General features: G+C 71.7%; 48 protein-coding genes and 2 pseudogenes (1 of these 50 only partly in view). 20 read left to right on the plus strand and 30 right to left on the minus strand.

The features are described from left to right. Positions 1-96: 96 nt before the first annotated feature. Positions 97-1,026 carry an SCO1860 family LAETG-anchored protein gene (locus ACFV6X_RS27590; RefSeq protein ID WP_385387733.1) on the minus strand — a complete coding sequence of 310 codons (930 nt, stop codon included), beginning with the start codon at positions 1,024-1,026 and terminating at the stop codon, positions 97-99. A 284-nt stretch (positions 1,027-1,310) separates the two neighbouring features. On the opposite strand from ACFV6X_RS27590, the gene ACFV6X_RS27595 reads away from it, so the two are divergent. Continuing rightward, a complete protein-coding gene (locus ACFV6X_RS27595; RefSeq protein ID WP_385387735.1) occupies positions 1,311-2,564 on the plus strand; it encodes a serine hydrolase domain-containing protein in 1,254 nt (417 codons plus the stop codon). 39 nt (positions 2,565-2,603) lie between these two features. Here the strand turns inward: ACFV6X_RS27595 and ACFV6X_RS27600 are convergent, their stop codons facing one another. The 4 genes from ACFV6X_RS27600 to ACFV6X_RS27615 all read right to left on the minus strand — a co-directional run bounded on the left by ACFV6X_RS27600 (position 2,604) and on the right by ACFV6X_RS27615 (position 6,236). Further along, positions 2,604-3,689: an amidohydrolase family protein gene (locus tag ACFV6X_RS27600; protein WP_385387737.1), complete on the minus strand. Its 1,086-nt coding sequence runs from the start codon at positions 3,687-3,689 to the stop codon at positions 2,604-2,606. Between the two features lie 80 nt (positions 3,690-3,769). Continuing rightward, entirely contained in the window at positions 3,770-4,561 is a 792-nt protein-coding gene (locus tag ACFV6X_RS27605; RefSeq protein WP_385387739.1) for an amino acid ABC transporter ATP-binding protein, read from the minus strand. After that, positions 4,558-5,394 carry an amino acid ABC transporter permease gene (locus ACFV6X_RS27610; protein WP_385387741.1) on the minus strand — a complete coding sequence of 279 codons (837 nt, stop codon included), beginning with the start codon at positions 5,392-5,394 and terminating at the stop codon, positions 4,558-4,560. The genes ACFV6X_RS27605 and ACFV6X_RS27610 overlap by 4 nt, the downstream gene beginning before the upstream one ends. Further along, entirely contained in the window at positions 5,391-6,236 is an 846-nt protein-coding gene (locus tag ACFV6X_RS27615) for a transporter substrate-binding domain-containing protein (protein ID WP_385387743.1), read from the minus strand. Before ACFV6X_RS27615 ends, ACFV6X_RS27610 begins: the two co-directional genes overlap by 4 nt. 176 nt (positions 6,237-6,412) lie before the next feature. Here ACFV6X_RS27615 and ACFV6X_RS27620 point away from each other — a divergent pair, with 176 nt between their 5' ends. From ACFV6X_RS27620 to thpD, 6 genes are all read left to right on the plus strand, one after another. Beyond that, complete coding sequence (locus ACFV6X_RS27620) at positions 6,413-7,513, plus strand: pyridoxal-phosphate-dependent aminotransferase family protein (protein ID WP_385387862.1); 1,101 nt, start codon at positions 6,413-6,415, stop codon at positions 7,511-7,513. Positions 7,514-7,675: 162 nt separating this feature from the next. Next, positions 7,676-8,212, plus strand: a complete 537-nt coding sequence (locus tag ACFV6X_RS27625) for a DinB family protein (RefSeq protein ID WP_385387745.1) — start codon at positions 7,676-7,678, stop codon at positions 8,210-8,212. Positions 8,213-8,540: 328 nt separating this feature from the next. Next, positions 8,541-9,065 (plus strand): diaminobutyrate acetyltransferase, encoded by a 525-nt coding sequence (gene ectA / locus ACFV6X_RS27630; protein ID WP_385387747.1) that lies wholly within the window; start codon positions 8,541-8,543, stop codon positions 9,063-9,065. A gap of 175 nt (positions 9,066-9,240) precedes the next feature. Next, complete coding sequence (gene ectB, locus ACFV6X_RS27635; RefSeq protein ID WP_385387749.1) at positions 9,241-10,524, plus strand: diaminobutyrate--2-oxoglutarate transaminase; 1,284 nt, start codon at positions 9,241-9,243, stop codon at positions 10,522-10,524. 45 nt (positions 10,525-10,569) lie between these two features. After that, the gene (locus tag ACFV6X_RS27640) at positions 10,570-10,974 is read left to right on the plus strand and encodes an ectoine synthase (RefSeq protein ID WP_385387751.1); all 405 of its coding nucleotides are present in this window, start codon (positions 10,570-10,572) and stop codon (positions 10,972-10,974) included. Positions 10,975-10,980: 6 nt separating this feature from the next. Next, positions 10,981-11,874, plus strand: a complete 894-nt coding sequence (gene thpD, locus ACFV6X_RS27645; protein WP_385387753.1) for an ectoine hydroxylase — start codon at positions 10,981-10,983, stop codon at positions 11,872-11,874. Between the two features lie 75 nt (positions 11,875-11,949). Here the strand turns inward: thpD and ACFV6X_RS27650 are convergent, their stop codons facing one another. The 7 genes from ACFV6X_RS27650 to ACFV6X_RS27680 form a co-directional block, all read right to left on the minus strand. Further along, positions 11,950-13,002, minus strand: a complete 1,053-nt coding sequence (locus tag ACFV6X_RS27650) for an aminotransferase class V-fold PLP-dependent enzyme (RefSeq protein WP_385387754.1) — start codon at positions 13,000-13,002, stop codon at positions 11,950-11,952. 95 nt (positions 13,003-13,097) lie between these two features. Then, the gene (locus ACFV6X_RS27655; RefSeq protein WP_385387863.1) at positions 13,098-13,814 is read right to left on the minus strand and encodes a DsbA family oxidoreductase; all 717 of its coding nucleotides are present in this window, start codon (positions 13,812-13,814) and stop codon (positions 13,098-13,100) included. A 108-nt stretch (positions 13,815-13,922) separates the two neighbouring features. Continuing rightward, a complete protein-coding gene (locus tag ACFV6X_RS27660; RefSeq protein ID WP_385387756.1) occupies positions 13,923-14,531 on the minus strand; it encodes a DUF1349 domain-containing protein in 609 nt (202 codons plus the stop codon). A gap of 30 nt (positions 14,532-14,561) precedes the next feature. Then, the gene (locus tag ACFV6X_RS27665) at positions 14,562-15,230 is read right to left on the minus strand and encodes a non-ribosomal peptide synthetase (RefSeq protein ID WP_385387758.1); all 669 of its coding nucleotides are present in this window, start codon (positions 15,228-15,230) and stop codon (positions 14,562-14,564) included. Between the two features lie 414 nt (positions 15,231-15,644). Next, entirely contained in the window at positions 15,645-17,279 is a 1,635-nt protein-coding gene (locus ACFV6X_RS27670; protein WP_385387760.1) for a DNA/RNA non-specific endonuclease, read from the minus strand. 444 nt (positions 17,280-17,723) lie between these two features. Then, on the minus strand, positions 17,724-19,937 hold the full coding sequence (locus ACFV6X_RS27675) for a trypsin-like serine protease (protein WP_385387762.1): 2,214 nt from the start codon (positions 19,935-19,937) through the stop codon (positions 17,724-17,726). A 55-nt stretch (positions 19,938-19,992) separates the two neighbouring features. Then, entirely contained in the window at positions 19,993-20,484 is a 492-nt protein-coding gene (locus tag ACFV6X_RS27680; RefSeq protein WP_385387865.1) for a hypothetical protein, read from the minus strand. A gap of 536 nt (positions 20,485-21,020) precedes the next feature. Here ACFV6X_RS27680 and ACFV6X_RS27685 point away from each other — a divergent pair. Beyond that, complete coding sequence (locus ACFV6X_RS27685; RefSeq protein WP_385387764.1) at positions 21,021-24,392, plus strand: ALF repeat-containing protein; 3,372 nt, start codon at positions 21,021-21,023, stop codon at positions 24,390-24,392. 345 nt (positions 24,393-24,737) lie between these two features. Here ACFV6X_RS27685 and ACFV6X_RS27690 read toward each other — a convergent pair whose 3' ends face one another. Beyond that, positions 24,738-26,267, minus strand: coding sequence for an aldehyde dehydrogenase (NADP(+)) (locus ACFV6X_RS27690; protein ID WP_385387766.1), 1,530 nt, complete (start codon positions 26,265-26,267; stop codon positions 24,738-24,740). 150 nt (positions 26,268-26,417) lie between these two features. On the opposite strand from ACFV6X_RS27690, the gene ACFV6X_RS27695 reads away from it, so the two are divergent. Both ACFV6X_RS27695 and ACFV6X_RS27700 read left to right on the plus strand, forming a co-directional pair. Continuing rightward, a complete protein-coding gene (locus ACFV6X_RS27695; protein WP_365451597.1) occupies positions 26,418-27,191 on the plus strand; it encodes an IclR family transcriptional regulator in 774 nt (257 codons plus the stop codon). A gap of 150 nt (positions 27,192-27,341) precedes the next feature. Next, positions 27,342-28,793, plus strand: coding sequence for a penicillin-binding transpeptidase domain-containing protein (locus ACFV6X_RS27700; protein ID WP_385387768.1), 1,452 nt, complete (start codon positions 27,342-27,344; stop codon positions 28,791-28,793). A gap of 43 nt (positions 28,794-28,836) precedes the next feature. On the opposite strand, the gene ACFV6X_RS27705 is transcribed toward ACFV6X_RS27700, so the two are convergent. The 7 genes and pseudogenes from ACFV6X_RS27705 to ACFV6X_RS27735 all read right to left on the minus strand — a co-directional run bounded on the left by ACFV6X_RS27705 (position 28,837) and on the right by ACFV6X_RS27735 (position 36,123). Continuing rightward, the gene (locus ACFV6X_RS27705; protein WP_385387770.1) at positions 28,837-30,294 is read right to left on the minus strand and encodes an NCS2 family permease; all 1,458 of its coding nucleotides are present in this window, start codon (positions 30,292-30,294) and stop codon (positions 28,837-28,839) included. A gap of 198 nt (positions 30,295-30,492) precedes the next feature. Beyond that, a pseudogene (locus ACFV6X_RS27710) lies at positions 30,493-31,238 on the minus strand (extracellular solute-binding protein); the annotation flags it as partial. Then, a pseudogene (locus tag ACFV6X_RS27715) lies at positions 31,212-31,964 on the minus strand (carbohydrate ABC transporter permease); the annotation flags it as partial. The pseudogenes ACFV6X_RS27715 and ACFV6X_RS27710, both read right to left, overlap by 27 nt. Positions 31,965-32,057: 93 nt before the next feature. After that, positions 32,058-33,788: an L-arabinonate dehydratase gene (gene araD / locus ACFV6X_RS27720; RefSeq protein ID WP_385387772.1), complete on the minus strand. Its 1,731-nt coding sequence runs from the start codon at positions 33,786-33,788 to the stop codon at positions 32,058-32,060. Continuing rightward, a complete protein-coding gene (locus ACFV6X_RS27725; protein ID WP_385387774.1) occupies positions 33,785-34,693 on the minus strand; it encodes a dihydrodipicolinate synthase family protein in 909 nt (302 codons plus the stop codon). The genes araD and ACFV6X_RS27725 overlap by 4 nt, the downstream gene beginning before the upstream one ends. Continuing rightward, positions 34,690-35,358, minus strand: a complete 669-nt coding sequence (locus tag ACFV6X_RS27730) for a GntR family transcriptional regulator (protein WP_385387776.1) — start codon at positions 35,356-35,358, stop codon at positions 34,690-34,692. The genes ACFV6X_RS27725 and ACFV6X_RS27730 overlap by 4 nt, the downstream gene beginning before the upstream one ends. 168 nt (positions 35,359-35,526) lie before the next feature. Next, positions 35,527-36,123, minus strand: coding sequence for a TIGR03086 family metal-binding protein (locus ACFV6X_RS27735; protein WP_385387778.1), 597 nt, complete (start codon positions 36,121-36,123; stop codon positions 35,527-35,529). 131 nt (positions 36,124-36,254) lie between these two features. Here ACFV6X_RS27735 and ACFV6X_RS27740 point away from each other — a divergent pair, with 131 nt between their 5' ends. Continuing rightward, the gene (locus tag ACFV6X_RS27740) at positions 36,255-37,490 is read left to right on the plus strand and encodes an MFS transporter (RefSeq protein WP_385387780.1); all 1,236 of its coding nucleotides are present in this window, start codon (positions 36,255-36,257) and stop codon (positions 37,488-37,490) included. Here the strand turns inward: ACFV6X_RS27740 and ACFV6X_RS27745 are convergent. After that, positions 37,427-38,590: a hypothetical protein gene (locus ACFV6X_RS27745; protein ID WP_385387782.1), complete on the minus strand. Its 1,164-nt coding sequence runs from the start codon at positions 38,588-38,590 to the stop codon at positions 37,427-37,429. The two genes, ACFV6X_RS27740 and ACFV6X_RS27745, sit on opposite strands and share 64 nt — an antisense overlap. Continuing rightward, entirely contained in the window at positions 38,587-39,528 is a 942-nt protein-coding gene (locus tag ACFV6X_RS27750) for a 5-dehydro-4-deoxyglucarate dehydratase (RefSeq protein ID WP_385387784.1), read from the minus strand. Before ACFV6X_RS27750 ends, ACFV6X_RS27745 begins: the two co-directional genes overlap by 4 nt. A 244-nt stretch (positions 39,529-39,772) precedes the next feature. Between ACFV6X_RS27750 and ACFV6X_RS27755 the strand changes: the two genes are divergently transcribed. From ACFV6X_RS27755 to ACFV6X_RS27790, 8 genes are all read left to right on the plus strand, one after another. Then, a complete protein-coding gene (locus tag ACFV6X_RS27755) occupies positions 39,773-40,582 on the plus strand; it encodes an NAD-dependent epimerase/dehydratase family protein (RefSeq protein WP_385387785.1) in 810 nt (269 codons plus the stop codon). Positions 40,583-40,883: 301 nt separating this feature from the next. Further along, positions 40,884-41,651, plus strand: a complete 768-nt coding sequence (locus tag ACFV6X_RS27760) for a DeoR/GlpR family DNA-binding transcription regulator (protein ID WP_385387787.1) — start codon at positions 40,884-40,886, stop codon at positions 41,649-41,651. 77 nt (positions 41,652-41,728) lie between these two features. After that, positions 41,729-43,099: an ABC transporter substrate-binding protein gene (locus tag ACFV6X_RS27765; protein WP_385387789.1), complete on the plus strand. Its 1,371-nt coding sequence runs from the start codon at positions 41,729-41,731 to the stop codon at positions 43,097-43,099. After that, positions 43,096-44,037, plus strand: coding sequence for a carbohydrate ABC transporter permease (locus tag ACFV6X_RS27770; protein ID WP_385387791.1), 942 nt, complete (start codon positions 43,096-43,098; stop codon positions 44,035-44,037). The genes ACFV6X_RS27765 and ACFV6X_RS27770 overlap by 4 nt, the downstream gene beginning before the upstream one ends. Continuing rightward, a complete protein-coding gene (locus tag ACFV6X_RS27775) occupies positions 44,034-44,885 on the plus strand; it encodes a carbohydrate ABC transporter permease (RefSeq protein ID WP_385387793.1) in 852 nt (283 codons plus the stop codon). Before ACFV6X_RS27770 ends, ACFV6X_RS27775 begins: the two co-directional genes overlap by 4 nt. Next, positions 44,882-45,871: a zinc-dependent alcohol dehydrogenase family protein gene (locus ACFV6X_RS27780; RefSeq protein WP_385387795.1), complete on the plus strand. Its 990-nt coding sequence runs from the start codon at positions 44,882-44,884 to the stop codon at positions 45,869-45,871. Before ACFV6X_RS27775 ends, ACFV6X_RS27780 begins: the two co-directional genes overlap by 4 nt. A gap of 67 nt (positions 45,872-45,938) precedes the next feature. After that, positions 45,939-46,160 carry a hypothetical protein gene (locus ACFV6X_RS27785; RefSeq protein ID WP_385387796.1) on the plus strand — a complete coding sequence of 74 codons (222 nt, stop codon included), beginning with the start codon at positions 45,939-45,941 and terminating at the stop codon, positions 46,158-46,160. A 64-nt stretch (positions 46,161-46,224) separates the two neighbouring features. Continuing rightward, the gene (locus ACFV6X_RS27790) at positions 46,225-47,445 is read left to right on the plus strand and encodes a TerD family protein (RefSeq protein ID WP_385387867.1); all 1,221 of its coding nucleotides are present in this window, start codon (positions 46,225-46,227) and stop codon (positions 47,443-47,445) included. Positions 47,446-47,569: 124 nt separating this feature from the next. Here the strand turns inward: ACFV6X_RS27790 and ACFV6X_RS27795 are convergent, their stop codons facing one another. From ACFV6X_RS27795 to ACFV6X_RS27805, 3 genes are all read right to left on the minus strand, one after another. Then, the gene (locus ACFV6X_RS27795) at positions 47,570-48,142 is read right to left on the minus strand and encodes a TetR/AcrR family transcriptional regulator (protein WP_385387798.1); all 573 of its coding nucleotides are present in this window, start codon (positions 48,140-48,142) and stop codon (positions 47,570-47,572) included. 172 nt (positions 48,143-48,314) lie between these two features. Beyond that, positions 48,315-49,760 carry an alkaline phosphatase PhoX gene (locus tag ACFV6X_RS27800; RefSeq protein WP_385387800.1) on the minus strand — a complete coding sequence of 482 codons (1,446 nt, stop codon included), beginning with the start codon at positions 49,758-49,760 and terminating at the stop codon, positions 48,315-48,317. A 203-nt stretch (positions 49,761-49,963) separates the two neighbouring features. Then, entirely contained in the window at positions 49,964-51,394 is a 1,431-nt protein-coding gene (locus ACFV6X_RS27805; protein ID WP_385387802.1) for a hypothetical protein, read from the minus strand. 306 nt (positions 51,395-51,700) lie between these two features. Here ACFV6X_RS27805 and ACFV6X_RS27810 point away from each other — a divergent pair, with 306 nt between their 5' ends. Then, a complete protein-coding gene (locus ACFV6X_RS27810) occupies positions 51,701-53,527 on the plus strand; it encodes an endonuclease/exonuclease/phosphatase family protein (RefSeq protein ID WP_385387804.1) in 1,827 nt (608 codons plus the stop codon). 16 nt (positions 53,528-53,543) lie between these two features. On the opposite strand, the gene ACFV6X_RS27815 is transcribed toward ACFV6X_RS27810, so the two are convergent. From ACFV6X_RS27815 to ACFV6X_RS27835, 5 genes are all read right to left on the minus strand, one after another. Further along, positions 53,544-54,287 (minus strand): SRPBCC domain-containing protein, encoded by a 744-nt coding sequence (locus tag ACFV6X_RS27815; protein WP_385387806.1) that lies wholly within the window; start codon positions 54,285-54,287, stop codon positions 53,544-53,546. Positions 54,288-54,320: 33 nt separating this feature from the next. Continuing rightward, positions 54,321-54,932: an ArsR/SmtB family transcription factor gene (locus ACFV6X_RS27820; protein ID WP_385387808.1), complete on the minus strand. Its 612-nt coding sequence runs from the start codon at positions 54,930-54,932 to the stop codon at positions 54,321-54,323. 226 nt (positions 54,933-55,158) lie between these two features. After that, the gene (locus tag ACFV6X_RS27825; RefSeq protein WP_385387810.1) at positions 55,159-55,722 is read right to left on the minus strand and encodes a DUF3618 domain-containing protein; all 564 of its coding nucleotides are present in this window, start codon (positions 55,720-55,722) and stop codon (positions 55,159-55,161) included. Continuing rightward, positions 55,719-56,111, minus strand: coding sequence for a phage holin family protein (locus ACFV6X_RS27830; RefSeq protein WP_365457844.1), 393 nt, complete (start codon positions 56,109-56,111; stop codon positions 55,719-55,721). The genes ACFV6X_RS27825 and ACFV6X_RS27830 overlap by 4 nt, the downstream gene beginning before the upstream one ends. Positions 56,112-56,192: 81 nt before the next feature. Continuing rightward, a protein-coding gene (locus ACFV6X_RS27835; RefSeq protein ID WP_385387812.1) for a hypothetical protein crosses the window boundary here: on the minus strand, positions 56,193-56,649 show its 3' portion. 269 nt of this gene lie beyond the right edge of the window; 457 of the gene's 726 nt are visible here — the last part of the coding sequence; its start codon lies off the right edge, out of view — the gene reads right to left on this strand; it ends in the stop codon at positions 56,193-56,195.

Genomic DNA, 56,649 nt, shown 5'->3' on the forward strand with positions numbered 1-56,649 from the left:
CCCGTCGGCCGGCGGCCGCCGGCCGGCGGCCGGCGGCCGGCGGCAGGGGCCAGGTCGGCGCCCGGGCGTCGACATGGACCCCTGGTCGCGGACGTCTCAGCCGCGGTTGCGGCGGGCCAGGGCGACCGCTCCCCCGCCGGCCACGAGCAGCGCGAAGGCGCCACCCGCGATGTACGGGGTCATCGAGTCGCCGCCGGTCTCCGCGAGGCCGGCCTCCGCGGCGCCGCCCTGGGGCTCGACCTCGGTGACGGGGTCGGTGCCCGTCTCGGCGCTCGGCGCGGGGGCCTCCTCCTCCGGCTCGGCGGGCGCCGGGGGCGTCTCGCAGGTCGCCTTGGCCAGGGTCACGGTGCCCTGCACATCGGCCACGTTGAGCTTCAGCGGGTTGACGGACACGTTCAGTTCGAGAGCGGTGGCGGCCGCCGTACGGGAGGTCGTCTCGCGCCGGGACAGGTCCAGGCGCACCTCGCCCACGTCCGGCACCGTCACGTTCGTCGTCCCACCGGCGGTGAGCGTCACCTTCTTGCCCAGCACGGTCACGCCGGCCACGTCGGACTCGGCGACCGGCGCCTCCCCCGCGGCGCAGGTCGCGGTCGACGTGACGGTCTCGACCTCGATGACCGACAGCAGCGGCAGACCGGGCACGTTCAGCCGGGCGTTGGCCAGCCGGGTGCTGCCCTCCGCCTTCCCATCGGCCACGGTGGCCTCGGCCTGCGCGACGTCCGCGCGCAGCACACTGAACGGCTTTCCGCCGTCGACACCGTCCAACTGGGCGGTGAGCGCGGTCTTCTCGGCGCTCTGCGGGGCCTGCACTTCGTTGAGGGTGACCGCGAGCGGGACGTTGACGGTCTTGTTGAGCAGGGAGACATCCAGTCCGGTGCGCAGGACGAGCGCGCTCGCGCGACCCTCCTCCGGGGTCGCGTGCGCGGAGCCCGCGCCGACCAGGACCGCGGGACCGGCGGCGAGGACGGCGGCGGCCGCGAGCGCGACCGGACGGCGGGCGGGCATACGGAAGTTGTTGCTGTTCACGGTGGTGGAACCCCCCAGAAGAGTGACGCTTGGGACTCCGCAAGGATTACGCACCGAGAGTGAACGGGCGGCGATCCTGCGTCACTTCACTCCATCGTGGGGTTTCTGTGAACGAGTTCGATTTCTCGGCACGGGTGTTCCCCACCCACGACCCCTGTCACCCGCTCCACCGCCCCGGCCGACCGCACGCGCTCCGACGGGCGACGCGCCACACGCGCTCCTATGCTGAGGTGGAAGCGGCCCAGGTTGCGGGCCCTCTCCCTCGGGGACCTGGGAGTCAGCCCATGACGCGCGCGTGCGGACGACTGCGCAGGGGTGCCGTGATCGCCGTGGCGGTGGGGACACTCGTGGTTCCGGTCTGCGGTGGGGCCGCCTTCGGGGCGGGCGCACCTGGGGCCGCTCCGGCCGGCGCCCGGCAGCCCGCGCCGTCCCCGTCGCCCTCGGACGGCTTCCGCACGCTCACCCCCGAGGTGAAGCGGCAGGTCGACGAGGCGGTGGAGAAGGTCATGCGCGACGCGAACGTGCCCGGCGTGACCGTCGGCATGTGGACCCCCGGCAAGGGCAGTCACGTGCGGTCGTTCGGCATCGCCGACAAGGAGACCGGCCGGCCGATGACGCCGGACCTGTACACGCGGATCGGCAGCGAGACCAAGACGTTCACCGTGACGGCGCTGCTGAAGCTGGTCGACGAGGGCAGGATCGGCCTCGACGACACCATCGGCGAGTACGTCGACGGCGTGCCCAACGGGAACAGGATCACCCTGCGCGAGCTCGCCGGGATGCGCAGCGGGCTCTACAACTACACCGAGGATCCGGACTTCTTCGAAGCGCTGACGTCCGACCCGCAGCGGCCCTTCACCCCGCGGGAACTGCTCGACTACGCCTTCAGACATCCGGTGCTGTTCCAGCCGGGCGAGAAGTTCTTCTACTGCAACACCAACCTGATCCTGCTCGGCCTGGTCGTGGAACAGGTCGGCGGCCGGCCGCTCCAGGACTACATCCGGGAGAACGTCACGGAGCCGGCAGGCATGGACAGCACGCTGCTGGCGACGGACGCCGCGTTCCCCGAGCCGCACGCCCAGGGGTACACGAACCAGACCGCGGACGGGAAGGTCGCCGACAGCACCGACTGGAACCCCTCCTGGGGGTGGGCGGCCGGCGCGATGATCTCCACGCTGGAGGATCTGCGCGTCTGGGCGCCGACCGTCGCCACCGGGGTGCTGCCCGACGGGAAGACCCTGATCAGCCCCGCCACGCAGAAGCAGCGGCTCGACACGCCGCCCACCACCATCCCGGGCGCCGGGTACGGGCTCGGCATCTTCGACGTCCAGGGCTGGATCGGGCACAACGGCTCGCTGCCGGGTTACGAGTCCCTGACCATCTATCTGCCGTCGGCCCGGGCCACCCTCGTCGTGGTGCTGAACACGGACATCGGCCGGAACGACACGGAGCCCAGCACACTCCTCGGCGACGCGATCACGAAGATCGTCAGCCCGCAGCACGTCTTCGACCTGCCCGCGCAGCCCTCGGGCCGCTGACCGTTCGCGGGCTCGGGGTGCCAAGGACGCCGGCCCGTCCTAGCCGACGACCCGCCCGTCGAGCACCACCCGCCGCGGGGCCGCCAGCGCCCGTACGTCCTCCCGCGGGTCCGTCCCGTACACCACCAGGTCTGCCGGTGCCCCCTCGTCGAGACCGGGGCGGCCGAGCCACTCCCTGGCCGCCCATGTCGTCGCCGACAGGGCCCGGAGCGGCGGGATCCCGGCGGTAACCAGTTCCTCCACCTCGGCGGCCGCCAGACCGTGCGCCAGCGTGCCGCCCGCGTCCGTGCCGACGTAGACCGGGATGCCGGCGTCGTAGGCGTCGCGGACGGTGTCGTAGCGGCGTTCGTGCAGCCGGCGCATATGGGCCGACCAGGCCGGGAACCTGGACTCGCCGCCGTCGGCCAGCCGGGGGAAGGTGGCGATGTTGACGAGCGTCGGGACGATCGCGACGCGGCGCTCGGCGAACAGGGGGATCAGGTCGCCGGTGAGGCCGGTGGCGTGCTCGATGCAGTCGATGCCGGCCTCGACCAGATCCTGAAGGGAGTCCTCGGCGAAGCAGTGGGCGGTCACGCGGGCGCCCAGGCGGTGGGCCTCGGCGATGGCGGCCTCGACCGCGTCCCTGGGCCAGCAGGCCGACAGGTCGCCGAGGTCGCGGTCGATCCAGTCGCCGACCAGCTTGACCCAGCCGTCGCCCCGGCGGGCCTCCTGGGCGACGTAGGCGACCAGGTCGTCCGGCTCGATCTCGTGGGCGTAGTTGCGGATGTAGCGGCGGGTGCGGGCGATGTGGCGCCCGGCACGGATGATCTTCGGCAGGTCCTCGCGGTCGTCGATCCAGCGGGTGTCCGAGGGCGAGCCCGCGTCACGGACGAGGAGGGTACCGGCGTCGCGGTCGGTGAGCGCCTGCTTCTCGGCGACGTCCCGCGGCACGGCGCCGTGCGCGTCGAGGCCGACGTGGCAGTGGGCGTCGACCAGGCCGGGGAGCGTCCAGCCGTCGAGGGTGCGCACGTCGCGGACGCCGGCCGGGCGGTCGTACGAGATCCGCCCGTCGATCACCCACAACTCGTCGCGGACGTCCTCAGGACCGACGAGGATGCGGCCCCTCACGTGCAGCACTTCGCTCATGTACCGCACCCTAACGCCCGGCTGCATGCCGGTTTTCGGGCGCGGGTCGTTCGTGGTCGACCGCTCATCCCCGGCGCCCCTCAGGGGGCCTTGTTCTTCTCGTTCGCCTCGTTCTCCTCCACCTCCGCCATCGCCGGGTCGAGGAGCCGGGACAGGAAATGGCGGGTCCGTTCGTGCCGGGGCCGGGTGATGACCTGCTCGGGGCTGCCGTCCTCCACGACCACTCCCCCGTCCATGAAGATCACCCGGTCCGCCACCTCGCGGGCGAAGGTCATCTCGTGGGTGACCACCATCATCGTCATGCCCTCGTTCGCCAGCATGCGCATGACCGCCAGGACGTCGCCCACCAACTCCGGGTCCAGCGCCGACGTCGGCTCGTCGAAGAGCATCACCTCCGGGCCCATCGCCAAGGCCCGGGCGATCGCCACCCGCTGCTGCTGGCCGCCCGACAACGACGACGGGTACGCCGTCGCCTTCTCCGACAGGCCGACGCGCTCCAGGTTCTCCGCGGCCACCTTCACGGCCTGGGCCTTGTCCCGACGCAGCACCCGGCGCTGCGGCAGGGTGAGGTTCTCGGTGACCGTGAGGTGCGGGAAGAGGTTGAACTGCTGGAAGACCATGCCGATCCGGCGGCGTACGGCGTCGATGTCGACGTCCGGGTCGGTGAGCTCGGTGCCGCCCACGAAGACCTGGCCCTTGGACGGTTCCTCCAGCAGGTTCACGCAGCGCAGCAGCGTCGACTTGCCGGAGCCGGAGGGGCCGATGACACAGACGACCTCGCCCTGGCCGATCTCCAGGTCGATGCCGCGCAGGACGTGGTTGTCGCCGAAGGACTTGTGCAGGTCCCGGATCTCGATCTCGGGTCGGCTCATTTCACGGCCTCCTGGGCCTTCGACTCCATACGGCGTACGACGAAACCGAGCGGGATCGTGATCAGCAGGTAGCACAGGCCGGCGACCAGGATCGGCGTCGAGTTGGCGGTCTGGCTGGCCAGGTCGCGGCCGAACTTGGACAGCTCCCGCTCCTCCAGCGTGACACCGAGGAACAGCACCAGCGAGGAGTCCTTGAAGAGGAGCACCAGTTCGTTGGTGAGCGGCGGGAGGATGATCCGGAAGGCCTGCGGAAGGATGATCGAGACCATCGCGCGGGCCGGCGAGAAGCCCAGCGAACGGGCCGCTTCCATCTGCCCCTTGGGCACCGCCTGGATTCCCGCGCGGAACGTCTCGGCCATGTACGCCGCCGCCACCAGGCCGAGCGCGAGGGCGACCTTGCCGTAGGTGCCGCCGGGGATCTCGACGCCGGGGAAGGCGAGCGGGACGGCCACGCCGATGAAGATGAAGATCAGCAGGGCGGGCAGGCCGCGGAAGATCTCGATGTAGACGCCGGCGACCCAGCGGTAGGGGCCCACGGACGACAGCCGCATCAGCGCGAGGACCATGCCGAGCACCAGGCCGACGGCGAAGCCGGAGACGGTGTAGAGCACGGTGTTCTTCAGCGCCAGCGTGATGACGTCCGGGAACATCTGCCGGGCGATGTCGCCCTGCGCGAACTGGTTGGCCAGCCGTCCCCAGTCGGCGCCGACCGCCAGGGCGATCAGGGCGCCGACGAAGAGGACGTACTGCGCGCCCCGGGACAGCCCGCGCTTCTGGCGGCGTGAGAGCCCCTTCTTGCGGGGCTGGACCTCGGCCTTGGTGGCGTCGGTCATGAGGCGGTCGGCGACGGGGAGGCGGCGGACTCCTCGTACGGGCCGATCCACTGCTCGTACAGCTTCTTGTACGTGCCGTCGGCCTTGGCGTCGGCGAGCGCCTTGTCGATGGCGGCGAGCAGCTTGGTGTTGCCCTTCTTCACCGTGATGCCGTACTGCTCACCGGTGTTGACCTGCTCGGCGACCTGGAAGGCGGACGCGTTGGCCTTGTCCTTGAGCCAGCCCTGGACGACCGGGTAGTCGATGACGACGGCCTCGACCTGGCCGGTGCGCAGGCCGTTGATGACGGCGTCGGAGGACTCGAAGGAGACCGGGTCGAGGCCCTGGCTCTTGGCGTAGTCCTCGCCGGTGGTCTGCGCCTGGGCGCCGACCTTCTTGCCCTTGAGGCCGGCGAAGGACTTGATGCCGCTCTTCTTGTCGACCAGCACGGCCTGGGTGGCCTCGAAGTACGGGTCGGAGAAGTCGACGTTCTTCTTGCGCTCCTCGGTGATCGTCATGCCGGCGGCGGCCAGGTCGCACTCGCCGGAGTTGAGGAACGCGCCGGTCTTGAAGTTCTCGAACGGCGTGTCGAGGATCTGCTGCTGCACGCCGAGGTCCTTGGCGACCAGGTCGACGAGGGAGACGTCGAAGCCCTGCACCTTGCCGTCGATCTCCGACTGGAAGGGCGGGTACGGCAGGTGGGTGCAGGTCGTGAGCTGACCGGCCTTGACGAGTTCGACCCCGCCGGCGGTCTTCGTGCCGCCGCCGTCGCCGTCCGACGAGCAGCCGGCGACCAGCACCAGCCCGGCCGTCGCGGTGGTGGCGGCCAGAATGCGGGCCCGGCGCCCGAGGACCGTGTTCACGGGGAACCTCCTGTGAGGGAACTGAATGTTCTGATTATAAGGAGAGCTTTGGGGTGCTCAAAACAAACCGATGGTCACGCGGCGGTGCCACCTGAGAACTCACCGGTGATCAGGGGCCCGACGGCCGGGCGGTTAGGCTCGACCACGTTGATCCCGTGACCGAAGAGAGCACCGCCGTGACCCATCCCTTCCTGGACCTCGCCCCGCTGAGCGCCGCGCACTTCGCCTCCATCGAGGACCGGGTGGCCAGGCTGCTGGACACCCGGCAGGACGTCGTGATCATGCAGGGCGAGGCGCTGCTGCCGCTGGAGGGCGCGATCCGGGCGACCGCGGGGCCAGGGACGGTGGCGCTGAACGTGATCACCGGCCCGTACGGGCAGACCTTCGGCGACTGGCTGCGGGACTGCGGGGCGACGGTGCACGACCTCGCGGTGCCGTTCCACACGGCGGTCACGGCGCAGGCGATCGGGGAGGCCTTCGCCGAGCACCCGGAGATCGACTTCGTTTCGTTGGTGCACGCGGAGGCGGCGACCGGGAACACCAACCCGGTCGCGGAGATCGGTGCGGTGGTGCGCGAGCAGGGTGCCCTGTTCTACCTGGACGCCGTCGCCTCCGTGGGTGCCGAGCCGGTGCTGCCGGACGCGTGGGGTGTGGACCTGTGCGTGATCGGGGCGCAGAAGGCGATGGGCGGGCCCGCCGGGGTGTCGGCGGTGTCGGTGAGCGAGCGGGCGTGGGCCCGCATGGCGGCGAACCCGCGGGCGCCTCGGCGGTCCTACCTGTCGCTGCTGGACTGGAAGGAGCGCTGGGTCGACGCCGGCCGCAAGGCTCTGCTGCACGCGCCCGCACAGCTGGAGATGCTGGCGCTGGAGGCGTGTGTCGAGCGCATCGAGACGGAGGGGCTGGAGACGGTGATGGCCCGCCACGCCTCCGCCGCGGCGGCGACGCGGGCCGGGGCCTCGGCCCTGGGCGGCGGCCTTGAGCCGTACGTCCACAAGTCCTCGGAGGCTGCGCCGGTGGCGACGACCTTGCGCACCCCGCCAGGCGTCGTGGCCTCGGAACTGGTCGCCCGCGCCCTCGCCTCCGACCCGACCCTCCCGTTGGCGGCGGGCGGCGGCGCCCTGGCCAAGGAGATGATCCGCGTCAACCACTACGGCCCCGACGCGACCCCGCGCGCGGTCCAGGCAAGCCTGGCGGCCCTGGGCGCGGCCCTCACGGACGAGGGCCACCCCACTGACCTGGACTCCTGCCGCCGCGCGGCCCAGGAGGCCTGGCGGTAGGAAGATCCACGGCCGGGAGCCCGGCGCCAAGGCGCTTCGCCCTCGGCCACCCCAGGTCGTCCGCCGGTTCCCCTGGGCATGGCGGCGGTCGGCGGGCATGCCGTCACATGCGATGGCCGCCGGGGCCGCCCCGCTGTCGGTGCCCCCTGGCATGCTCGGCGCATGACTGCTGACACCCCCGCCACTCCCCTGACCCTTCCCGACGGTCGGCCCGTACCCGCCATGACCGGTGACGAGCGGGCCATGCTGGAGGGGTGGCTCGACTATCACCGGGCCACGCTGGAGCTGAAGTGCCGCGGGCTTGACGACGCCCAGCTGCGGCTCGCCGCGGCCCCGCCCTCCTCGCTCACCCTGCTCGGCCTCGTGCAGCACCTCGCCGAGGTCGAGCGGAACTGGTTCCAGCGGGTGCTCGCCGGTCTCGACGTGCCGCCGGTGCACGAGGACGAGACGGGGTACCCCCTGCGCCCGGAGCGCGGTCTCGACGAGGCGCTCACCGTCTGGCACCGGGAGATCGCGCGCGGCCGGGAGATCTCCGCCGGCCGGCCGCTGGACGACACCGGGCGGCTGGTGGACGGTCCGCTGGACGGCATGGACGTGTCCCTGCGCTGGGTGCTCATCCACCTCATAGAGGAGTACGCCCGGCACAACGGTCACGCCGACATCCTCCGCGAGCGTATCGACGGGGTGACCGGAACTTGAATTCACAGCAATATGCGCGCATTCTCCGGCCATCATTCCGTATTTCAATCCAGCGCAGCTTCCCGTATTCTTCTGCCCGCTTTCCTCGACCTTAAACGCAAAGATTTCGCGAACGCCAAGCGGTCCGATTCGGGCAGATCTCGTGAGGGTCACATGGTTGTGACGCGTTACACATCACGGCCGTTTCGTCCCGTATAACCCGCACAAACTCGGGCGTATCGCCGCCTCTCGCGTGAACACCCGCGCCCGCGCGATAACACAAGGCGCGGCCTTTCGTAACCCGCAGCGGCCATGCATTTTCAATTCGCGATGGGTAAATTGAATTCGCATGACTGCCGCACAAGCAGACCTGCACATAGACCGCCCGGCGGTGGCCGACGGCGCCGATTTCTGGCGGCTCGCCAAGGAATCCGGAACGCTCGACCTGAACTCCGCCTACAGCTATCTGCTGTGGTGCCGCGACTTCGCCGGCACCTCGGCCGTGGCGCGCACGGCCGACGGCGAGGCCGTCGGGTTCATCACCGGCTTCCTGCGGCCGGACCGCCCGGGCACCCTGCTCGTCTGGCAGGTGGCAGTCGACTCCGCACAACGCGGCCGCGGGCTCGCGGCACGCATGCTCGACGCACTGACCGCCCGCGTCGCCGCCGAACACGGACTGAACACCGTGGAGACCACGATCACGCCGGGCAACACCGCCTCCGAGCGGCTGTTCACCTCGTACGCCGCGCGCCACGACGCCCGCGTCGAGCGCGAGGTGCTCTTCGGCACGGACCAGTTCCCGGACGGCCCGCACGACCCCGAGGTCCTCTACCGCATCGGCCCGCTGACCCACCTGCCACGGGCATCGGACTGATCCGCACCCCCAGGCACCCGGGCAGGACCACAGGCCCCAGCTCGCACACAGGCCCCAACATCGCACTCGGGCCCCAACCCTCACGCGGGCCGCGCGTCCCCACGCCCACCGAGCTCCCCACCTTGCTCTCGCCACGACCCCCGCACTCACCTGTCGCACAGAGGAGCGAATTACCGTGACCATCACCCAGCCCGACCTCAGCGTCTTCGAAACCCTGGAGTCCGAGGTGCGCAGCTACTGCCGCGGCTGGCCCACCGTCTTCGACCGTGCGCGCGGCAGCCGGATGTACGACGAGGACGGCCACGAGTACCTCGACTTCTTCGCCGGCGCCGGCTCCCTCAACTACGGGCACAACAACCCCGTGCTGAAACGGGCCCTGCTCGACTACCTGGAGCGGGACGGCGTCACCCACGGTCTCGACATGTCGACCACCGCCAAGCGCGGCTTCCTCCAGACCTTCCAGGACCTGGTCCTGCGGCCCCGGGACCTGCCGTACAAGGTCATGTTCCCGGGCCCGACGGGCACCAACGCCGTGGAGTCCGCGCTGAAGCTGGCGCGGAAGGTGAAGGGACGCGAGGCGATCGTGTCGTTCACCAACGCCTTCCACGGCATGTCCCTCGGCTCCCTCGCCGTGACCGGCAACGCCTTCAAGCGGGCCGGTGCCGGCATCCCACTGGTGCACGGCACGCCGATGCCGTTCGACAACTACTTCGACGGCCAGGTCCCGGACTTCCTGTGGTTCGAGCGCCTGCTGGAGGACCAGGGTTCCGGGCTCAACAAGCCCGCCGCCGTGATCGTCGAGACGGTGCAGGGCGAGGGCGGCATCAACGTGGCCCGTCCCGAGTGGCTGCGCGCGCTCGCCGACCTGTGCGAGCGCCAGGACATGCTGCTGATCGTCGACGACATCCAGATGGGCTGCGGCCGTACCGGCGCCTTCTTCTCCTTCGAGGAGGCCGGGGTCGTCCCCGACATCGTGACGGTTTCGAAGTCCATCAGCGGGTACGGGCTCCCCATGTCGCTGTGCCTGTTCAAGCCCGAGCTGGACGTCTGGGAGCCGGGCGAGCACAACGGCACCTTCCGCGGCAACAACCCGGCGTTCGTCACCGCGACCGCCGCGCTGGAGACGTACTGGACCGACGGCTCGGCGATGGAGAAGCAGACCCGTGCGCGGGGCGAGCAGGTCGAACAGGCCATGATCGCCATCACCGAGGAGAACCTCGCCGACGTCAAGGAGTACAGGGGCCGCGGTCTGGTCTGGGGCATGGAGTTCCACGACAAGGAGCGGGCCGGGCGGATCGCCAAGCGCGCCTTCGAACTGGGGCTGCTCATCGAGACGTCCGGCCCCGAGAGCGAGGTCGTCAAGCTGCTGCCCGCGCTGACCATCACGCCCGAGGAGCTCGACGAGGGCCTGCGGGTCCTCGCCCGCGCGGTCCGGGAGACCTCCCCGGCCGCCGTCTGAGGCCCCTCACCACCATCCCGTTCAACTAGGAGGCATCGCACCACCGTGATCGTCCGTTCGTTCAAGGAACTCGAAGGCACCGACCGGCACGTGAAATCGGCGTCCGGCACCTGGGAGAGCAAGCGCATCGTCCTCGCCGAGGAGAAGGTCGGCTTCTCCCTGCACGAGACGGTCCTGTACGCCGGCACCGAGACGTCGATGTGGTACGCCAACCACGTCGAGGCCGTGGTGTGCGTCGCGGGCGAGGCCGAGCTGACCGACCACGAGACCTCCCGGACGTACACCATCACGCCCGGGACCATGTACCTCCTCGACGGGCACGAGCGGCACACGCTGCGCGTCAAGGAGGACTTCCGCTGCATCTGCGTGTTCAACCCGCCCGTGACCGGGCGGGAGGACCACGACGAGAACGGCGTCTACCCCCTGCTCACCGAACCCGAGGAGGTGTGACCGGACATGACCACCACCACCGTCACCGATCTCTATCCCAGCCGCGGCACCACCGAGGTGTCCACCCCCCGCAAGGACCCCGTCGTCTGGGGCACGCCCGGTACGCCCGGACCGATCGGCGTCCCCGATCTCCAGGCGTACGAGCGTGACGGCTTCCTCACCGTCGAGGAGATCATCACCGAGGACGAGGTCGCCGTCTACCGGCAGGAGCTGGACCGGCTGGTCAACGACCCGGCGATCCGCGCCGACGAGCGGTCGATCGTCGAGCCGCAGTCCAAGGAGATCCGGTCCGTCTTCGAAGTGCACCGGATCAGCGAGGTGTTCGCCGCCCTGGTGCGCGACGAGCGGGTCGTCGGACGGGCGCGGCAGATCCTCGGCTCGGACGTGTACGTCCACCAGTCGCGGATCAACGTCAAGCCCGGTTTCGGGGCGAGCGGCTTCTACTGGCACTCGGACTTCGAGACCTGGCACGCCGAGGACGGTCTGGCGAACATGCGCACGGTGTCGGTCTCGATCGCGCTGACCGAGAACTACGACACCAACGGCGGGCTCATGATCATGCCGGGGTCGCACAAGACGTTCCTCGGGTGCGCGGGGGCCACGCCGAAGGACAACTACAAGAAGTCGCTGCAGATGCAGGACGCGGGCACGCCCTCGGACGAGGCGCTGACCGCGATGGCCTCGGAGTACGGCATCAAGCTGTTCACCGGCAAGGCCGGTTCGGCGACCTGGTTCGACTGCAACTGCATGCACGGGTCGGGTGACAACATCACGCCGTTCCCGCGCAGCAACGTCTTCATCGTGTTCAACAGCATGGAGAACGCGGCCGTGGAGCCGTTCGCCGCGCCGGTGCGCCGCCCGTCGTTCATCGGGGCGACGGACTTCACCCCGGTGAAGTGAGCCACCGGACCTGAGCCGCACGACCGGAGCCCGGCCCCCTCGTGAAGGGGGTCCGGGCTCCGGTCGTGCGGTGGGTCAGCCGGCCAGCACGTCGAGGATCCGGTCCACGTCGGCGGCCGTGTTGTACAGGTGGAACGAGGCCCGCAGATTGCCCGCCCGGCCGGAGACCTGCACGTCCGCGCGCGCCAGTTCCTCCGCGCGGTGCGCGAGCCCCGGCACGGAGACGATCGCGGAGCCCGGCGCGGGGACGGCCTCGTGGCCGAGTGCGCCCAGTCCCGCGCGGAAGCGGTCGGCGAGGGCGAGGTCATGGGCGTGCACGGCGTCCACGCCGAGTTCCTCGATCAGTTCGAGGGAGCGGCGCAGTCCGGCGTAGGTGAACAGGGCCGGGGTGAGGTCGAAGCGCCGCGCGGAGTGGGCGAGTTCGGTGACCGGGCCGTAGCAGCTGTCCATCGGGACCTCCCCGGCGACCCAGCCCGCCAGCACCGGCGTCAGCCCGGCGAAGTCCTCCGGTACGACGAGGAAGGCCGCCCCGTGCGGGCCGAGCAGCCACTTGTAGCAGGTCACGCCGGTGAAGTCGTACGCGCTCGCGTCCATGGGCAGCCAGCCGGCGGCCTGGGAGAAGTCGATGTACGTCCGGGCCCCGTGCGCACGAGCCGCCTCACGCAGCGCGGGGAGGTCGGCGACGCGCCCGTCGGCGGACTGCGCGGCGCTGACGGCGACCAGCGCGGTACCCGGGCGGACGGACTCGGCGATCCGCTCCAGCGGCACGGCCCGCACCTTGAGGTCGCCGCGCACATGGAACGGGTTGAGGACGGAGGTGAAGTCGTCCTCGGCGGTGAGGACTTCGGCGCCCGCGGGCAGCGAGGCGGCGATCACGCCGGTGTGCGCCGCGACCGAGGCGCCGGCCGCCACCCGGCCGACCGGGACGCCGGCCAGCCGGGCGAAGGCGGCGCGGGCGGCTTCCACGTCGTCGAACAGCGGGTCCAGTGAACGGCCCTCGACCCGCAGCCGCACCGCCTCGTGCACGGCGGTCACGGTGCGGGCCGGCAGCAGCCCGTTGCTCGCGGTGTTGAGGTAGGTGTTCTGCGGGGCGAACTCGGCGCGGACCAGGCTCTCGAAGGTCTCCATGGATCCACTGTGCGGCCGGAGGAACTCCCCGTCCATCGCGTATTTCTACGGGGATTCCCTAAGGGGCTCTTATGGACCCGGTCTGACCTGGGCCTTCACTGGCGAGGCGGCACCGCGCACCCGTCGGGGCCGCACGCGTCCGCCGCGCCGTCCTCGATCAGCGTCAGCGGCGGCCGCTCGCCCCAGGCCTGGCTCAGCGCCCGCTCGAACACCTCGGTGGGCTGGGCGCCGGACACCCCGTACTTCCGGTCGAGCACGAAGAACGGCACCCCGTTGGCCCCGAGCCGGGCGGCCTCCCGCTCGTCGGCGCGCACCTCGTCGGCGTAGGCCTGCGGGTCGGAGAGCACCTTGCGCACCTCGGCCTCGTCGAGCCCGGCGCCGACGGCGATCTCGACGAGCCGCTCGTCGTCGTTGAAGACGGACCGCTCCTCGGCGAAGTTCGCCCGGTACAGCCGCTGGACCAGCTCGTCCTGGCGGCCGTGCTCCTTGGCGAGGTGGAGCAGCCGGTGCATGTCGAAGGTGTTGCCGTGGTCACGGTCGCGCGTCCGGTAGTCCAGCCCCTCGGCGGCGGCCTGAGCGCCCAGGTTGTCCTCACCGGCCTGCGCCTGCGCCGGGCTCATGCCGTACTTCTTCGCCAGCATCGTCAGCACGGGCTGCACGTCGTCCTTGGCCCGGCCGGGGTCCAGCTCGAAGGAACGGTGCACCACCTCGACCCCGTCGCGGTGCGGGAAGGCCGCGAGCGCCTTCTCGAAGCGGGCCTTGCCCACGTAGCACCAGGGGCAGGCGATGTCGCTCCAGATCTCGACACGCAGGGTCACGGCACTCTCCAGGTCGTACGGGCGGCGGAGGCCTTCTCCACCGAGTACGTGAACGTTCAAGAGTTTCCGTTCGTTCCCGGGCTCCGGGGCCGACCCTCGTACTCAGCTTCCGTCGCGCAGTTCCCGTGGCCAGACCGGCCGGAACTCGATGTGGTCGTACGTCACCACGCACCCCGCCCCCATCGGCGACTGGGTCATGAACCCGACCAGCGCGGCGCCCGTCTCCTTCTCCTCGCCCAGCGTGAACAGCCTCACGAAGGTCCAGCGCTCGCCGTCCCGGGAGGCGTGGAAGGCGAAGGCGCGGCCGGTGCGGCTGACTCGCAGCCAGACGGAACTCCCTTCCACGGTGAAGGAGTTGGCGTCGTCGGAGTGCCCGCGGGTGACCACCGTGCAGATGGTCGGCACGTCCGGGGAGTACTCCAGGCAGAGCTTGGCCCACGCCCGCTCGCCGACGTGCACGTAGAGCACCCCGGCGTCGAAGGCGGCGTTGAAACCGACCGTCACACGGGCGATCAGCTGGAAGTCGCCTTCGGGCGCCCCGAGCAGCCGGGGCGCGTCGGAGGCGGGCTCCAGCGCCTCCCCTGTGGGCGGCACGAACCGGTCCTGCCGCGCCCCGGCCCACCCGGTGAGCACGCCGTCCTCGTAGGCCCAGTTGCCGTCGGGCCCGTAGCTACGGAGGGAGAAGGGCACTTCGGGAAGCTCTATGTCCATGGCCAGATCTTCTCAGAGCACGGGGATCCCCTACTGGACCAGCGCGATGTGGGGGTGGGACGGGTCGGCCGGGCAGGCGTGGAGCTGGAGGTTGTTGCCGCCGGCGATGTCGATCAGGGTGAAGTTGCTGTCGTGCGCGCCCAGGCGACGCGGAGCCGGGCTCGTCCGTTCCTCCTCGGGGATCCAGGTCACACTGCCGGAGTCCCATTCCCAGGAGGCGATGGTGAGGAGCGGGACCTCTCCAGTGCCGCATTCGGGGCAGGGGCGGTCGACGGGGTCGGTGACCATCCAGTGGGTCCAGCCGCCGGTCTTCCAGCCGGGGGCGTGGCAGAGGTTGGTCAAGTAGAGCTCCTGCGGGTCGTCCGCGTACGAGCTGTACAGCGCGGGGTCGACCGTCTCCCAGCGGCTCACGTCCTCCAGCTGATCGCTCAGCTCCTCGTCCAGCTCCAAGGGGTCGGGGAATTCGGTGACCTGCTCCGGTGAGAGCAGGCACGGCTCCGGGAGGTAGTCGCCGAGCTGGATGATCGGCGGCTCGGGCGGAGCGCCGAGGATGTCGGTGACCGTGGCGGAGGAGCGCCAGAAGAGTGCCGTACGGGGGTGCGGGTGTTCCGCGTGGTCGAAGGGACACCACAGGACTTGGAGGAGGTCCGCGTCGGGAGGGCAGGGGAAGGGGACGTCGCGGGCGTACAGCTGGGCCACGGGCAGGAGGGGGATCGGGCCGTCGAACCACGGGCGGCCCGCCCTGATCCGCCTTTCGGTCTCCAGTTCCTCGGGGGTCCACTCGGGCGCCCGAGGGTCGCGGCGCAGCCGCTCGGTCGCCTCCGCGGGGTGGGGGGGGCGGAGCCGGTGGTGGTCGGGTGCGCCCCCCCCGGGCGCCGCGCGCGGGGGGTGGGGTCGTCCCCGGGGGGCCCCGGGCGCGGGGGGGGCCCCCCCCCGCGCCCCCCCCACGGAACTGTCGTGCGCGGTCGGCGACCCCGGCCGCGGGTGCAGCCGGGTCGCCGTGCGCGCCAGCGGGGCCAGTTGAGGGAAGAGCGCGGTCACGTCGACCGGTCGCGGCGGGGTGGTGAAACTCATTCGGGCTCCCGTTGGCGCGCACTGGTGGAGAACGGTCGATCAGTTGCCGAGGTTGAACTGCAGGGTGTTCGCCCTGGTGTTCGGGATGTAGACGTTGGGGAAGAGCTCCTCGGTGGTTCCGTTCACCCGTTCGATATTAGCGTTCATCGTGACGCCCACCGGGATGGTGCTGTTCGCGTCCTTGTAGACGGGTGTCACCTGGTAGAAGATCGCGTCGTTCGCTCCGAGACCGGACGTGGTGCCCTTGATCAGATTCTCCGCCATGCTCTCGTAGGTCCGCATGCTGGGCGTGCCCGTGTTCATCCCCACCTGCCAGCACGGGACGAGGTTGAACTTGGTGACCGCGGACGTCCCCTTTCCACCGAGGACCCTTGCGATGAGATGGCACCGGGCCAGCGAGTCGGTGAATCCGCTCGCCGTCTTGAACGCCTCCGCGTCCTTCCAGCCGGTGATGACCTTCTGAGTTCCGGTCCCCTCTTTGACCGACTTCCCGAGGCAGGCCTGCGCCTGGGTAGGCCGCAGTCCGGGGCCGTCCGCCGGGGCGGTCTGGTTGATGAGGGGAACCGGCTCGGTGGTGTTCTTGAACCAGCCGTCGCCGTTGGGAAGCGAGCCGGCCGGTGGGCGGTCGTTCAGGCAGCCGGCCTGCGGGCCGGTGTCCGGTGTCGAGATCGTCAGCTCGAACTGGTCGGCGTCGATCACCCGCTGGTCCTTGAAGCCGTCGGCGAGCTGCGCGTCGGCGAACTGCTTCTCGGCAGGCGTGACATGGGACCGCACGCAGGGAGCGGCGGGATCCAGGTCACGGCTGTCGTTGAAGATGTACGTGTCCCATTCGCCGTTGCCGAGGTTGGGGATCACCTCGACGCACCGGTCGCCGGCGGCACCGCCCTCCTTCGCCTCCCCGAAGGGGAAGTCGGCGCAGGTGTCGGTGTCGACGAGCTCCGTCTGGGCCGTGAAGCCCCCGCAGGTGGCGGCGGTGCGGTCGGCCACGCCGCTCGTCGACCGGGTCAGCGGGCTGCCCTTCTTCCCCCAGGCGCCGTTGAGGTTCTTCTGGGCCCAGCCGTAGGCGGCCACGGCGCCGCCCGCGTCCGCGCCTGTGGCCTTCATCGGCACGACGGCCATGACGGAGGGGACGGCACAGCCCGCCACCGAAGTGCCGCCGACCGCGTCGTCGCATCTGATCTGACGCGCGTTCTTCCACGACGCGTTCGGGTCGGTCGCCGTCGCGCCCGGGGACGTCACGTACATCGCGTAGGACGTGAAGAAGGAGGCGGAGGAGCCCGTCGTCCGGGGCGAGGAGTAGGTGACGGTTCCGGTCAGGGTCTGGCCGAGGGTGATTCCGCCGCCGTACCAGGGAGCGGTCTTGGTGGCCGTGCAGCCGGCGTCGCAGGAGGCGCGGAACTTGACGTTGAGCGCGGCGACTTGGCCGGTGGCGCCGGTCATGGTGACGGAGACCTGCTCGCTCCAGGTCGTGGCCGTCGCCGAGAGGTCACCGCCGGTGGAGACCTCCAGGACGCCGCGGCCCACCTCAAGGCCGTTGGTGTCGCGGAGGATGTAGGTGACGTCGATGCCGGTCACGCAGTACGAGAAGCGCTCGTAGCTGTAGCTGCCGGGGTTGGTGATGTCGCAGCTGCCGGCGTCGGCGGCCGCGACCGCGGCGCGGGTCTGCTGTTGCATCGCTGTGCTCTTGGCCGGGGCAGGGCTCACGCTCACACATGCCTCGGCGGCGCCTGCCCGGCGTTCCTTCGAGCGTGCCCGCGTGGGCTCACAGTGCTCCCCGGAGTCCGCCGGGAAAGCGCCGGCCGTGGTGAGGGCCGCGGTCGCCGGCAGATCCGCCGAATCGATACTTCCCGCTTGTCGCGGCTTCGCTTCCGCCTCCTGCTGCGCATAGCTCACGCCGGATGTGGTGAGCCCCATGGTCACCACGGTCAGCAGGGTCAGTACGGCCGATCTGGCACGTATTCGTCCAGGCCGTTCAGGTCGTCTCGCACGCGTGATCGTCATACCTCTCCTCTTGGCAGGGGGGGACTGGCCGACTGCGGATGTTTCAGGGAAACTTGACCAGCCATGACGGCGGCACCACCCCGACGTGAAGCGCCGGGGTGGTGCCGCCGGAGTTGGTCAGCGCGCCGCGTAGCCGAAGCGGTCGCCGACTGCCGGGAGGCCGCCCGCGCCGGGCTGGTAGGTCGTGACCGGGGCGACGGCGCCGCCGGCGGTCACGTTGGACAGGGGCAGGGCGTACAAGGTGCCGTAGGTGCTCGGTCCCAGCGGCAGGCCGACGTACAGCTTGGTGCCGGTGTAGCGGATGCTCGAACCCAGCTGCTGGTCGGCGCCGGGCGCGGTGGGGATGCCGTCGCCGTCGCCCGCCTCCAGCCACCGGTCGTTGGCGCCCGGGGCGCCCAGCAGGGAGAAGGTGTGCACCGCGCCCGCCTTGGCCGCCGTGCCGATGGCCTCGCCGGGGGCGCCCACGGCCAGCTTCATCGTGGCCGTGGTGCTCAGGGCCCGCGGGGCGGTGTTGACCGCGGTCAGCGTGGTGCCCATGCGGTCCCCGGCCTCCGAGGTACCGGTCACGTCGTCCTCGCCGTTGCCCTGGGAGATGCCGTAGAGCTGGGTGACGGCGCCCGCGGCGGTGATGCGGAAGGTCAGGGCGGTGCCGGCGTCGGCCTTGGCGACGCCGTCGACGTCGAGGTCCTCACCGGGGGCGCCGACCGCGAGGATCGAGTCGGTGGCGCTGGTCGCGCCGGAGGGGCGGTACGGGGCCAGGGCCAGGGAGGAGCCGAACTGGTCGCCCGCCTCGGCGCCGCCGGAGACGGTGTCGAGGTCCTGGTCGAGCCCGAACTTCGGGGTGGGCAGGCCCGCGGAGGTCAGGGTGTGGCTGAACACCGCCAGGTTGCCGGCGCCGGCGTCCTCGCCGATGGCCTCACCGGGAGCGCCGACGGCGAAGAAGTTGGCGTCGGCCGCGACCGATCCGCCGAAGCCGTCGTTCGCCTCCGCGGCGCCGGGCACGTCGGTGCTGTCCTGGTGGACGACGATGTTGGTGGTGCCGTGGATGTAGAAGGCGGCGCCGGCCTTCGCCAGGCCGCTGACGGCCTCGCCAGGTGCGGTGCTGACCACGAACGGCTTGCCGGCGGCGGTGACGCCGGCCGCGACGGAGTCGCCGAACCGGTCGCCGGCCTGGGCGACGGCGGTGGCCAGGGAGCCGGCGCCGGAGCCCTCCTCGAAGTGGGTGTTCTTGAGCGCGCCGGTGCCCAGGCCGCCCGGGGCGCCGTGCAGGATGTCGAGCATGCCGGCGTCGGCCGTGCTGCCGATGTCCTCGGCCGGGGTGCCCACGACCAGGTCGGTGCAGCCGTCCTCGTTCCAGTCGACGGTGTCCAGGGACTCGCCGAACCAGTCGCTGGCCTCGGCGGCGCCGGGAACCCAGTCGAGGTTCTGATTGATCTCGGCGGTGCCCTTGCCGCCGCCGTAGACGATCCGCACCAGGCCCGCGGCGCCGACCCCGGCGACGGTCGCCCGCGGGTCGGAGATCGCGATGTCCTCGACGCCGTCGCAGTTGAAGTCGGTGACGCGGACCGCGCCGGTGGTGGAGCTCACCCAGGAGGCGAGGTCGTCCACGCGCGTGACGACACCGCCCGTGCGGGTCTCGGTGGTGTCGATGCCGTAGCAGCCGCCCTGGTACGACCGGCTGGCGAGCGCGGCCAGTTGGGCCGTGCCGCCGCTGCCCCGGAGCAGCGGGCCGCCCGTGTCGCCCATGCACGCGGCCGTGCCGCCGGTGCCGGTGACCGAGGCGGTCGTGGTGGCGGGGGCGTCCACGGTGAAGGTGCCGGTGTGCAGGCTCAGCGGTGCCCACTCGGTCGCGGTGCGGCCGTAGCCGGCGAGGCTGAGGGTCTCGCCGGCGGTGGGCGCCGTGGTGGCCAGCGAGATCGGGGACACGTTCGTGACGGGACGGTCGAGGCGGGCCAGTACCGCGTCGCGGTCGGTGCGCGGGACCAGTTCGACGATGTTGCGGGCGGCGCCGGCGGTGCCGGTGAGGTCGGAGCGGCCGATGACGGCGGTGGTCTTCGTGGCCGGCTTGCCGGCGGGCACGGACAGGCTCGCGGCGGGGTCGTCGGCGAAGCAGCTGGCCGCGGTGAGCAGCCACTCGCGGTCGACCAGGACACCCGAGCAGCCGCGGTCGTGGTCGCCGACGGTGATCTGCGCGGTGTAGGCGTAGGTGGTGTCGGCGGCGGCGACCGCGGGGCCGGTGACGGCGGCGGCGGAACCGGCGGCGAGCGCGGCGGAGCCGAAGGTCAGGGTGGCGGCCAGTGCGACGACGCGCACGGGTCTGGCGTAGGTCATGAAGTCGTTTCCCTGGTGGGTGGTGACGGATCGGACAGAAGGGCTCGGCGGGGCGCTACTTGGAGGTCCGAAGCTCCAGGAGCGTCCACTCACGGGCCTGTTCGTCCGAGCTCTCGCCCACGGGGGTCCAGGCGTTCTTCGTGATGTCGTACGACTGCTGCTCGGTACCGACCGTCATGTCCGCCTCGGTCGTGTAGTCGTTGCCCCGGATGAGGTAGACCGAGGGCAGCTCCAGGGTCAGCCAGCCGGAGTTGCCCTTGACGTCGAAGCAGACCTTGCTCCTGTCCCGGGCCTGGACCTCCAGCTGGCCGGTGCCGCTCGCGCAGTCGGCGAGCGTGATGTGGCCGTCGCCCCGCTTGAGCAGGATGTTCTTCTCGGCGAGGATCTTGTCCGCCTGCGGGTAGTCGAAGTCCTCGACCGCGTAACCCGGAGCCTCTCCGGCCACCGCGGCAGTACCTGCCGGGGCGTGGGACCCACCGGGGACGCCGGCCGCCAGGGCGGCCCATGCCAGAGCGCCGACCGCCGCGGTGCCCAGGGCGCGGGTCAGAAATCTCCCGCGTCGTTGCTGTATCGCAAATCGGCGCAGCTGCGCCGCAAATGTGGTGCGCGACTTCATCACTTTCCTCAACTCGTTGCTTCCAAAAAGATGTCCGTAACGTGGTTCAAGGCATGCGTGAAGGAATCGTCTTTCCCCCGTACAAAAAAGCCCCCCAAGAGCCGGGAGGCCGCCTTCCCCTCCTACATGCCACCCTGCTCCCCAGGGGTTTGTCCACTCCGCCAACAGCCCCAAAACGGACGGCAGTTGAGAGTGAGGCGTGACTCTCGCCACACAACTGGAATGGTTGTAGGGACTCTTATAAAGAAACTATAACGAAGGCGCGCCACGCTCTTCTCGGACGGATTTGATTCGCGGCACCAAATTGATTGCGCTGTGCACGCGCGTTGGTATGGTCACGTCATTGCGCAGGCAACGCATACGCCTCACGGGGGGCCACACATGACTGCCCGGGCATGCGGGGGATGCCTGCCGTGTCAGTGATCGCCGAGCTGCCTCGCCGGCAGAAACCACGAGGGCAACTTTCTATGCAGACGATTTTCTGGAGTCGCAGACGGCTCCTCGGTTCGCTCGCCGCCGTCACGGCCGCCGCCGCCACACCCCTGGCGTGGACGCCCGTGGCCCGCGCCGCCGAGACACCGGCCACGACGGCCGATCCACTCACCCTGCCGAACACCGACCGGGCGAAGGTGGTCAGGGCCTGGATGACCGGTGGCAGGGCCACCAAGGCGGCGGCTGCCGACGCGCTCTTCGGCACCGACGCCGACATCCAGGTCTTCCTCGGTCAGACCCTGCCGAGGGTGACGACGGAGGACAACCGCGTCGCGATCGCCAGCTACCTGGCCCGTTCCGGCAAGGGCTTGCGCCGCGAGGCCACCGCCGCTCTCGACGGCGGCGACAGCACGATTGCCGCCTTCCTCCAGGGCGGATACGAGTCGGCGCTCCTGGAAGACCTCCAGGTCGCCACCGCCACGCTGTCGGCCACCGGCGGAAAGGCCGTCCAGCGCAAGGCGTCCGCAGCCCTGGACACGGGCACGCGGGCGGCGCTGGAGTCTTTCCTGACGGAGGGCCAGTACGCCGCCCGCCTGGAGGACTCGCAGCTCCTGGTCGCCGCCATGCTGGTCAACGCCGGGCCCGAGGTGCAGAAGTACGCCAACCGCGCCCTGAACGGCACCGCGACGGACATCCAGTGGTTCCTCGACACCGGCCAGCACATCGCGCGCGCCCGCGACCAGGAGACGGCGACCATCGAGGAACTCGTCGCCGTCGTCGACAGGGAGGGCAAGCGCGCCCAGGCCGAGACAGACCTCGCCGTCGAGGCGTCCGAGCGGGCCCTGGCCGCCGCGGCCGAGGCCAAGAAGGCGGCGGAGAAGGCCGCGGCCGAGGCGGAGGCCGCGAAGGAGGACGTACAGAAGTCCGCCGCGGCGGCCCGAAAGGCGGCCGGCGCGGCCAAGGGCGCCGCGAACGCCGCCCGTATCGCCATCAACGCCTCCAACGCGGCCGTGAACGCCTCCCGCCGCGCCTCCTGGGCGGCCACGGCCGCCTCCCAGGCCGCGTCGGCCGCCGGAGGAGCCGCATCCCGTGCCTACAACGCGGCCATCGCCGCTTCCAAGGACGCGAGCAAGACCCAGGCGGCCAAGGACGCGGCGGTCGCGGCCCGCAACTCCGCCGCCAAGGCCCGTACCGCGGCCAAGGCCGCCGACTACGCGCGGGCCGCCTGTGCCCAGTCCGTCAACGCCAGTGCCTCGGCCGCCTCCGCGGCGCGTGACTCCGCGGCCGCCGCCACCGCCGCCGCGCAGGCCGCTGCCGCGTCCGGAGTCGCCCAGTCGCAGGCCGCCGAGGCCAAGCGCCAGGCCGCCATCGCCACCGCCGCCGCCAACCGCGCCACCAACGCCGCCTCCACCGCGCAGGCCCTCGCCAACACGGCGGCCTCCGCCGCGCGCGTCGCTCGGGACGCCGCCAACTCCGCCGCCGCCCACGCCGAGAAGGCAGCCGACGCCGTCGACGAGGCCGTGGCGAACGCGGGCAAGGCCATCGACTTCGCGAACAAGTCCACCGCCCACGCCGGCGAGGCCGTCAAGGCCGCCGACACCGCCACCAAGGCCGTCGCGGACGCCGTCGCGGTCGCCCAGGCGGCCCGGAACGCCGAGCAGGCGCGCCTTGAGCAGGAGCGGCTGCAGGGCCTGGACGAGGCCCGGCTGCTGGCCGAGATCGAGGCGGACGAGCAGGCCGAGTACGCGAACAAGCGGGCGCAGGAGGCGCAGACCGATCAGACGATCAAGGACCTGATCAGCGCCGCCGAGAAGGCCCTGTTCACGGACGGCGACCTGTCGCTCGCCGCCACTCTGGGCCGCAAGGCCGCCACCGGGCTGCTCGACGCCAAGGGCGCGTGGACGCGGGAGGCCGCCCAGTTCGCGCTGTCCGGCAGCGACGACGACGTGTTCTCCTGGATCGACCTCGACCGGGCGGTCGCCCGGAACCAGGACGACCGGGAGACCGTCCTGTACATCGCCCAGGTGTCCAACCCCGCCATCGCGGCGGCGGCGCACGCGGCGCTGGCCAGCAGCAGTTCCACGGCGGTGGGCGACTTCCTGACCTCCGGGGTGATCCGGGCCTCGCAGGACGACAACCGGGTGCAGATCGGCCGCATCCTCGACCAGAAGCCCGGTAGGGCCGTCACCGAGGCGGCCAACGACGCACTGGACAAGAACACCCCTGAGGCGTTGCAGGACTTCTTCGACCGCACCTACCCCGCCGCCGTACGGGAGGACGACGCGGTCGAGACCGCGACCTCGGTGGCGAACGGAGGCGAATACACCAAGGCCTACGGGGACGTCGCCCTGGAGGGGCCGACGTGGATGCGCAGGAACTTCGTCCAGGTGGTGCAGTACTCCTCGGCCCAGCTCGACCACGACTCCGCCACCCACGTCGCCGCGATCCAGGGGGCGATCGCCGCCGCGGCCAAGACCGCCTACACGGCGCAGCAGACCGCGGCACTGGCGTCGCAGGTGGCGGCGACCGCCCGCGAGGCGGCCGAGGAGGCGCAGGACTGGGCGGACAAGGCCATCGCCGCGGGGGCGAAGGCCGGCCAGTACTCCGACCAGGCCCGGCAGAACGCCGACGCGGCGGACAAGTCGGCCGCGGACGCGCGGGCCTCGGCGAACAAGGCCTCGGCTGCCGCGACGACGGCGCGCAGCGCCTCCCGCTCGGCGAACTACTCCGCGAACAAGGCCATCGACGCGGCCCGTTCGGCCCTGAACTCCGCCTACAGCGCCCAGGCGTCCGCGGCCAGCGCCCGCCAGTCCGAACTCGAAGCGGGCCGGGACGCGGCCGCGGCGGCCGCCGCGGCCAACCAGGCGCGCGCCATCGTCGTCCAGAAGCGTCAGGAGGAGGCCCGGGAGGCCGCCCGGGAGGCCGCCGAGAAGGCGCGGGAGGACCGGGACAACGGCAGGGACCCGGCCGACAGCGACACCAACGACGAGGTCAACGAGAACGGCAGCGGCGGCGACAACGACGACTGGTGGTCGGACGCCGGCTGGTGGGCCGACGCCTTCAACTACGTCAGCGTCGGCGCGGGATTGATCTCCGCCGGCCTCGGCGTCGCCAGCCTCGTCTTTCCCCCGTTCGCGGTCGTCGGTGTCCCGGCCGCGGCCGTGTTCGGCGGCATAGCGATGGGTGCCGGCGCGCTGGGCACCCTGTTCACCGGCATCGAACACGGCTTCACCAGCAGCGAGTTCATGTGGTCGGCGGCCGGCACCGCGCTGAGCCTGGTCACCTACGGCCAGTCCAGGTGGATCACCCCGGTCGCCAAGAGGGTGGCTCCCGCGGTGAAGCGGGTCGCGGAGGAGGGCAAGGAACTGGTCTCCTCGATCACCAGCGGCCTGTCGTCGATGTTCTGACCGCCGTCTCGGCGTCCCGGGCGGGTCACACGGATCCTCCGCCCGGGACCCCGCGCGGGTCGGCGCCCGTCCCGATCGACAACGGCTGCACCGGCGTGGCGTCGGTACCCGGCCCGGACGGCGCCGGGGTGGTGGCCCGCGGCCCGGAGGCATCGAAGCGTGGCCGCCGCCGAGTTGCAGGTCGGCGGTCGGAACCCGTCATGCCGGCCACTACCGCCCCGACCGGCGCCACGCTGGGAGTACCTGGATTTCGGGCTGTCCCGCCGCGTTCACGCGGGGCGCTCACCGAGGCGCGCCCCGCGTCCTGTGGCGCCAGGCCGTCGGGAACCGGGTGGCTTTCCTCCTTCACCGCTCCAGACGGCCGTTGAACCGCCGGGGCAGCCCCAGCGGGTTCCCGTCCCGCAACTCCGGCGGCAGCAACGCCTCCGGCGCCCCCTGGTACACGACCGGCCGCAGCCACCGCTCGATCGCCGTACCGCCCACGGAGGTGGACGTCGAGGTCGTGGCCGGGTAGGGCCCGCCGTGGTGCTGGGCCGGCGCGACCGCGACTCCGGTCGGCCACCCGTTCACCAGCACGCGCCCCGCGAGCGGCGTCAGCTCCGCGAGCAGCTCCGGCCCGCGCCCCTCCCCCGCGGCCTCCTCCGCCGACAGATGCACCGTCGCCGTGAGGTTGCCCGGCAGCCGGGAGAGCACGGCCGTCGCCTCGCCCGCGTCCTCGTAGCGGACCACGACCGTGACGGGCCCGAAGCACTCCTCCAGCAGCAGGTCGTGCGCGCCCTCGCGCGCCAGCTTCCGCGCCGGCACCGTCAGGAAGCCCGCGCTGACCGTGTGCTCACCGCCCGCGCCGGGCGTCACGGGCGACTCGACGCCGTCGAGCGCGGCCCGCTCGGCGACGCCGGCGACGAAGTTGTCCCGCATCCGGTGGTCCAGCAGCACGCCGGCCTCGGTGTTGCTGACCGCGTCCGTCAGCGACTTCACGAGCCGGTCCCCCGCCGCGCCGGACGGCGCCAGCACCAGCCCGGGCTTCACGCAGAACTGCCCCACGCCCAGCGTCATCGAGCCCGCGAGCCCGCCGCCGATCTGCTCGGCGCGCTCCTCGGCAGCCGCCTCCGTGACGAGCACCGGGTTCAGGGAGCCCAGCTCGCCGTGGAAGGGGATCGGGACGGGGCGGGCGGCCGCCGCGTCGAAGAGGGCGCGCCCACCGCGTACCGAACCGGTGAACCCGGCCGCCGCGACCAGCGGATGCCCGATCAGCTCCACCCCCGCCTCGAAGCCGTGGACGAGGCCCACCACCCCGTCGGGGATGCCGTGCTCCCGGGCGGCCCGGCGCAGCACCTTGGCGACCAGCTCGGACAGCGCCGGGTGGTCGGGGTGGGCCTTGACGACGACGGGGCAGCCGGCGGCGAGCGCGCTGGCGGTGTCACCGCCGGCGACGGAGAAGGCGAAGGGGAAGTTGGAGGCGGAGTAGACGGCGACGACGCCCAGCGGGACCTTGTGGCGGCGCAGGTCGGGGACGGGCGGGGTGGCCGTGTCGTCGGGGTGGTCGATGACGACGTCCAGGAAGGCGCCCTCGTCGACGATGCCGCCGAAGGCCCGCAACTGGTAGCACGTGCGCGCGAGTTCGCCGGTCAGCCGGACGGGGCCGAGCGCGGTCTCGGCGTCGGCGGTCTCCACGAGCCCGTCCCGCGCCGCCTCCAGCTCGTCCGCGGCGGTGCGCAGGAAGGCCGCGCGGACGGCGCGGTCGGCGAGGGCGCCCCGGGCGGCGTGCGCGGCGCGGACGGTGGTTTCCACCTCCTGGGCTGTGGCTTCCACCGCAACCTGTTCCCGCTGCTTCCCGGTACGGGGGTCGACACTCCAGACTGGTGCTGCTGCCACCGCGGGTCCCTCCAGATGTCTTGCCGCAGTACGTAGGTCACTCTCCACGTCACCGACCAGCGCTGTTCGATATACTGAACGCTGTCTCTGTTCGTGAATATGATGGAGACTATATCTCTGGTTTCCCGTCGAACGAAGGGGTCAAAGGCGATGTCGGCAGCCGAGACAGGCGGCGGGGCGCAGGTCAAGTCCGCGGTGCGGACGGTGGAATTGCTCGAGTACTTCGCGGGAAGTCCCGGTATGCACTCGCTGGCCGCCGTCCAGGAGGCCGTGGGCTACCCCAAGTCGAGCCTGTACATGCTGCTGCGCACCCTCGTCGAGCTCGGCTGGGTGGAAACGGACGCCACGGGCACGCGGTACGGCATCGGCGTGCGGGCGCTGCTCGTCGGCACGTCGTACATCGACGGCGACGAGGTGGTCGCGGTGGCCCGGCCGACCCTGGACCGGCTCTCGGACGACACCACGGAGACCATCCACCTGGCGCGCCTGGACGGCACCAACGTCGTCTATCTCGCCACCCGCCAGTCGCAGCACTACCTGCGCCCGTTCACCCGGGTCGGCCGCCGGCTGCCCGCGCACTCCACCTCGCTGGGCAAGGTGCTGCTCAGCACCTTCTCCGACGAGCAGGTGCGCAAGCTCCTGCCGGAGACGCTGCCCGCGCTGACCGAGCACACCATCACCGACCGGGAGAAGCTCATCGAGGAGCTGCACCAGGTACGGGAGCAGGGCTACGCCGTCGACCGCGAGGAGAACACCCTCGGCCTGCGCTGCTTCGGCGTGGCGATCCCCTACCGCACCCCGGCCCGCGACGCCATCAGCTGCTCGATCCCGGTGGCCCGGCTCACCCCCGCGCACGAACAGATGGTGAAGGACGCCCTGTTCGACGCCCGCGACCGCCTGACGCTCGCCACGCGGAGGCTGTGAGCCACGGGGCTTGCCCGGCCTCCCCCGTGCGGCCCGGGACCCTGTCCCAGGCGGTGATCGCGGCGTACGAGGCCGGTTTTCTGAGGAGCGGATGAGAAATGCGGACGGAAGGGAACGTTCCGCCCCGTGCCGCTCGTCTTCAGTAGCGGAATGAACAAGACGATCAGGCGGGCGTCGGTCTTCACGCTGCTCCTGGTGCTGGTCCTGCTGGTCCGGGCCACCTGGGTGCAGTTCTACGAGGGCCAGGCACTCGCGGACGACAAGGACAACCGGCGGAACGCGATCGAGCTGTACAGCGAGCCGCTCGGCAACATCGTCGTGGCCGGCGACTCGGTGACCGGCTCGGCCCGGACGACAAGTGGCGACCTCAGATACAAGCGGACGTACAAGGACGGCGCGCTGTACGCGGCGGTGACCGGCTACAGCTCGCAGGTCTACGGCGCCACCCAGCTGGAGGGCATCTACCAGGACCTGCTGGACGGCAGCGACACGCGGCTGAAGACCGTGATGGACACGGTCACCGACAAGCGCGCCGACCCCGGTGACGTGATCACGACGATCGACCCGGACGCCCAGCGGGCGGCGTTCGAGGCGCTCGGTGACAAGAAGGGCGCCGCCGTCGCGATCGACCCGAAGAGCGGGAGGATCCTGGCTGTCGTCTCCACCCCGTCGTACGACCCGTCGGAGATCACCGCGGGCAACTCGGAGGTCTGGACGCAGCTCACCGAGAACGACGAGGACAAGCCGATGACCAACCGGGCGCTGCGCCAGCCGCTGCCCCCCGGCTCCACCTTCAAGCTGGTGGTGGCGGCGGCCGCGCTGGAGGACGGGCTGTACGCGTCGGTGGACGACAGGACGAAGAGCCCCGACCCGTACCCGCTGCCGCAGTCCTCGGACAACCTCACCAACGAGAACCCGGACGCGCCCTGCGAAAACGCGTCGATCCGGGTCGCGCTCCAGTACTCCTGCAACAACGTCTTCGGCAAGATGGCCGTCGACCTGGGCCAGGACAAGGTCCGCGCGATGGCGGAGGAGTTCGGGTTCAACGACGGCGAGCAGGACGTCCCGGTGCGCGCCTACGAGAGCGTGTATCCGAAGGACATGGACGACGCGCAGACCGCGCTGTCGGGCATCGGCCAGTTCGACGTGACCGCGACGCCGCTCCAGATCGCCATGGTGTCCGCAGCCCTGGCCAGCGGGGGCGAGCTGGTCGAGCCCCACATGGTGTCGAAGATCACCGATCACAGCGGCGATGTACTGGAGGACTACGACGACAACGCCTCCAGCAGGGAGATCGTCAGCTCGGAGACCGCCGAGCAGTTGCAGTCGGCGATGCAGACGGTCGTCGAGGAGGGCACGGGGTCGAACGCGCAGATCCCCGGCGCCACCGTCGGCGGCAAGACGGGTACGGCCCAGCACGGCGAGAACAACAGCAAGACGCCGTACGCCTGGTTCACCTCGTACGCCAAGTCCGACTCCTCGGACAAGGAGGTCGCCGTGGCGGTGGTGGTGGAGCAGTCGGACGCGGAGCGCTCGGAGGTCAGCGGCAACGGACTGGCCGCGCCGGTGGCCAAGGCCGTCATGGAGGCGGCGCTGCGGTAGGGCGAGGGGGGCGACCCGACGGGGTTGCCCCCCTCTCACCACCTCACCTGACGCCGAGAAGCTGCTCGATCGGGTCGATCGCGAAGTACACCAGGAACAGCGCCGAGGTCCCCCACAGCAGCCAGTGGACCTCCTTGGCCTTGCCGAGCACCGTCTTGATGACGACGTAGGCGAGGAAGCCCGCGCCGATGCCGTTGGTGATGGAGTACGTGAACGGCATCACGGCGATGGTCAGGAACGCCGGGACGGCGATCTCGTAGCGGTCCCAGTCGATGTGCTTGACCTGGGTCATCATCAGGAAACCGACGGCGACCAGGGCCGGGGCGGCCGCCTGGAGCGGGACGATGGTGAGCAGCGGCGTGAGGAACAGGGCGAGGGCGAACAGGCCGCCGGTGACGAGGTTGGAGAAGCCGGTGCGTGCGCCCTCGCCGACGCCGGCCGCCGACTCGATGTAGGACGTCGCGGACGAGGAGGACGCGGCGCCGCCCGCGACGGCCGCCGCGCCGTCGATGAGCAGGACCCGGCCGAGGTTCGGGACCTTTCCGTCCTCGTCGAGCAGCCCCGCCTCGGCGCTGATGCCGACGACCGTGCCCATGGTGTCGAAGAAGTCGGACAGGATCAGCGTGAAGATCAGGAGTACGACGGTGACGACGCCGACACCGGGCTCGCCGAACGCGCCGAAGAGGTCGAAGTCGCCGATCAGGCCGAAGTCGGGGCTGTCGACGACCTGGTCGGGCCAGGCGGGTGTGGTCAGGCCCCAGGTCTTGATGTCGGCGAGGGAGTCGACGAGTATCGCGACGACCGTCATGGTCACGATGCTGATCAGGATGGCGCCCTTGACCCGGCGGGCGAGCAGCCCGACGGTCAGCAGCACCCCGAGGCAGAAGACGAGCATCGGCCACCCCGTGAGCGTGCCGGAGCCGCCCAGCTGAACGGGCACGGTGGTGTTCGCGGCGTCCGGGATCCGGCTGACGAAGCCGGCGTCGACGAAGCCGATGAACGCGATGAACAGGCCGATGCCGACGCTGATCGCCTGCTTGAGGGGCTGCGGGATGGCGTGCATCACGGCCTCACGCAGGCCGGTCACCACCAGGACGCAGATCAGCAGGCCTTCGACGACGATCAGGCCCATCGCGTCGGCCCAGCTCATCAGCGGGGCGATCTGGAAGGCGACGACGGCGTTGAGGCCGAGTCCGGCGGCGAGGGCGAGGGGCAGGTTGCCGCCGACGCCCATGACGACGGTCATGACGGCGGCCACCAGGGCGGTGGCGGTGGTGAGTTGGACGGCGTCGAGCTGCTGGCCGTACTTGTCCTCGGCGCTGCCCAGGATGAGGGGATTCAGGACAAGGATGTAGGCCATCGTGAAGAACGTGGCGAGACCGCCGCGTATCTCCCGGCCGAAGGTGGATCCCCGTTCGGAGATCCTGAAGAACCGATCGACCCCGTTCCCCGCCGCGGGCGGCTCACTTGGCCGGTCGGTCGCCTTCCTCAGTTCGGACATGGCTGAGCTCCCTGATGCCTGAATGATCGATGTGCGAACGCTGGCAGGATTGTTCCCACGCGCCACCACGTCCAGGTTTTCCCCGTGTTACGGAATCGGCCTTCCCCGCCCCGGATCGGGGCACGGGGAACTGCGCGACCGATCGGGGACGGCCCGTGGCGCGGGGGCCGCGGGCCGTCCCACTGTCGTGCCGGCGTGCTAACCCTTCTGCCGGCTCCACTCGGCCTGGGCCTCGTTCAGCTGGTCGGCCAGTGTGTTCAGGAAGTCCTGCGGGCTCAGGTCGCCCAGCAGGACCTTCTGGAAGTTCGGCTCGTTGTCCGCCTTGGAGATCGTGTTCCAGTCCGGCAGGTGGTACGGCAGTTGCACGATCGTCGTCGAGCCGTCACTCAGCGCCTGCGCGGCCAGCTTCGTCGGCTCCGCCTCCGAGATCCACGCGTCCTTCGCCGCGTCGGCGTGCGAAGGCACCTGGCCCGCCGTCCTGTTGAACTTCGAGTTCTGCGCGTGCGACGTGGCGAACTCGATGAACTTCCACGCGGCTTCCTTGTTCCTGGAGGCCCTGAACAGCCCCATCCCGTCCACCGGGTTGGACACCTGCACCCGCTTGCCCCCGGGCCCCGTCGGCTGCGGAATCCCCCGGAACCTCTCGCCTCCCAGCGCCTTCACGTGGTCCTGGTACGAGCCCAGGTTGTGGTTCAGCATCCCGATCGTGTGCCGGAATCCCACTGCGCCACCATCTTGGTGAAGTCGTTGTTGAGGTCGGCGGCCGGGGTGACCTTCTTGTACAGGGCGGCGTACTTCTCCAGCGCCGCCACGTTCGCCGGGTCGTTCACGGTGGTCTTCCCGCCGCTCGCGTCCCAGAAGGACGTGATGCCCGACTGCCCGTACATCGCGTCCAGGGCCTGGGCGATCGAGCCCGCGCCGCCCCGGATCGTGTACCCGAACTCCCAGACCGCGCGCAGCAGCGTGGACAGCACGATGGCGTCCTTCAGGTGCGGCAACGTGATGTGCCAGAACTGCTTCAGCCGGCTCGCCCCGTCGACCTCGACGGCCTCGTACAGGTCCTTCGAGACGGACTGGAGGTCGGCGAGGATGAGGATCGCGAAGAAGGGCACTCCGCGCCACAGGTCGGCGACGACCGCCGCCGGGAAGACGGTGGAGGTGTCCGAGAGCCAGCTGGTGCCGTAGGAGCCGACGCCCAGGTCCGCGAGGTAACGGGTGATGCCCGTCTGGGAGTTGTAGAGCAGCACCCAGATCGCCGAGGTCAGCACACCGGAGACGGCCCACGGGGAGAAGACCAGTGCCCGCCCCAGCGCGCGGCCCATGAACGTCTGGTTGACGATCAGGGCGAGGGCGAGCCCGAAGAGCAGCTGGAGCCCGACCTCGACGACGACCCACTTCGCGCTGAAGACCAGCGTGTCCCAGAAGACCGGGTCCTCGGTGAACGCGTGGACGAAGTTGTCGAGGCCCGCGAAGCCGTTCCGCCACGGTTTGGTCGGGTTGTACTCCTGGAGGCTGTAGTAGAAGACGCTGAGCACCGGGTAGGCGATGAAGCCCAGCATCAGCAGGGCCGCCGGGGCGATCAGCAGATACGGCAGTCCGCGCGGCGTGGCGGAGGCACGGCGCCGCCTCGGTGGCGGGGGCGGTTACGCCACGGCTGCGGCTTGGGCCATGACTGTTCTCCGTTCTCGGTGAAGCTCGGTGAAGCCCTTTCCGATCGTCGTTCGAGATCTCGACCGCATGGTGTCGCGGCCGGGGGTGGTGGTTCAGCCCGCGTACGGGTCCCGCACCGTGCCCGGCCGCGCGAGGAACGCGAAGTCGCAGCCGGTGTCCGCCTGGGTGATCTGTTCGCTGTAGAGCGCCCCGTAGCCGCGCTCGTACCGGGCGGGCGGCGGCGTCCACGCCGCCCTGCGGCGTTCCAGCTCGGCGTCGTCCACGTCGAGTCGGAGGGTGCGTGCCGCGACGTCGAGGGTGATGGAGTCACCGGTCCTGACCAGGGCGAGCGGGCCGCCGACGTGCGACTCGGGCGCCACGTGCAGCACGCACGCGCCGTAACTCGTGCCGCTCATCCGGGCGTCGGAGATCCGCACCATGTCGCGGACGCCCTGCTTCAGCAGATGGTCGGGGAGGGGCAGCATGCCGTACTCGGGCATGCCGGGGCCGCCCTTGGGCCCGGCGCCCCGCAGCACCAGCACGCTGTCCGCCGTGATGTTCAGGGACGGGTCGTCGATGGTCCGCTGCATGGTCCGGTAGTCGTCGAAGACGACCGCGGGGCCGGTGTGCTCGAGCAGGTGCGGTGCGGCGGCGATGTGCTTGATGACGGCGCCGTCCGGGCAGAGGTTGCCGCGCAGCACGGCGACCCCGCCCTCGGGCGCGACCGGGTTGTCGCGGGGCCGGATGACGTCGTCGTCGTGCACCTGGGCGCCGGCGAGCTGTTCGCGCAGGGTGTCGTGGGAGACGGTGGGCCGGTCCAGGTGGAGCAGGTCCGGGATGCGGGAGAGGAACCCGGGCAGCCCGCCGGCGAAGTGGAAGTCCTCCATGAGGTACTTCCGGCCGCCGGGCCGGACGTCGGCGAGCACCGGCACCGTGCGGGCGATGCGGTCGAAGTCGTCGAGGGTGAGCCCGACCCCCGCCCGGCCCGCCATGGCGATGAGGTGGATGACGGCGTTGGTGGAGCCGCCGAGGCCCAGGACGGTGGTGACGGCGTCCTCGAAGGCGTCGCGGGTGAGGATGTCGTTCAGGGTGCGGCCCCGGTGGACCAGTTCGACGATCCTCAGGCCGGCCGCGGCGGCCATCCGGTCGTGCCCGGAGTCCACGGCGGGAATGCTGGACGCGCCGGGCACGGTCACGCCGAGCGCCTCCGCGGCGGCGGTGAGGGTGGACGCCGTGCCCATCGTCATGCAGTGACCGGGCGAGCGTGCCAGGCCGCTCTCCAGCTCGGCCAGCTCGCAGTCGCCGATGAGGCCGGCCCGCCTGTCGTCCCAGTACTTCCACATGTCGGTGCCGGAGCCGAGCACCTCGCCCCGCCAGTGGCCGGGCAGCATCGGCCCGGCGGGCACGAAGACGGTCGGCAGGTCGACGCTCGCGGCCCCCATGAGGAGGGCGGGCGTGGTCTTGTCGCAGCCGCCCATCAGGACCGCGCCGTCGACCGGGTACGACCGCAGCAGTTCCTCGGTCTCCATCGCGAGGAGGTTGCGGTAGAGCATCGGGGTCGGCTTCTGGAAGGTCTCGCTGAGCGTGGCGACCGGGAACTCCAGCGGGAAGCCGCCCGCCTGCCAGACCCCCCGCTTGACCGCCTGGGCGCGATCACGGAGGTGCACATGACAGGGGTTGATGTCGGACCAGGTGTTGAGGATCGCGACGACGGGCTTGCCAAGGTGTTCCTCGGGCAGATAGCCGAGCTGGCGGGTCCGGGCGCGGTGACTGAAGGACCGCAGGCCCTCCGTGCCGTACCACTGGTGGCTTCTGAGCTCCTCCGGGCGCTTCCTGGCGGTCATGCCGACCACCCGGAGGCGATGGCGGCGACCTCGGCGCGCTCGTTGCCGGGCAGCTGTCTGCTCGGCGGGCGGACGTCGCGGCGGCACAGCCCGAGGGAGGCGAGGGCCTCCTTGACGACGGTGACGTTGTCCGCGGAACCGTTCGCGGCACGCAGTTCCTCGAAGCGGCGGATCTGCTCCCAGACCTTCATGGCGGCCGGGTAGTCGCCGGAGCGCAGCGCCTCGATCATGTTCAGCGAGACGGCCGGGGCGACGTTCACCAGGCCGGAGGTGAAACCGGTGGCGCCCGCGGAGAAGTAGGACGGGGCGTACGGCTCGGCGAGGCCGGCCACCCAGACGAACCGGTCCAGCCCCGCGTCCCGGGCGAAGGCGGCGAAGCGGGCGGCGTCCGGGACGGCGTACTTGACGCCGACGACGTTGGGGCAGGCGTCGGCGAGTTCGGCGAGGCGTGCGCCGGGCAGCCGCGCGTCGCGCAGGTAGGGGACGACGCCGAGCTCGGGGACGGCCTCGGCGATCGCGCGGTGGTAGTCGACCCAGCCGCTCTGCGAGACGTACGGGTGGACGGGCTGGTGGACCATCACCATCCGGGCGCCGTGCTCCCGGGCGTGCCGGGCGGAGGCGACGGCGGTGGGCACGTCGTGGCCGACGCCGGCCAGGACCACCGCGCGGTCGCCGGCCTCGTCGAGGGTCAGCTCGGTGACGAGGCGGCGCTCCGCAGGGGTGAGGGCGTAGAACTCGCCGGTGTTGCCATTGGGCGTGAGGGTCCTGATCCCGGCGTCGAGCAGCCGACGCAGCAGGGCCCGGTGGGTGTCAGGGTCGACGGATCCGTCCTCGGCGAACGGGGTCACCGGGATCGCCACCACGTCGGCCAGGGCCTCCCGCTGGGTCTCGAAGGTCGTGGTCATGCCGGGCCGCCCTCTCCCCGGGCCCCGGCCTCCGCCGCGGGGAAGGCCCGCTCGACGAAGGACGCGATATGGGCGTGCAGGGCGCGCGCGGCACCGTCGGCGTCCCTGTCCAGGGCCAGCCGCAGGATCTCGCGGTGCTCGGCGGCCTCCCGCTCCCAGGACGGGTCGGCGGCCCAGGCGACGGCGGAGACGAGGGCGGCCTGGTCGCGGACCTCGTCGAGCATCCGGCCGAGCAGGGGGTTTCCGCAGGGCACGTAGAGGGCGCGGTGGAACTCCCGGTTGGCCAGGGACCTTTCGGCGGTGTCGGTGGCCTCGTCGGCGAGGGTCAGCGCGGCCCGCGCGGCGTCGAGGGCGGCCCCGCGCCGGACGGACCGCCGCAGCGCCTCCGGCTCCAGCAGCAGCCGCACGTCGTAGACCTCGCGCGCCATGTCCGCGTCCACCATGCGCACGGTGACGCCCTTGTACTGGTTCGTCACCACCAGTCCGGTCCCGGCGAGCGTCTTGAGCGCCTCGCGCACCGGAGTCTTCGACACCCCGAACTGCGCGGCGAGGTCGGTCTCCACCAGGGCCTGGCCGGGCGTCAGCCGGCCGGTGAGGATGCGGCGTTTGATCTCCTCCAGCACGTACTGCGTGCGGGAGGGGATCGGCGTGGGCACAGAGGTCATGCGCGCCTCTCGGATCTCGCGTCGCGTACCGGGATCGTGTATCGGATCTCGCGTATCGCGTCTCATATATGACGTACGAAGTACGACGCGTTGAAGGTAGGAGCGCCTCTGTGGTTCGTCAATGCCTCTGACAGAAGAAGTAGGGACAGGCGAGGCCGGTGCTCGGTGTCACCGGCCGGGGCGCCACCCCGGGTCCCGGCCGCTCAGTCCCACGGCCCGGTCGAGCAGCGGCGCGTCCTGCGGGACGGTGACGACGGGACCGAACAGGCTCCCGTCACGGACCGTCTCCTCGGCCGCCGCGAGCAGGAAGCCGTACGCCGAGCGCAGCGCCGCCGGGTCGGGCTCGTAGGGCCGGCCGGTGGCGCGGGCCAGGTCCCAGGCGTGGATCAGCAGTTCGTCGGCCGCGATCACGCCCGCGAGATCGCCGGGCAGGTCCACGCCGCCCGCCCGGGTCATGCCGGTCCAGGCGGCCGGGTCGCGCCAGGCGTCGGCGAGTTCGTCGAGGGCCTTGGGCAGCTCCTCGCGCCAGCCGGGGCCGATGTCCGGCACGGCCGTGTCCGGGGCGGTGTCGGTCGTCGGGCCGAGCGCCTTGCGCCCGGCGTCCCGGAAGGCGACGGAGAGTCCCACCAGGTGCCCCAGCAGGTTGCGCACCGCCATCTTCGGGCACGGCGTCGGGTCGGCGAGCTGCTCGTCTGTCACCCCGGCGGCGAGCTCCGCGACGATCCTGGTCTGCGGGCCGAGGTCGAAAGGGGTCGGGTCGGTCATCGGGTGCTCCTCGAGGGTGGTGTCCTGGGAGGCAGACCTATGCCGGCGCCCGAAATCATCGGTCCCCGGTCCGGTTTCCCAGGCACTTGCCCGATCCGGGCCGAGGGGCCTTGGACCGACGATGACCAGTCATGACCGGTACGCACGGCAACACCGACGGGAGCGGCGGGATCCGGCGCCTCCTGGGCGACCGCAACGCGGCCCTCTACCTCACCGGCGTGGTGATCTCCGGCCTGGGCACCTCCGCCCTGTGGCTGGCATCCGGGGTCTGGGTGAAGGAGCTGACCGGCTCGGACGGCCTCGCCGCGCTGAGCCTGCTCGCCATGTGGGCCCCCACCCTCGCCGGCCCCCTCCTGGGCGCCCTGGCCGACCGCGTCCGCCGCAAGCCCCTGCTGATCGGCACGAACCTGCTGATGGCGGCGCTCCTGCCCGCGCTGCTCACGGTGGACGCCCCGGCGGACGTGTGGCTGCTGTTCGCGGTCCTGTTCGTGTACGGCGCGGCAGGCGTCGTCCAGGACGCCGCCGAGTCGGCGCTCGTCACCGCCGCGCTCGACCCCGCCCTGCTCGGCGACTTCAACGGCCTGCGCCTGACCCTCGCCGAAGGCACGAAGCTGATCGCCCCGCCGGCCGGCGCGGCCGCCTACGCGGCGTACGGCGGGGCGAGCGTGGCGCTGCTGGACGCGGCCACGTTCGTGCTCGCGACGGGCCTCTACGCCGCGCTGCGCGTCCGCGAGAACCCGCCCACCCCGGGTCGGCGCGCCCCCGTGGCCGAGGGCGCCCGGCACCTGTGGGCGCACCCGCGCCTGCGCCCCCTCGTCCTCGCCGGCGGCACGACCATGCTCCTCGCAGGTTTCAACGGCGCCCTGGTGTACGCCGTCGTGGAGCGCCTCGGGCACCCCCCGGCGTACGCGGGTGTCCTCGCAGCCCTCCAGGGGCTCGGGTCGGTCGTGGCCGGCCTCGCCTCGGGCCCCGCTCTGCGCCACCTCGGTGAGCGCCGGTTCGTGGTGGCCGGGATCGTGCTCACCGGCGTCGCGGTGGCGCTGCGGGCGGTGCCGTACGACCCGGCGGCCTGGGCGGGCAGCGTGGCGATCGGCGCCGGGCTGACCTGTGTGCTGATCGCCGCCCTGACCGGCGTACAGCGGGACACCCCGGACGCCCTGCTGGGCCGCGCGGCCGCCACGGCAAGCACCCTGCTGTTCGCCCCGAACGTGCTGGGGCTCGCGGCGGGAGCGGTCCTGGTCGAAGTGCTCCCCCACCAGCCGCTGCTCGTACTGCTGGGCGTGGCCCTGCTCCTGACGCCGCTTCAGCTGCTCCTCAGGGCCTCCCGCACCGCCGCGAGGTCGCCGTCCGACGCCAGCCCGGCGTGATAGAGCCGCAGTTCCGTGGCCCCGAGGGCACGCGCGCGTGCGGCGTCCTCGGCCAGGGCGCCGGGGCGCCCGCCCATCCCGGACACCACGGTGAAGTTGGCGGCGAGCACGGCGCCCTCGGGGGCCGACTCGGCGAACGGCGTCAGCGGGCCCGCCCCGCTCGTGCACGGCACGACCACGCCGTCCGCGACGGACAGGATGTGCGCCGGGTCGACGCCCGCGTTGGCACCGCAGTGGTACGACACCGGATCCGCGTGGAGGAGGACCTGGAAGCCCTCGGGTGCGGCGGCGCGGACCGCCGCGACCGCCGTCTCCTGGAGGGTGCGTGCCGTGTCGTCGCGCCACGCGCGCGTGGCGGTCGCCAGGGTCTCGCCGAGCAGCTTCCCGACGCCCGCCCAGCCCCCGTCCGACGGCGCGCCCTGCCACACCGGCTCCAGCGCGGTCCGTACGGCGCCGGCCAGCCGGTCGGGGTCGAGGCCCTGCGCGGCGTAGCCCGCCCGGCAGGCGGGGCAGAAGCACAGCGACATCAGGTACTGGCCGGCGTCCCCCAGGGCGACGCCCGCGATCTTGTCGTGGGCGTGCAGATGGGCGAGGCCGTACCAGCCGAGGGACTCCAGCTCGGTGCCGCGCGCGCCCGGCCGTACGGCGGCCTCCGCGGCCAGCTCCACGAGGTACGCGCGAGTGGCGGGCTGTGCGACGCAGGGCGCCCAGGGATAGCGGTCGCCGTACGCGTTGGCGACGGAGGTGTCCGGATGCTCGGCGCCCAGCCGGGAGTTGTGCGCGAGGACCACCCATGTGTGCACCTGAAGGCCGGCGTCCGCGAGGGCGGCGGCCGCCTCGCCGTACGCGTCGCCGGGCGCCCAGTCGCCCGCCGGGCAGGGGCGCAGGGGGCGGCCCTCCCAGCGGGCGCCGGGCGGGTAGAGCACGGCGGCGTGCTCGGCGGTGACGACCCGGTGGCGGGGGTGTCGGGGCGTGAGGGCGCGCGTGGAGTGGTAGGCGGCGGCGAGCGTCACCTGGTCCACGCCGAGCTCGGCGATTCGGGCCGGGGCCCCCGGGTCCCCGTTGACGTCCCAGGGGTAGAGGAACGCCGACGCCTTCACAGGCCCTCCTCCAGCAGCGCGTGGCCACGCTCGATCACCTGGGCGAGCTGCTTGACGTGGTCCTCGCCCGGCTCGTGCAGCGGGGGGCGCACTTCGCCCACATCGAGCCCGCGCAGCCGTACGCCCGCCTTGACGAGGGAGACGGCGAAGCCGCGGCCCTGGGCGCGCAGTTCGACGAACGGCCGGTAGAAGCCGTCCAGCAGGCGGTGGACGGTGCGGTCGTCACCGCGGGCGAGGGCGGCGTGGAAGGCGAGGGCGATCTCGGGGGCGAAGCAGAACACGGCCGAGGAGTAGAGCGGGACGCCGATCGCGCGGTAGGCGAGCTGGGTCTGCTCGGCGGTCGGCAGTCCGTTGAAGTAGAGGAAGTCGCCCGGGACTTCGGTGCGTACGGCGCTCACGATCCGCTGCATCAGGTCCAGGTCGCCGAGGCCGTCCTTGAGGCCGATGATCCCGTCCGTGCGGGCGAGGTCGGCGACGGTCTCGGGGGTGAACACGGCGTTGTCGCGCTGGTAGACGACGACCGGGAGGGCGGTGGCCGACGCGAGCTCCCGGTAGTGCCGCAGCAGGCCCTCCTGCCCGGCGAGGACGAGGTACGGCGGCATGGCGAGCAGCCCGTCCGCCCCGGCCCGTTCGGCGGTCCGGGCGTAGCGCGCGGCGAGCGCGGTGCCGTATCCGGCGCCGGCGACGACCGGCACGCGCCCCGCCGTCTCCTCCACCGCCGCCCGGACGCAGGTCTCGAACTCCTCCGGTGTGAGCGCGTGGAACTCGCCGGTGCCGCAGCAGGCGAAGACGGCGGCGGCTCCGGCCTCGACCCCCCGGCGGACATGGGCACGGTAGGCGTCGAGGTGCAGGGAACCGTCGGGTCCGAAGGCGGTGACCGGAAAGAACAGCGGCCCGCTGGGGACGCTGAGGCGGGCGGCGAGCGGTGCTGGCGTCACAGGCTCTCCAAGGTCCATATTCATGTTTCGCGTCCACATTCCTGAACATGCTCACGCTAAGGTGGTGACCCGCGGGGGGTCAAGCAGGTCAACCCCCGATGCACCAGCGGATTCCCTGCCTCCGCGCGCCTCTTGACGGGCGTGGTCCCGCTCCTTAGCGTGTCCACGCATGTGAATTCCGTGCACGCATACGGTCGTTCGCCCACACCGCTCGCTCATGGAGACCCCGCAAGGAGACCCGAGGATGCCCGCTCCCCGCACCGTTCTGCTCACCGGCGCCGCCGGCGGGCTCGGCACCCTGATGCGGGACCTGCTCCCGGCGTACGGGTACACGCTGCGCCTGCTCGATCTGCGTCCCGTCGAGGGCGCGCCGGACGCGCTCGCCGCGGACCTGGCCGACCGGGCGGCCCTGCGCGAGGCCGTGCGGGACGTCGACGCGATCGTCCATCTCGCGGGCATCTCCCTGGAAGCCCCCTTCGAGAAGATCCTCAAGGCGAACATCGAGGGGACGTACAACCTGTACGAGGCCGCCCGCGAGGAAGGCGTCCCGCGCGTCGTCTTCGCCTCCTCCAACCACGCCGTGGGCTACACCCCGCGGCCCCGGGACGGCGACCCGCTGATCCCGATCGACGCCCCGCGCCGCCCGGACACCTTCTACGGCCTGTCCAAGTCCTTCGGCGAGGACCTCGCACAGTTCTACTGGGACAAGTACGGCATGGAGACCGTCTCCGTCCGCATCGGCTCCTGCTTCCCGGAACCGACCAGCGTGCGCATGCTCTCGGTGTGGATGAGCCCCGCCGACGGCGCCCGTCTCCTCCACGCCGCCCTGACGGCCGAGAACGTCGGCCACACGGTGGTCTACGGCTCCTCCGCCAACACCCGCCTGTGGTGGGACCTCTCCACCGCGCGGGCGCTCGGCTACGAGCCGCAGGACGACTCCGAGCCGTACGCCGAGAAGCTCGTCGCCGAGCAGGGCGAGCTCGACCCGGCCGATCCGGCGCACGCCTGCCTGGGCGGCCACTTCGTGACCGACCCGCCGATCTGGCAGTACTGACGAGATCTCGACCATCACAGGGCGGCCGGGCAGGAAGCGGGCACGCCCGCCCCCGCATTCGGGCACAGCCCGAGATACGGTCCGGCAACCCCCTCAGGGGCGCGGGGAACCGCGCGACCAGCCCCGACGGACCCACGGACGACACACGACCTCTCCCCACGGAACGAGGCGCACCCACGACCGAACGGGCACACACGGGCACCATCACTCCCCTGACAGACCTGGTCACGACCCCGCACCCGCTGTAGAACTTCCCCACAGGGCCCGAACGGGCAGTGCGGCGAGGAGGCGGGTGACAGCCATGAACAGGACCGCGGAGGAACGGCAGCGCGAAATCGTGCGCGCGGCCCGGGCCAGTGGCTCCGTCGACGTCACCGCGCTCGCCACCCGGCTGGGCGTGGCCAAGGAGACCGTGCGGCGGGATCTGCGCGCCCTGGAGGACCACGGGCTGGTCCGCCGCACCCACGGCGGCGCCTACCCCGTGGAGAGCGCGGGCTTCGAGACCACGCTCGCCTTCCGCGCCACCAGTCACGTACCCGAGAAGCGCCGGATCGCGGCCGCCGCGGCCGAGTTGCTCGGGGACGCCGAGACGGTCTTCGTCGACGAGGGCTTCACCCCGCAGCTCATCGCCGAAGCACTTCCCAGGGACCGGCCGCTGACCGTGGTCACCGCGTCCCTGCCGGTCGCGGGCGCGCTCGCCGAGGCGGAAGGTTTCTCGGTGCTGCTGCTCGGCGGCCGGGTCCGCCCGGGCACGCTGGCCACAGTCGACCACTGGACGACGAAGATGCTCGCCGGCTTCGTGGTCGACCTCGCCTACATAGGCGCCAACGGCATCTCCCGGGAGCACGGCCTGACCACTCCCGACCCCGCGGTCAGCGAGGTCAAGGCGCAGGCGGTGCGGGCCGCGCGGCGCACGGTCTTCGCGGGCGTGCACACCAAGTTCGGCGCGGTCAGCTTCTGCCGGTTCGCCGAGGTCGGCGCGCTGGAGGCCGTCGTCACCAGCACCCTGCTGCCCACCGCCGAGGCACACCGCTACTCCCTGCTCGGCCCCCAGGTCATCCGCGTCTGAGGACCCGACGCACCCCCACCGGGCTCTCCTCACACCCAGTAGTGCCCCTTATCTCCCCAAATGTTCAGGAGCGATCCATGCGAACCCAGAGCCGACGGAGGCCGCGAGTCACGCTCGCCGCGGTCGCCGCAGGGACGCTGCTCGCCCCGCTGCTCTCCGGCTGCTGGGTCGGAGCGGGCGGGGCAGGATCGGGCGGCGACTCGATCAACGTCCTGATGGTCAACAACCCCCAGATGGTCGAGCTCCAGAAGCTCACCGCCGCCCACTTCACCAAGGACACCGGCATCGAGGTGAACTTCACCGTGCTGCCGGAGAACGACGTCCGCGACAAGATCAGCCAGGACTTCGCCAACCAGGCGGGCCAGTACGACGTGGCCACCCTCTCCAACTACGAGATACCGATCTACGCCCGCAACGGCTGGCTGCGCGAGATGGACTCCTACGTCGCCGGCGACCCGGCCTACGACGAACAGGACGTCCTCGGCCCGATGCGCCAGTCCCTGACCGGCGACGACGGCAAGCTCTACGGCCAGCCCTTCTACGGCGAGTCGTCCTTCCTGATGTACCGCAAGGACGTGTTCGAGAAGGAAGGCCTGACGATGCCCGCGCACCCCACCTGGACCCAGGTGGCGGACCTTGCCGCGAAGGTGGACGGCGCCGGGTCCGGCATGAAGGGCATCTGCCTGCGCGGCCTGCCCGGCTGGGGCGAGGTCATGGCACCGCTGACGACGGTGGTGAACACCTTCGGCGGCACCTGGTTCGACGAGAACTGGAAGGCCAGGCTCGACTCCCCCGAGTGGCAGAAGGCGACGAAGTTCTATGTCGACCTGGTCCGCGAGCACGGCCAGTCCGGCGCCGCCCAGTCCGGCTTCGCCGAGTGCCTCAACAACATGACCCAGGGCAAGGTCGCCATGTGGTACGACGCCACCTCGGCGGCCGGATCCCTGGAGTCCGCCGACTCCCCCGTCAAGGGCAAGGTCGGCTACGCCCCCGCGCCGGTCGAGAAGACCGAGTCCTCCGGCTGGCTCTACACCTGGGCCTGGGGCATCCAGCAGGCGTCCCGCAACACCGACAGGGCCTGGCAGTTCGTCTCCTGGGCGTCCGGCAAGGAGTACGAGCAGCTGGTCGGCGACCGGATCGGCTGGTCGAACGTACCGGCGGGCAAGCGGGCTTCGACCTACGGCAACCCCGACTACCGCGCCGAGGCGGCCGCCTTCCAGGAGATGACGAAGGAGGCCATCGAGGGCGCCCGCCCGAACGACCCCGGTGTGCAGCCGCGGCCCGCGCCCGGCATCCAGTTCGTCGGCATCCCCGAGTTCACCGACCTCGGCACCAAGGTCTCCCAGGAGATCAGCGCGGCCATCGCCGGACGTCAGTCCGTCGACGCGGCCCTGAAGAAGTCCCAGCAGCTCGCCGAGCGCATCTCCGAGGAGTACGAGGGACGATGACCGCCACCACCACGGCCCCCGTGGCCACACCATCCGTGCGCACGAGGGATCGCGAACCGTCGGGCCGTCTGCGGGCCTGGGCCACCCGGGCACCGCTCCTGCCCGCCCTGATCTTCATGATCGTCGTGACCCAGCTGCCGTTCGTGGCGACGCTGGTGATGTCCTTCTTCGACTGGAACGCCCTCTACCCCGACGCCCGCCGCTTCGCCGGTGTCGACAACTACCGCCATGTCCTCACCGACGCCGACCTGCGCGGCTCGGTGTGGACGACGATCCTGCTGACCGTGACCGTCGTCCTGGTCAGCCTGCTCCTCGGCCTGCTGCTGGCGCTGCTGCTGGACCGCAGGTTCAAGGGCCGCGGCGTGGTGCGCACCCTGCTGATCGCCCCGTTCCTGGTGGTCCCCGTCGCGGCGGCACTGCTCTGGAAACATGTGCTCTACAACCCTGAATACGGCTTGCTCAACGGGCTGTTGCACTATGTGGGCGGCCCACAACCGGACTGGATCTCCACCACCCCGCTGCTCGCGGTCGAGGCATCCCTGATCTGGCAGTGGACCCCGTTCATGATGCTGATCATCCTGGCCGGCCTGCAGAGCCGTGACCCGCAGCAGATCGAGGCCGCGCGCGTGGACGGTGCCGGCGACTGGCAGGTCTTCCGCCACCTCACGCTCCCGCATCTGCGCCGCTACCTCGAACTCGGCGCCCTGCTCGGCTCGATCTACATCGTGCAGAACTTCGACGCGGTCTTCACCATCACGTCCGGCGGCCTGGGCACCGCGAACCTCCCCTACACCGTCTACCAGAGCTTCTACCAGGCCCATGAGAACGGCCTCGCCTCGGCCGCCGGCGTCCTGGTGGTCATCGGCTCGATCATCATCGCGACCTTCGCCCTGCGCGTGGTGTCGTCCCTGTTCCGCGAGGAGGTGAGCCGCGGATGAGCGGCAACTCCGTACGCGTCCGACGTGCCCCCCGTAAGGGCGCCGGCCTGGGTCTGGTGGCCTGGCTGGCCGGCGTCGTCTTCTTCCTGCCCATCGCGTGGATGGCCCTGACGTCCTTCCACTCCGAACAGGACGCGGCGACCAACCCGCCGTCCTTCGGCGCCGCGCTCACCCTCGACGGCTACCGCGAGTTCTTCGGCGCCGGCGGCGGGGCCAGCCCCTGGCCGTCCCTGATCAACTCGACGGTGGCGTCGGTGACCTCGACCGTCCTGGTCCTGCTGCTGGCGCTCCCGGCGGCGTACGCGCTGTCCGTCCGGCGGGTGCGCAAGTGGACCGACGTGCTGTTCTTCTTCCTGTCCACCAAGATGCTGCCGGTGGTGGCGGGCCTGCTGCCGATCTACCTGTTCGCCAAGAACGCCGGCCTGCTCGACAACATCTGGCTGCTGGTCCTCCTCTACACGTCCATGAACCTGCCGATCGCGGTGTGGATGATGCAGTCGTTCCTGGCCGAGGTGCCGGTGGCGGTGATCGAGGCGGCCCGGGTCGACGGCGCCCGCCTCCCCACGGTGCTGGCCCGCGTCATCGCCCCCATGGCCCTCCCCGGGATCGCCGCCACCGCCCTGATCTGCTTCATCTTCAGCTGGAACGAACTGCTGTTCGCCCGGGTCCTCACGGGGGTGGTGGCCGAGACCGCCCCCGTCTTCCTGACCGGCTTCATCACCAGCCAGGGCCTGTTCCTGGCCAAGGTGTGCGCCGCGTCGCTCGTCATCTCCCTGCCGGTGCTCGCCGCGGGGTTCGCCGCCCAGGACAAGCTGGTCCAGGGCCTGTCGTTGGGAGCCGTGAAGTGAAGGCCGCCGTCATCGAGTCCGTGGGCAGGGCCGTCGTCGCCGAGGTCCCGGACCCGACGCCGGGCCCGCGCGAGGTCGTCGTCGAGGTCGCCGCGTGCGGCCTGTGCGGCACGGACCTGCACATCCTCCAGGGGGAGTTCGCGCCCAAGCTGCCGATCGTGCCGGGGCACGAGTTCGCGGGCGAGGTGGTCGCCGTCGGCACCCAGGTCACCGAGGTGGCATCCGGCGACCAGGTGGCCGTCGACCCGTCGCTGTACTGCTACGAGTGCCGCTACTGCCGTAACGGTCACAACAACCTCTGCGAACGGTGGGCCGCGATCGGCGTGACCACGGCCGGCGGCGCCGCCCAGTACGCGGTGGCGCCGGTGGCGAACTGCGTGAAGCTGCCCGAGCACATCCGCACCCAGGACGCGGCACTGGTCGAGCCGCTGTCCTGCGCGGTGCGCGGCTACGACGTCCTGCGCGCCCGTCTGGGCGCCCACGTGCTGATCTACGGCTCGGGCACCATGGGCCTCATGATGCTGGAGCTCGCCAAGCGCACGGGCGCGGCGAGCGTGGACGTGGTCGACGTGAACCCGGCCCGGCTGGAGACCGCCCGCCGGCTGGGCGTCACGGCGGCGGCGGTCGGCGCCGACGAGCTGGACCGGCCGCAGGGCTGGGACGTGGTGGTCGACGCGACCGGCAACGCGGCGGCGATCCAGGACGGCCTGGACCGTGTGGCCAAGGCCGGTACGTTCCTCCAGTTCGGCGTGGCGGACTACGCGACGCGCGTGAGCATCGACCCGTACCGCATCTACAACCAGGAGATCACCATCACCGGCTCGATGGCGGTCCTGCACAGCTTCGAACGGGCGGCGGAACTGTTCGCGAACGGCGTTCTGGACCCGGACGTCTTCATCAGCGACCGCCTGCCGCTGAGCAGCTACCCGCAGGCCCTGGAGCAGTTCGCGTCCGGGGTGGGCAGGAAGATCGTGGTGGTGCCGTAACGGCCCCGACCGGGGCGGCGCGAAAACCGGTGGGCCCGGAGACCGGCCGGGCCCTATCCTGCCGCACATGCCCCAGCCTCACGGGTTCCACCACGACATCCACACGGACGGCACGGTCGTCGTCACCCACCACGGCCGCACCGCGGCCACCCTGCGGGGCCCACGCGCCACCCGGTTCCTCGCCGAGGTCGAGGCCGGTGACCCGCAGCTCGTCATGGCCCGCTGGACGGGAAACTACCGCCGCGGCAACGAGCGCACCGCCCGCCTGCACCCCCGTAACCTCCGCTGACCCGATCGGCCGCACGGTAAGGGAACGGTAAAGCGGCCCCGGTCGTTCTCGGGTCATGACAGCTATGACCCCCGGCTCGAACATCCCTCTTCCCGTCGCCCGCGTGACGGTGGACGTCGCCGCCCCGGTGCGGCTCGACGTATCGGGCCTGCTGCTCACCGCCGACGGCAAGGTGCGCTCCGACGACGACTTCATCTTCTACAACCAGCCCAGCGGCCCGGGCGTGACCTACCGCTCCGGCGGCGGCTCGGCCCCCGACGCCATCACGGTCGACACCACCGCCCTCCCCCCGGGCATCGAGAAGATCGTCGTCACCGCGAGCCCGGACGCCGCGGGCCAGACCTTCCAGGGCGTCGAACCGACGGCCACGATCCGCAACGCCGACGACAACAGTGTCCTGGCCACGTTCACGCCCCCGCAGCTGGGCGCCGAGACGGCACTGGTGGTCGTGGAGGTCTACCTGCGCAACGGCGTGTGGAAGGCCCGCGCGGTCGGCCAGGGCTACGCCGACGGCCTGGCCGGCATCGCCACGGACTTCGGCGTCTCCGTCGAGGAACCGGCCGCCGCCCCGCAGCCGGTCACCCCGCCGCCGGCGCCGATGCAGCCGCCGGTGGCCCCGCCCGCCCCGGTCACGGACCCCCGCCTGGCCCCGCCGGCGGCGCCCCCCGCGCCCCCGACCGCCCCGCCGGCCCCCGCCCCGGGCGCCGGGAAGATCAACCTCGACAAGGGCCGGGTCAACCTCCAGAAGAACCAGACGGTCTCCCTGGTCAAAGGCGGCCGCCCGCTGCTCTCCCAGGTCAAGATGGGCCTGGGCTGGGAGCCGGCCTATCGCGGCCGGGACATCGACCTGGACGCCTCGGTCATCGCCTACGGCCCGCAGCGCAACCACATCGACAGCTGCTACTTCGGCAAGCTCCAGATCGTGGGCGGCGCGATCAAGCACTCCGGCGACAACCTCACCGGAGAGGGCGGCGGCGACGACGAGGTCATCGTGGTCGACCTCGGCCGGCTCCCGCAGGAGGTCACCGGCCTGGTCTTCACGGTCAACTCCTTCTCCGGCCAGAAGTTCACCGAGGTCGCCAAGGCCTACTGCCGCCTGATCGACGCCGCCAGCGGCGAGGAACTGGTCCGCTTCGACCTCACCAACGCCGAGGCACAGACCGGCGTGCTGATGGCCAAGCTGATCCGCCAGTTCACCGGCGAGTGGGAGATGACGGCCATGGGCGACTTCGTCAAGGCCCGCACGGTCCGCAACATGGTCAAGCCGGCGGCGCAGGCCCTCTGAGCACCCCCAAGGCCACCGGCAGCCACACGACGACACCGGCGGGCGCCACCCCACCCGGCGCCCGCCGGCCTCATCGGTCGCCGCATCCGCCGGGCGGACCCGCCCCGGCAGGCGGCCTGCGGCCTCACCGCCCCGGCCGCAGGCCCTCCGTCAGCAGGGACAGGTAGCGCCGGATGTCCGAACCCGCGCCGTTCGCCAGCTCCGACGCCGTGGCCAGGCCGTGCGTCAGTCGCAGGATCTCGATCGGCTCGACGTCCTCGCGCAGGGTGCCCTCCGCCTGCGCCGCCCGCACGAGCCGCTCCGCGGCCGCCGTGAGGCAGGTCCCGCAGCCGGTGGCCACGGCCGAGCCGTCGCTCGTCACGGCCGTACCCAGCAGTGACTTCAGGCCGCGCACCTGGATCACGCCCAGGCCCAGTTCATTGAGCCATTCCACCAGCGCCCGGCCCGGCGGCAGCTCGCGCGCGATCTCGTCGGCGCGCAGCGCCAGCGCCTCGATCCGGTCCAGGTAAGCGGCCTCCAACAGCGCCTGACGCGTCGGGAAGTGGCGGTAGAGCGTGCCGGACCCGACCCCCGCCCGCTTGGCGATGTCGTCGAGCGACGCGCCCTCCCCATGCTCGGCGAAGGCCTCCACCGCCGCCTTCAGCAACCGCTCGTAGTTACGCCGAGCGTCCGCACGCATGGGCTTGACCTGCGTCATCCAGCAACTCCTCGCACACCGGAGACTCTCGACGCATGCTACTTCGCCCTGCCCCGGACCGGGGCAGGGCGCCTACGCTCCGCCGGCCGACCTCCAGGGCCAGTCGGCGTCCCGTGCCGCCTCCAGCAGCGGCACCATCGGACAGCCCCCACACGTAGGAGTGACCGGCGTTCTAGCGACGCTGGCGCTTCCAGGGGCCGTTGATTGCGAGCATGATGCCCGGTTCCTGGATGTTGGCGTACAGGGTCTTTCCGTCGGGCGAGAAGGTGACGCCGGTGAACTCGCTGAACTCGGGCTCCTCCTCGGTGCCGATGTTCAGGTCGTTGCGGGCGATCGGGTAGGTGCGGCCGCTGTCGGTGGCGCCGAACAGGTGCTGGACGCCCTCGCCGTCCTCGGCGATGATCAGGCCGCCGTACGGGGAGACGGTGATGTTGTCCGGGCCGTCGAGGGTGCCGTCCCTGGAGGGGTCGGGGTTGACGCCGAGCAGCACCTTCAGGGTGAGGGTGCGGCGCTTGGGGTCGTAGAACCAGACCTGGCCGTCGTGCTGGACGGGGCTCTCCTCACGGGCGTACGAGGAGACGATGTACGCGCCTCCGTCGCCCCACCACATGCCCTCCAGCTTGCGGGCGCGGGTGACCTCGCCCTCGCCGAACTGCTCGCGCACGGAGACCGTCCTGGCGTCACGGTCCGGGACGTCCACCCAGTCGACGCCGTAGACGGTGCCGATCCTGGTGGCGCGGGAGAGGTCGTCGACGAAGTGGCCGCCGGAGTTGAAGCACTTGGGCGCCTGCAGGACACCGGCGTCGTCGGCGAGGGTGCGGAACCGGCCGGGGCCGTAGGTGAAGCCCTTCGGCGGGGTCCAGCGGTAGAAGAGGCCGTTGGGCTCGTCGGCGTCCTCGGTGAGGTAGGCGTGGCCGCGCCGGGGATCGATGACGACGGCCTCGTGGTCGTAACGGCCGAAGAACTTCAGCGGCTTGGGCCCGCGGTTGGCACGCCGGTCGCACGGGTCGACCTCGAAGACGTAGCCGTGGTCCTTGGTCATGCCGTTCTCGCCGGCCCGGTCGGAGTTCTCCTCGCAGGTCAGCCAGGTGCCCCAGGGGGTGGAGCCGCCGGCGCAGTTGTTGGCGGTGCCGGCGATGCCGACCCACTCGGCGACCCGGCCGTCGCGGCGCACCTCGACGACCGTGCAGCCGCCGGGGGCGGCGGGGTCGTAGACCAGCCCCTCGGTGAGCGGGACGGGGTGGTCGTAGTCGGAGCGGGGGCCGTCCATCTCGTGGTTGTTGACCAGGAGGGTGGTGCCGCGCGGGCCGGCGAAGGCGGCGGTGCCGTCGTGGTCGGCGGGCGTGAACTCACCCGACTCCAGCTTGGTCCGGCCCGCGTAGGTGAGGATCCGGTAGGAGAAGCCGGCGGGCAGGGCGAGGATGCCGTCCGGGTCGGGCAGGAGCGGGCCGTATCCGACCCCGCCGTGCTCGGCGGCGGACTCCTCGCCCGTGGTCTCCGTCTCGGCGGACGCGAGGGCGCCGGGCGCGCTGGAGAGGGCGCCGACGCTGCCCGCCAGCGCGACTCCGGCGCCGGCGGTCGCGGTGGTCCTGGCGAAGTCCCTGCGTGTGAGCGACATGCTGTCTCCTGTGACGGGGGGAGTGCCGTGGAGGGGGGTGGACCTCGGGTCGGCGCCACGGTGTCGCCCGGCGGTGAACGCCGTTTGAACACCGGGCGACTGCGCAGGGCCCGCTTCCGTGAATCCGTACGACCCGTCACCGGTCGGCCACGCGAACCGGCCGGAACCCCCCGGGCAATTGCCCCCCGCCCGTCGGGCAGGCGTCAACCCGCTTGCTGGGAGCGGGCTTTGAAGGCGGCCTTCCGGGCCTCCTTGGCGATCCTCTTGTCCGGGTGGATGCGCCCCATCGCCTCCAGGACGTCGGCGGTGGCCGGATGGTCGACCCGCCAGGCCGCCGCGAAGAAGCCGCTGTGCTGCTCGGCGAGACCCTCCACGAGGGCGCTCAGTTCCTCGGAGTTGCCCTCGGCTGCGAGCTGCGCCGCCAGGGTGTCCACGGTGAGCCAGAAGACCATCGCCTCGGATGGCGCGGGGACGTCCGCGAGGCCGTGCTCGGTCAGCCAGACGCGGGCGAGACCGCCCAGCTCGGGGTCGTCCAGGACTTCCCGCAGGGCCGGTTCGGCCTCGCCGCCGACGAGGGACAGGGCCTGCTGGCAGCGCAGCCGGCGCAGCGGCGCGCCGGGGTCCGCGCCCCGGGCGGCGGCGAGCAACTCCCGTGCGGCGGCGAGGGATTCGCGGCGGGTCAGCCACTGCTCGGTCTCGGCCTGCGCGGCGCGCGGCCCGAAGCCGGCCGTTCCGTCGAGCAGGGCGTCGGCGCCCTTGTCGGCCAGTTCGCCTACGGCGGGCGCCTCGATGCCGGCCTCCAGCAGTCGCGTCCGCAGCCCGTACAGTCCGAGCGGGGTGAGCCGGACCATGCCGTAGCGGGAGACGTCGGTGTCGTCGGCGGCGGTGGGTTCCTCGGCGTCGTCTGCGTCGGCCATCAGCGCCTCGTCGACCGGCTGGTACTCCACGAGCCCCACCGGTTCCAGCACCCGGAACCGGTCGTCCAGCCGCATCATCGCGTCGGACACCTGTTCCAGGACGTCGTTGGTGGGCTCGGCCATGTCGCCCGGCACGATCACCGAGGCGGCCAGCGCGGGCAGCGGCACGGGCGCGGTGCCGGGGCCGTCCTCGCTGACGGTGAGCAGGTAGAGATTGCCGAGCACACCGTCGAGGAAGGCGGACTCCTCCTCGGGGTCCCAGTCCAGGGTGGCGGGGTCGACCGGGCCGCCGGCGTCCGTCGCGCCGAGCAGGTCGTCGAGGTCGGGCACGCTCGCGTCGGCGAGCACCGTCTCCAGGGCGCCCAGCCAGACGGCGAGCACGTCGTGCGGGGAGCCGCCGGTGAGCTGCGTCAGCTCCTCGCCCTCGGTGACCGTGCCGGCCTCCTCGTCGGCGATCTCGATCAGCCCGGTGTCCACGGCGACCCGCCAGGCCTCGCTCGCCAGCGCGGCCGCGTCGTCCCCGCTCAGCCCGAGCGCCTCGGCCGCGGCCGGCAGCTGCGCGTCGACCAGTCCGCCCCCGGCGTCCACGCGAGTGCCGGGCCCGGCCCAGCGGGCGAGCCGGACGGCCCGCGACAGCACCGGCGTGGCCAGCGCGTCCCTCGCCAGTTCCGCTTCGGAGGTCAGCCGCACCGGCGGCAGGGAGGAGCTGTCTGACATCGGGGGGATCTCCTAGGGCGCCTCGAAGGCCTTACGACACTCTGCACGTCGTACGGCCGCCGGAAGCCGTCGTACGACTCAGCCACTCAGCCTAGACGGATTTGGGCCCATGCCGCCCGGTTCATCTCCCCGCCGGGTGCCGTACATGGCCGAAACCTTGACAAGTGCCGTGGCCGCACAGGAAATTGACGCGCGTAGAAACAGGGGGGACAAGTGTTCACTCCGTTCACGATTTCTACGCGCGTCGCCACCGTTCCACGCTCCACCTTCGTCCTGGCGCCCACGTACGTCCCCGGAGGGATCCCTTTGCCGAGCAAGTCTTCCGCGCGCCTCGCCGCGCTCACCGTCGCCGCCGTCTGTTCCGCGGCGTCCACCGTCGTCATTGCCTCGCCCGCGCACGCGGAGGCGGTGCGCATCCATGACATCCAGGGCAGCACGCGGACGTCCCCGTACGCCGGGCAGCAGGTCACGGACGTGGCCGGAATCGTCACCGGCGTCCGCGGCTACGGCTCGTCGCGCGGTTTCTGGATCCAGGACCCGGCCGCCGACGCCGACCCCGCCACCAGCGAGGGCGTCTTCGTCTTCACCAGCTCCGCCCCGAAGGTCGCGGTCGGCGACTCGGTGACCGTGTCGGGGACCGTTTCCGAGTACGTTCCCGGCGGCACCACCTCCGGCAACCAGGCCCTCACCGAGATCACCCGGCCGACGGTCACCGTCGTGTCCAGCGGCAACCCGGTGCCGTCCGCCACCGTGATCGACGCGAGGTCCGTGCCGAACGCCTACACCCCGGCCGGCGACGCGGCCGCGAACGGCTCCGTCAACGGCCTGACGCTCCGGCCGGAGAAGTACGCCCTGGACTACTACGAGTCCCTCGAGGGCATGAACGTCCGGGTCGCCGACACGCGCGTGGTCGGCGCGACCGACCCGTACACCGAACTGTGGGTCACGGTGAAGCCGCGCGAGAACACCAGCGGACACGGCGGCGCGGTCTACGGCTCGTACGGCGCGCAGAACACCGGCCGGCTCCAGATCCAGTCCCTCGGCGCGGTCGCCGACTTCCCCGACGCGAACGTCGGCGACGTGCTCGCCGGCACCACGACCGGCCCGCTGGACTACAACCAGTTCGGCGGCTACACCCTCGTCGCGAGCGAGCTCGGCACTCTGAAGCAGGGGGGCCTGGAGCGCGAGACGACCCGCGCGCAGCGGCGCGGCGAGCTGGCGGTGGCGACGTACAACGTCGAGAACCTGGACCCGTCCGACGCCACGTTCGCCGCGCACGCCGCCGCGATCGTGAACAACCTCCAGTCGCCCGACATCGTGTCCCTGGAGGAGATCCAGGACAACAACGGCGCGACGAACGACGGCACGGTCGCCGCCGACCTGACGCTGGCCAGGCTGACCGACGCGATCGTCGCCGCGGGCGGCCCGGCGTACGAGTGGCGTTCGGTCGACCCGGTGGACAACGCCGACGGCGGCGAGCCGGGCGGCAACATCCGCCAGGCGTTCCTGTTCAACCCCGAGCGGGTGTCCTTCACGGACCGCGCCGGCGGCGACGCGACGACCGCGGTGGGCGTGAGGAAGGTGCGCGGCAAGGCGGCGCTGACGGTCTCCCCCGGCCGGATCGACCCGGCGAACACTGCCTGGACGAACAGCCGCAAGCCGCTGGCCGGGGAGTTCGTCTTCCGTGGTGAGACGGTCTTCGTGATCGCCAACCACTTCAACTCCAAGGGTGGCGACCAGGCACTTACCTCGCAGTTCCAGCCGCCGGCCCGCAGCTCGGAGACCCAGCGTCACCTCCAGGCGACGGCGGTGAACGCCTTCGTGAAGCAGGTCCTGGACACCCAGAAGAACGCGGACGTGGTCACCCTCGGCGACATCAACGACTTCGAGTTCTCCGACACGGTGGAGCTGCTCGAAGGCCGGGGCGAGCTGTGGTCGGCGGTCAAGTCGCTGCCCAGGAGCGAGCGTTACTCGTACGTCTACCAGGGCAACAGCCAGACCCTGGACCAGATCCTGATCAGCCCGTCGATCCGGCGCGACTGCGACTTCGAGTACGACAGCGTGCACATCAACGCCGAGTTCCACGACCAGATCAGCGACCACGACCCGCAGGTGCTGCGGTTCCGCCCGTAGCCGGTCGCGCTCCTCGTCAGGGCTGGCTGAAGACGCCCTTCAGCCAGCCCTGCCACGCGGCCTCGTCCGCCTTGGCGTCGGCGCCCGGGGCGAAGTCGTGCACGGTCATGCCGACGACGTGGCCCCAGTGGTTGCGCCCGAAGAAGCGGAGCATCGCCTCGTCGGTACGCAGGCCGATGAAGTACGGGTTGCGGAAGTCGAGGACGGCGTCGAGGAGTCGGCCCTCGGGTCCGCGCACCTGGACCCGCGCGCCCTCGGCGGCGCCGTCCGTCAGCCCGAGCGCCCGCCCGACCGTGGCGAGGGCGTCGGGCGTGCCGGACGTCTCGGGCCCGTCGAAGGTGGCGAAGGCGGTCACCGGGCGGCCGCCGAACGCCGTGAGGTACTCGCGCAGGGTGTGCAGATAGAAGTCGGTGTGCTTGCTCGCGCCGTCGTACTGGTTGTCCCAGTCGTCGACGAAGATCCCGCTGTGCACGTACCGCACCCAGGCCCGCCGCCCGCCGTCGCGCGGCTCGACGGTGTAGTCGAGCTGGTTGAGGCTCTGCTCGGAGATTCCCTCGACGTCCTCGACACGGTTGGTGTACCGGTGCGGCGGGTCCCAGACGACGACCTCGGACCCGAAGGGCCCCTTGCCGCCCTGGCGCGGCTCCGGCGCCTCCATCGGCCACAGCCAGCCGCCGGTGCCGGTGGTGACGGCCTCCCACACCTGCTCGGGCGTGGCGTCGACCTCGAACTCTCGGGCGATCTCGAATTTCTTGGACATGGTGGCTCCTGAGTGGCGGCGGTACCGGCGGTGCTAACAGTCGATTTCCGGGGCGGGAGGCTGGGGTTTGACCGTGGGATGGACGGCCACGACGATCCGGTGGTCCCGGCCGCCGTCGGCGTCCGGGGCGTCGTACTTCTGGATCAGCGCGGTCACGCCCGCCGTCAGCTCCTCGACGAACGCCGCCCGGTCGGCGGCCGAGGCGAAGCGCACCTCGCCGTCCAGCGCGTACGTCGCGAGCCGCTTGCGTGCCTTGGCCGCGCCCGTGATCAGCGTGCCGACGTCCCGCACGAGCCGCGCGCCGAGCGCGAGCAGCCAGCGGGCGGACAGCTGGTCCCGGAAACGGTCCGGGTCGGGCTGCACGGCGGCCAGGGCGAGCGGCGAGATCACGTACGACGCGGCGGTCGCGCGCATCAGCCGCTCGGTGACGTTGCCCTTGCGGCGCTCTCCCGCGAGCTCGACCAGGCCGTGCCTCTCCAGCGCCTTGAGGTGGTAGTTCACCTTCTGGCGGGGCAGCCCCACCTGGCCGGCCAGCATCGCGGCCGAGGCCGGGCCGTCGGCGAGCCGGGCGAGCAGCGCGGCCCGGACAGGGTCCAGACAGACGGCTGCGGCCTCGGGGTCCTCGATCACGGTCACGTCCAGCATGGGCCCACCGTCTCACCGAAAACTTTTTTTGTCCAGACTGTTGAAGTTGTCGGGGGGGTGGGGTCGGGGTGGTGTGGTCGGCCTGACCGTGTGGGGGCGAGGTGCGTGGGTGCTGGGGTGCGTGGCTGCACGGGAGCCGGACACGAAGAAGGCCGGCCGGTGTCTCCACCGGCCGGCCTGCACGCTCGAACCGCACCAGGGCGGCGCCACCGGGCGCCGCGGTCGCCTACCGTCCGCCGTGCCGGCGGCGTATCACCGCCGCCGCGACGACCAGCGCACCGGCCGCCGCGCCTGCGGCCAGGACCGGCCCGGGATGCCGCAGCCCGGCCAGGACGACCGTGCGCACCGGCTGCGGGACCGCACCGTGCTCCACGGCTTCGGTCGCCTTGGCGGCCTTGCCCTGCACCGCGTGATTCGCCTTGGCGGCCCTGCCCTGCACCGTGTGCGTGGCCTCGGCGGCCTTGCCCTGCACGACGTGCCCGGCCTGGGCCGCCTTGCCCTGCACGACGTGCCCGGCCTGGGCCGCCTTGCCCTGCACGACGTGCCCTGCCTGGGCAGCCTTGCCCTGGACGGCGTGGCCGGCCTGGGCGGCGGTGCTGCGCAGCTGGACGGTCATCGCGCCGGCCTTGTCCTTCAGGTCGGCGGCGCGCGCCTTGGCCCGCCCCTTGACGTCCGCCTTGGCCGCCAGTTCCTCGACGGTGTCGCCGAGTTGGCTGCGGGTCTGCTCGATCTGCCGGCGCAGCTCGTCGGGCCCCTTGGCGCCGGTGCCCTGCGTCGTCCTGTCTGTCATCGATGTGCCCTTCCCTTGATCTCCTCGACATCGGCCCTGACGCTGCCGAGGGTCACCTCGGGCGTGGGGGGTGCCGCCCGGCGCAGCTGTGCGCGGCCGGTCGCGGCCAGTAGTGCGGCGAGCGCGAAGAGCACGCCCGTGACGATCAGCGCCGCGGCCCAGACGGGCAGCGTCAGCGAGAGCGCGGCGGTGGCCGTGGCGGCGAGGGCGAGCAGCCCGGCGTACGCGACGGCGCCCGCGGCGCCGAGGAGTCCGCCACCACGGCCCGCGCGCCGGCCCTTCGCGGCCAGCTCCTCCTTGGCGAGGCTCACTTCCTGCCGCACGAGCTGGGAGAGTTGTTCGGTCGCCTGGCCGACGAGTTCGCCCACCGAGTGATGCTCCTCGGTCATGGGCTTGACGTCCGGGATCCCGGTCACGGTGTTCCGCCTCCTCTCGGTCCGGAAACACCCGGGTACCCGCCCCGCCCCCTCCTACCCCTTCGCCACGTCCTCGCCCCCGCGCCGGCCGAGCCTGGCGAGCTGGGTCTGGAACCAGTCCAGGCGGGCCTGCAACAAAGCGGCCTCGGCGACGAGTTCGGGTACGCCGGGGCCGGAGGCCTGCGATGCGGACGCCGGGCCGGTCCCACCGTGACCGCCCGATGATCGTTCAAAGCCTCCGGAGGCCGCCCCCGCCACCACCCGCAGCCCTTCTCCCGCCAGCCGGGCGAAGGAGGCGAGGGAGAGGGACGTACGGCCGCGCAGGCAGCCCGCACAGGAGGGGGCCAGGGCATGCCAGCCGGGTCTGCCCCAGCCGGCGGCGGCCAGCGCCGCAGCGGCGGCACCGCAGGCGCAGGGGCCGGCGGTCGCCGTGCGCACCCGCTGGCGGGCGTAGCGGAAACCGCGTTCGAAACGGATGTACCGGCCAAGGACCAGCACCTCGAGGAGTACG

Source organism: Streptomyces sp. NPDC059861 (genome assembly GCF_042731435.1).
Lineage (GTDB): Bacteria > Actinomycetota > Actinomycetes > Streptomycetales > Streptomycetaceae > Streptomyces.

Excerpts from the sequence above, each read along its gene's own strand:
- ACFV6X_RS27595 (WP_385387735.1), top strand. The coding sequence starts at position 1,311 with ATGACGCGCGCGTGCGGACGACTGCGCAGGGGTGCCGTGATCGCCGTG.
- ACFV6X_RS27600 (WP_385387737.1), bottom strand. The coding sequence starts at position 3,689 with ATGAGCGAAGTGCTGCACGTGAGGGGCCGCATCCTCGTCGGTCCTGAG.
- ACFV6X_RS27605 (WP_385387739.1), bottom strand. The coding sequence starts at position 4,561 with ATGAGCCGACCCGAGATCGAGATCCGGGACCTGCACAAGTCCTTCGGC.
- ACFV6X_RS27610 (WP_385387741.1), bottom strand. The coding sequence starts at position 5,394 with ATGACCGACGCCACCAAGGCCGAGGTCCAGCCCCGCAAGAAGGGGCTC.
- ACFV6X_RS27625 (WP_385387745.1), top strand. The coding sequence starts at position 7,676 with ATGACTGCTGACACCCCCGCCACTCCCCTGACCCTTCCCGACGGTCGG.
- ectA (WP_385387747.1), top strand. The coding sequence starts at position 8,541 with ATGACTGCCGCACAAGCAGACCTGCACATAGACCGCCCGGCGGTGGCC.
- thpD (WP_385387753.1), top strand. The coding sequence starts at position 10,981 with ATGACCACCACCACCGTCACCGATCTCTATCCCAGCCGCGGCACCACC.
- ACFV6X_RS27650 (WP_385387754.1), bottom strand. The coding sequence starts at position 13,002 with ATGGAGACCTTCGAGAGCCTGGTCCGCGCCGAGTTCGCCCCGCAGAAC.
- ACFV6X_RS27660 (WP_385387756.1), bottom strand. The coding sequence starts at position 14,531 with ATGGACATAGAGCTTCCCGAAGTGCCCTTCTCCCTCCGTAGCTACGGG.
- ACFV6X_RS27670 (WP_385387760.1), bottom strand. The coding sequence starts at position 17,279 with ATGCAACAGCAGACCCGCGCCGCGGTCGCGGCCGCCGACGCCGGCAGC.
- ACFV6X_RS27675 (WP_385387762.1), bottom strand. The coding sequence starts at position 19,937 with ATGACCTACGCCAGACCCGTGCGCGTCGTCGCACTGGCCGCCACCCTG.
- ACFV6X_RS27685 (WP_385387764.1), top strand. The coding sequence starts at position 21,021 with ATGCAGACGATTTTCTGGAGTCGCAGACGGCTCCTCGGTTCGCTCGCC.
- ACFV6X_RS27695 (WP_365451597.1), top strand. The coding sequence starts at position 26,418 with ATGTCGGCAGCCGAGACAGGCGGCGGGGCGCAGGTCAAGTCCGCGGTG.
- ACFV6X_RS27700 (WP_385387768.1), top strand. The coding sequence starts at position 27,342 with ATGAACAAGACGATCAGGCGGGCGTCGGTCTTCACGCTGCTCCTGGTG.
- ACFV6X_RS27705 (WP_385387770.1), bottom strand. The coding sequence starts at position 30,294 with ATGTCCGAACTGAGGAAGGCGACCGACCGGCCAAGTGAGCCGCCCGCG.
- araD (WP_385387772.1), bottom strand. The coding sequence starts at position 33,788 with ATGACCGCCAGGAAGCGCCCGGAGGAGCTCAGAAGCCACCAGTGGTAC.
- ACFV6X_RS27725 (WP_385387774.1), bottom strand. The coding sequence starts at position 34,693 with ATGACCACGACCTTCGAGACCCAGCGGGAGGCCCTGGCCGACGTGGTG.
- ACFV6X_RS27730 (WP_385387776.1), bottom strand. The coding sequence starts at position 35,358 with ATGACCTCTGTGCCCACGCCGATCCCCTCCCGCACGCAGTACGTGCTG.
- ACFV6X_RS27735 (WP_385387778.1), bottom strand. The coding sequence starts at position 36,123 with ATGACCGACCCGACCCCTTTCGACCTCGGCCCGCAGACCAGGATCGTC.
- ACFV6X_RS27740 (WP_385387780.1), top strand. The coding sequence starts at position 36,255 with ATGACCGGTACGCACGGCAACACCGACGGGAGCGGCGGGATCCGGCGC.
- ACFV6X_RS27755 (WP_385387785.1), top strand. The coding sequence starts at position 39,773 with ATGCCCGCTCCCCGCACCGTTCTGCTCACCGGCGCCGCCGGCGGGCTC.
- ACFV6X_RS27760 (WP_385387787.1), top strand. The coding sequence starts at position 40,884 with ATGAACAGGACCGCGGAGGAACGGCAGCGCGAAATCGTGCGCGCGGCC.
- ACFV6X_RS27765 (WP_385387789.1), top strand. The coding sequence starts at position 41,729 with ATGCGAACCCAGAGCCGACGGAGGCCGCGAGTCACGCTCGCCGCGGTC.
- ACFV6X_RS27770 (WP_385387791.1), top strand. The coding sequence starts at position 43,096 with ATGACCGCCACCACCACGGCCCCCGTGGCCACACCATCCGTGCGCACG.
- ACFV6X_RS27775 (WP_385387793.1), top strand. The coding sequence starts at position 44,034 with ATGAGCGGCAACTCCGTACGCGTCCGACGTGCCCCCCGTAAGGGCGCC.
- ACFV6X_RS27785 (WP_385387796.1), top strand. The coding sequence starts at position 45,939 with ATGCCCCAGCCTCACGGGTTCCACCACGACATCCACACGGACGGCACG.
- ACFV6X_RS27790 (WP_385387867.1), top strand. The coding sequence starts at position 46,225 with ATGACCCCCGGCTCGAACATCCCTCTTCCCGTCGCCCGCGTGACGGTG.
- ACFV6X_RS27795 (WP_385387798.1), bottom strand. The coding sequence starts at position 48,142 with ATGACGCAGGTCAAGCCCATGCGTGCGGACGCTCGGCGTAACTACGAG.
- ACFV6X_RS27800 (WP_385387800.1), bottom strand. The coding sequence starts at position 49,760 with ATGTCGCTCACACGCAGGGACTTCGCCAGGACCACCGCGACCGCCGGC.
- ACFV6X_RS27805 (WP_385387802.1), bottom strand. The coding sequence starts at position 51,394 with ATGTCAGACAGCTCCTCCCTGCCGCCGGTGCGGCTGACCTCCGAAGCG.
- ACFV6X_RS27815 (WP_385387806.1), bottom strand. The coding sequence starts at position 54,287 with ATGTCCAAGAAATTCGAGATCGCCCGAGAGTTCGAGGTCGACGCCACG.
- ACFV6X_RS27820 (WP_385387808.1), bottom strand. The coding sequence starts at position 54,932 with ATGCTGGACGTGACCGTGATCGAGGACCCCGAGGCCGCAGCCGTCTGT.
- ACFV6X_RS27825 (WP_385387810.1), bottom strand. The coding sequence starts at position 55,722 with ATGACAGACAGGACGACGCAGGGCACCGGCGCCAAGGGGCCCGACGAG.
- ACFV6X_RS27830 (WP_365457844.1), bottom strand. The coding sequence starts at position 56,111 with ATGACCGAGGAGCATCACTCGGTGGGCGAACTCGTCGGCCAGGCGACC.